The following is a 48,596-nucleotide window of genomic DNA, read 5'->3' on the forward strand; positions in this document are numbered from 1 at the left end:
CATGTCTTCCTGCTGAAGGACTGGATGACCTGCCGCAAGCCGGGCCGGGTGTCGACCTACGAGATCACCTCGGCGGGCCGGGCCGCCTTGAAACGGTTGGTCGACGAGGAAGACCGCCGCCGCCACGGCATGGCCGAGGCCGCGACCCCCTTCGGCGACCAACATCGGGTCTGGGGCGAGCGCGAGGTGATGGACGATGCCGGCCCCCGCCGTGTCCGCTACAACCTGGCGGAAAGCCCGGTGGCGCTTCTGGGGCGGCGCAAGGACCGCGACGGCAAGCCCTTCCTGGAGCCGGAACTGGCGGCCGCCGCCGAACGCCTGCGCGAGGATTTCGAACTGGCGCAGATGGGACCGCGTGTCGCGCAGAACTGGGACCGCTTCCTGACGGGCGGCGACCGGGGCGGTTTCCAGCCCGACAGTGGCCTCGGCGAAGGGCCGTCCACGGCGCGGTCGCGGGTTGCAGCCGCCCTGCGCGACCTCGGGCCGGGACTGGGCGACGTGGCCTTGCGCTGCTGCTGCTTCCTCGAAGGACTGGAGGTCGCCGAAAAGCGCATGGGCTGGGCGGCGCGCTCGGGCAAGATCGTGCTGCGCATCGCGCTGATGCGGCTCAAGCGGCACTATGAGGAGACCTACGGAAAGTCCGGCCCGCTGATCGGCTAGGCTGCGATCCCGCGCGCGATCAGCACTAGCGAGACCGCTGCCAGCCAGATCGAGGCCAGTCGCCGCAAGACGAAGACCGCGCGCGGCTGGCCCGACCCGCCCGCACGCAGGACCGCGCCAAGCCCCGCCCAGATGGCTGCAACCAGCACCACCAGCCCGGCGAAGATCGCCAGATTGGCACCAAGCCGGTCGGGCGAGGGCAGAAGCACCAACCCGAAGATCAGCGCCTTGGGGTTCAGCGCGGTGGTCACGAACAAGGCGCGGCCTCCGACCGACCTTCCGCCGTCCGCCGCCTCCGGCACCCGCCACAGCTTCGCCGCCAGCACCGCCACCCAGGCCCCCGCCGCCAGTGTCACTGCCGTGCGCAGCGCGTGGTGATCAGCCAGCAGCGTCGTTCCCATCAGCGCCAGCGGCAGGACGGTCAGCAGATAGCCCGACAGTTCGGCCGGGATCAGCCGCAGCGCGCCCGGCCAGCCTCGTTCGGCCCCGGCGAGGAGCACCAGAGAATTCGTCGGGCCCGGCGTCAGCAGCAGGACCAGCACGGCAAGGGTCAGTTCAACGGGAGACATCATCACCTCGGTTTCTGGCGGCCTGATGTCAGCTTGGCAAGGCTGCTGCCTTGATCCCTGTCAAACACGCTCGGACAAGCGAAAAGGGGGATGCCGCGACTGGCACCCCCCCTTCCTCCGGGGCTTCCCCGTCCCCGGGTCGCGCACCAGCCTCCTTGATCAGGCGGCGCGCGTAACTCCCATCCGGTGCAACAGGCCTGCGACTGCCCCACCGGCCAGCGGCGCCACGATGAAGACCCAGAGGTCGGCCATCGCCTTGCCACCGACGAAGAGCGCCGGCCCGAAGGACCGCGCCGGGTTGACCGAGACCCCGGTCACGTTGATCCCGACAAGGTGGATACCGGTCAGCGTCAGGCCGATCGCCAGCCCCGCCATCGCCGAAGGCGAACCCTCCTGCGTCACACCCAGGATCACGGTCACGAAGACGAAGGTCATCACCGTCTCGAACACCAGCGCCGCGCCAAGCGAGTATTCCCCAAGATACCCCGGGCCATAGCCGTTCTGGCCAAGGCCGTTGACCGCGATGTCATAGCCCGCCTGCCCCGAGGCGATGGCATAGACGATCGCCGCGCCCAGCACCGCGCCCACCACTTGCGCGGCGACATAAGCCGCAAGGGCGCCGCCCGTCATCCTCCCGGCCATGAAGGCGCCGAGGCTGACCGCCGGGTTCAGATGCGCGCCCGAGATCGGGCCGATGCCATAGGCGGCGGCCACGATGGACAGGCCGAAGGCAAGGGCGATGCCCATCATCCCGATCTGCGCGCCCATCAGCACCGCAGCACCGCAGCCAAACAGCACAAGGATCGCCGTGCCGATCACTTCGGCAATGAATATCTTCGACATGGAAAGCTCCGTTCCGGATTGCACCAGACGCAAGGGGCCACGGCGGTGTGTCACAGCCCTGTCGCGTTGCCTTGCGCGCAAAACCTGCTTATCTGGGGGACAGCCACGCGGTCAGGGGGAATTTTCCGTGCGCGACCTCAAGCTTCCCGAAGAACGCCACCCCGAAAAGGCGCATCGCCCGGACAACGCCCAGCCGAAGAAGCCAGCGTGGATCCGGGTCAAGGCGCCGACCTCGGAAGGCTACAAGAAGACCCGCGACATCCTGCGCGAGAAGAAGCTTGTCACCGTCTGCGAGGAGGCCGGTTGTCCGAACGTCGGCGAATGCTGGGGCCAGGGCCACGCCACCATGATGATCATGGGCGAGATCTGCACCCGCGGCTGCACCTTCTGCAACGTCGCGACCGGCAAGCCGCAGACGCTCGATGCCTTCGAACCCGGTCGCGTTGCCCATGCGGTTTCCGAACTTGGCCTTGCCCATGTCGTCGTCACCTCGGTCGACCGCGACGATCTTGACGATGGCGGGGCCGAACATTTCGCCCAGACCATCCGCGCGATCCGCCATCGTAGTCCGGAGACAACGATCGAGGTCCTGACCCCGGATTTCCTGAAATGCCCGCCCTCGGCGCTGGAAAAGGTGGTCGAGGCGCGGCCGGACGTCTTCAACCACAACCTCGAAACCGTGCCCGGCCTCTATCACGAGGTCCGCCCCGGCGCCCGCTACTTCCACAGTCTGCGGCTTCTCCAACGGGTCAAGGAACTGGACCCGACCATGTTCACCAAGTCCGGCATCATGGTGGGCCTTGGGGAAGAACGGCCCGCCGTACTTCAGGTGATGGACGACATGCGCAGCGCCGATGTCGATTTCCTGACCATCGGCCAATACCTGCAACCGACGCCCAAGCACCATCGAGTCGCCCGCTTCGTCACGCCCGAGGAATTCAAGGCCTACGAGTCGGCGGCCTGGAGCAAGCGGTTCCTGATGGTTTCGGCCACGCCGCTGACGCGGTCAAGCTACCACGCGGGCGACGATTTCGCCCGGATGCGCGCCGCACGGCAGGCGGGCAGGGGGTAGGCAAACGAAAGGGCCACCCGGAAAGGTGGCCCCGTTGTGCCGACCTGGGGTCGGATCAGAACTTGTACCCGACGCCGATGTCGTAGATCTCGTCCGAACCATTGGCCTTGGTGCCACCACCTTCGACGAACAGTCCGTTGCTCATGCTGTAGGTCGCCGACAGCGAATAGATGTCCGAGGCATCCTGCACCAGCAGCGCGTCGCCGCGCAGCGTCAATGACGGCATGACATCGAAGCTGCCGTACAGCCGAAGCGAGTTGGTCTTGTCCGACGTATCGAGCTGGGCCAGCGCCGCGCCGAGGTCGTAGCGATCAGCATCGTGGAAGGCCCCGATCTGCATCAGCGAAAAGTTGGTTCCCGGAGCGTTTGCATATTCGCCCGAGATGAAGAAGGTGGTCGCGCCGCTTTCATAGCGCATGATGCCTTCCACGATATCGGTATTCCCGCCGTCGTTCAGGTGATGGTAGCCCGCGCCGAACGTCAGGTTGCCCTGGGTCTGCTTCCAGGTGACGCCCGGCGTCACGCCGTTGTCGTTCCCGCTGGCGATCGAGGTGATCGGGCCGCGCAGAAAGCCGGTTTCCAGGTCCAGCACCCGTGAGGTCGAGAACCGCGGCATCACGCGCATCGTCTCGACCAGCGGGCGCGGGGCACCCACCGAGAACTCGCCCGCGCCGGTGGACAGGACCAGTGCCGCCCAGAGGTTGGTGAAGTCGTCGCCGCTATCAAGATAGGTCGTGTCGAGCGCGGCGTCGAAGCCCAGAAGCCCACCCGACCGCCAGCTCATCCCGACGTCTCCGTCGAAGGCCCAAAAGCCGGAATCGGCGTCAAGATATTCCAGCTTCACCTCGCCGCCAAAGGAAAGGCCATTGCCATCCTGGGCGGCGGCGGGAAGCGCAGTCAGCGCGAGAATCGCGGGAAGAAGAATTCTGGTCATTTCAAGGTTTCCGTGCTGCTCGTGTTTTTTCATAACTTACTTCAAAATTGCGGGTCCGAAAAGCCGCAATTATCAATATCTTGTATCAATCCGCAACAGCGCAGACAGCGGGCATACCCGGAAGCATTGCCAGGCTGCATAGGGAAACGGGCGGGGAAAACCCCGCCCGCCACCGAATGTCACTCGCTAAGAACCCTATTCCTCGGGCTGGCGATAGACCTTGTGGCAGGCCGCGCAGGCTCCGCCGATTCCGGCCATGCCGGCTTTGAGGCTGTCGAGGTCGGTGCCCGCCGCAGTCTGGAACGTCGCCGCCGCGGTGTTCAGGTCGGCGACCTTCTTCAGGAAGTCGTCCTGCGCCGTCCAGATCGCCGGAAGGGCGAAGCTGTCGGTCGCCTTCTGGTATTCCGACCCGGCAGGGAACTGGTCCATGCTCAGGACCGAGGCGATGGCCGCGATGTTTGCCGCCGCCTTGCTGGCTACCGCTGCATCATACGGGGCCTCGTCCTTGGACATGGCGCCGACCTTGCCCATCTCGGTCGCCATCTGCAACATCAGGCCGTGCCGTGTCTCGACGGCATCGGCGAAGTGGTCTTCCTCTTCGGCAATCGCGACTGTTGCGCATACGGCGCTGGCCGCCGCGACCATCAGCATGAATCTCATCTGCGTCTCCCTGTTTGAGGTGGCATCAGGCAATCCGATGATCCAAAGGGCGGCAATACATCGAAGGTGTATTGAGCCGCTTTACGCCTTTGGTTTATGGCAGTTCCTTGCCGACCGCGGCTTCCGTGCAAGCCGCGGCCGCGCTCATTCCACGCTCGGCACGGCCAGCAGATATTCTGCCACGGCCTGCCGGTCGGTTTCCGGCAGGCGCGCCATGTTCTCCACCACATGCGCCATATGGCCGCCCACGCTGTCGAACTCGGGCGTGAAGCCGGTGGTCAGGTACTGCACGATGTCTGCCGCGCTCCACTTGAGCTTGCCGGGCGTGATGTTCGGGATCTTGCCGTCGCCCGAGGGGTTCGGCGCCCCGCCGAGCCAGCGCGCGGTGTCGAGCCCGCCCAGAAGGTTGCGCGGCGTGTGGCATTCGCCGCAATGCGCCAGCGCTTCGGCGATATAGCGCCCGCGGGTGGCCGTGGGGGTTAGGTTGCCGGGAAGCGCCCAGCTATCGGTCAGGAACATCAGTTTCCACAGCCCGAGCGACTCGCGGAGGTTGAAGGGAAAGCCCAGCTCATGCGGCTGGCTCGGGGTCGGATCGGCAGGAAGCGTCTTCAGGAAGGCGTAAAGGTCCGCCACATCCTGCATCTGCATCTTGGCATAGGAGGCATAGGGCAGGGCGGGGTAAAGGTGTTCCCCCTCGGGGTTGACCCCCCGGGTAATGGCATTGGCAAGGTCCAGAAGCGTCCAGTTTCCGATGCCGTGTTCCGGGTCCTGGCTGATGTTCGGCGCGATGAAGGTGCCGAAGTCTGACGGAAAACGCTGCCCGCCCGACAGGACCAGCTGCGCCGCGCCCTCGGCCTTGTCGGCCATGTGGCACGAGGCGCAACCGGCGGCCCAGAACACCTGCTCGCCATGGACCGGATCGCCGGTCAGATCCGCCACCGCGGCGGCGGACAGCGGTTTCGGCCGGGCCATCACATAAAGCCCCCCCGCCGCGACCAATCCCAGGACGATCAGCCAGCGCATGATCCGCATCGCACTTCTCCGTGTTCAACCTTTCGGCGAACCTAAACGAGAGAAGGCCCGCGTCCAATCACGGTTTCTGGCGTAGGCTGTTCACCGTCATCCAGTCCGGCCAGCCGATGAAATGCTCGATCCCAATGATCACAAGGCAGATCGCGATGACCCCGAACACCAGCTTCACCCGCCCGGCCGAGGGCGGGTTCTGCACCCAGCGCTTCGCGCGCAGAAGCCAGTGGAGCTGGTTCATCGACGACCCCTCGCGAATTCACTCAGCGCAGGCGCGGGCATCTTCTGCGGTCCGGGCCTGGTAGACGCAGTCCTGCATGTCCCGCAATGTTTCATCCATCTTCAGCGACGCATCCCGGATCGAGTTGAAGTCCCTGATCAGTTCGTTGTGCTTGTCGACAAGCGCATTGTATTCGTTCTGAAGACTGTCGTAGTTCGAAGCACAGTCCGTCAGGTGTGACTTGCAGGTGAAGCCTTCGTAGTTGCATTGGTAGGTGTCGAAGCAGGCTGCCGAACTGTCCACCACCCGGTCTCCGTAATCAAGACAGGCGGGCTCTCGTCCAATGGGGCAGGAGAACGATTGCGCGTTGGCGGCGGGGGATAGCCCCAACAGCGCGAAGGCAAGGGCGGCGAGGCGCCAGCCGCGCGTTTGACAAAGGCCCATCATGCGCCCTCAGTGAACCGCACCTTGCCGATGAAGGGCAGGTTGCGGTTCCGTTGGGCGAAATCGATGCCGTAGCCCACGACGAACTCGTCCGGAATCTCGAACCCGGTCCAGTCTGCCTTGACCGCCACCTCCCGGCGCGAGGGCTTGTCGAGAAGCGCGCAGGTCTTCAGACGCTTCGGTTCCCGCGCCTTCAGAAGATGCAGCACATGGGAAAGCGTGAACCCGGTGTCGATGATATCCTCCACCACCAGCACGTCGCGCCCCGCGATCTCGCCCCGCAGGTCCTTCAGGATGCGGACCTCGCGGCTGGAATGCATGGAATCGCCGTAGCTGGAGGCTTCCAGGAAATCCACCTCGACCGGCAGGTCGATCTCGCGCACGAGGTCGGCGATGAAGACGAAGGATCCGCGCAAGAGCCCCACCACCACCAGCTTGTCGCAGCCCTGGAAATGCGTGGTGATCTCGCGTGCCAGCGCCTCGACCCGCGCCGCGATGGCCTTGGCGCTGATCATCTGGTCGATCACATATGGGCGGTCTGGCATGGGGCGCGGTATCCGGTTGTTGCGCCCCCTTCCTAGCGTCCAAAGTCACAGTTGGCGAGGCGTGACATGTGAGCCGCTTGATCTTGGCCACGACCCGGGCCACATCTCGGCAAAAGAGACGCCGATGCCCAGCCATTCCGAGACCAAGCGCCTGCCCTATACCGCCCGCCAGATGTACGATCTGGTGGCCGATGTGGCGTCCTATCCGAAGTTCCTGCCCTGGAATTCCGCCGCCCGCATCCGCTCGCGCCAGCCCATCCCGGGCGGCGAGGTGATGGAGGCGGAGCTGGTGATCAGCTTCAAGGTCTTCCGCGAACGCTTCGGCAGCCGGGTCACGCTCTGGCCCGAGGCGCAGAAGATCGACACCGAATACCTGGACGGCCCCTTCCGCCACATGCGCTCCACCTGGGCCTTCCGCGACATTCCGGGCGGATGCGAGGTCGATTTCCACGTCGACTTCGAGTTCCGCAACGCCATCCTGCAAGGGATCATCGGCGTGGTCTTCAACGACGCCATGCACCGCGTCGTCCGCGCCTTCGAACGCCGCGCGGCGGAATTGTACGGACCTGCCCCTCTCTGAAGCGACGGAAACCCCTCACACCGGCGTGAAGGCTTCACGTCCAACCGGAGGGTTTCCCATGCGCAAGTTCTTCCTCGTTCTGGCCCTGCTTGGTCTCTCGCTTCCCGCCGCCGCCGAGACCGTCCGCCTTGGCGAGCGCTGGTATGACATAGCGCTGCCCGCCCGCCCGAAAGGCGCCCCCCTGATCCTGGCCCTGCACGGCGGGGGCGGCGACCCGCAGCAGTTCGCTTCCTCCTCGGGTCTTGCCCGCGCCGCGACCCGCGCGGGATTTGCCGTGGCCTTCCCCGCAGGCACCGGCAGGTGGGACAAGCGGCTCCTGACCTGGAACGGCGGCTATTGCTGTGGCTCCGCCGCGAAGAACGGGGTCGACGACACCAGCTTCCTGAAACAGGTGATCGCGGATGCCGCCCAACGCTTTGGCGTCGATGGCAGCGGCGTCTACCTGACCGGCATGTCGAACGGCTCGATCATGTCGGAAACCTTCGCCGCCCGGAACCCCGGCATGGTCCGCGCCGTCGCTGGCGTTTCGGGCACGATGGACACCGCACGCACCCACGTCGAAGGCCGCGTTCCCCTGCTGATCATCCACGGCACCGCCGACACCAAAGTGCCCTATGACGGCGGGCGGGGCGATACCAGCAACACGCAGGTCGATTTCGCCTCCGTCGCCTCGGTCGTGCAGGCCTTTCTTGCGCCCTGGGGCCGCGTGTCCGAAAGCAGCCGCACCATCGACCGGCATAATGACGGCACCTCGATCACCGTGACCGACTATCGCAAGCGCGGTGGCGTGGCCCTGCGGCTGATGACGATCGAGGGCGGTGCGCACCATTGGCCCGGTGGCCGCAATCTCCGGCTCGACCACGGCAAGACGCAGGAGATCGACGCCAATGCCGAAATCATAAAGTTCTTCAATGTGTTCCGGTAGGAACTTGCGGCCTCAATAGGGAACGGCCCGGTGCGTGCGTGCAGAGATCATCCAGCCTCACCCGATTGCCCGCGCCAAAAGCCCCAGCGCATGTTCCGTGGCAGCCTTGCGTACCTCCGCCCGGCCCCGCGCGCCGAACTCCACCGTCTCGACCCGCGTCGCGCGACCTCTCCGCGCCAGGCCAAAGCAGACCCGGCCCTCGGGCTTGTGCTCGGACCCGCCGGGCCCTGCGATCCCGGTGATCGATACGGCCAGATCGGCCGCCGAATGCGCCAGCGCCCCCTCGGCCATCTCGCGCGCGACCGCCTCGGACACCGCCCCATGCGCCTCCAGTGTTTCGGGCAGGACGCCCAGCATCTCCACCTTCGCATCGTTGGAATAGGTAACAAAGCCGCGCTCGAACACGTCCGATGAGCCCGCCACATCGGTCAGGGCGGCGGCGACCATGCCCCCGGTGCAGCTTTCCGCCGTGGCGACCTTGACGCCCCAGTAGCGGGCCTCGGCCAGAAGCTTCGCCACGTCTATCCCAGTCATGGCTGCACCACCCCGTGATAGAGCCCCGCCAGCGCGACCGAGCCGATCCCGGCGAAAAGCCCGGCCCAGAGATCGTCCAGCATCACCCCCGTCGCATCGCCCCGCCGGTCGGCCCGGCCCACCAGCCAGGGCTTCCAGATGTCGAACAGGCGGAAGAGGAGGAACGGCACCACCCAGCCCGGCCAGGCGCCGGTCAGAAGGTCGGGAATGCCGTGCCGCCAGAGCGGGATCACCGTGAACGACAGCGCCAGAAGCTGTCCCGCAACTTCGTCGATCACCACTTCCGAGGGGTCCTCGCCACCCGTCGCCCGCAGATAGCGCGGCACTGCCCAGAATCCGGCGAGCGTTGCGACGACGAACCCCACGGGCACCGCCAGCGCCAAGCCCATCTGATAGGCCGCGACCGCCAGCGCCACCGTGATCGCGCTGGCCCAGGTGCCACTCGCGGGTTTCAGGAACCCGGCACCGAAGTAGGTGGCAATCAACCTGCTCATGCCTTCACCAGCGTTGCCGTAGCCAATGCCGCGATGCCTTCCTCGCGGCCGGTGAAACCGAGCCGTTCGGACGTGGTGGCCTTGACCGAAACGCGGCCCGCCTCGACCCCCATGATCCGCGCCAACTCCGCCTGCATCGCAAGGGCATGCGGGCCGATCTTCGGGCGCTCGCAAACCAGCGTCACGTCGCAGTTCCCCAGCCGGTATCCGCGCTCCGCTGCCAGCCCGACGGCATGGGACAGGAAGATATGGCTCGCCGCGCCCTTCCATTGCGGGTCACTCGGCGGGAAATGCCGCCCGATGTCGCCTTCGGCCAGCGCACCGTAGATCGCATCGGTCAGCGCGTGCATGCCCACGTCGGCATCGGAATGCCCCAGAAGCCCGCGCGAGTGAGGCACCTTCACCCCGCACAGCCAGACATGGTCGCCCTCGCAAAAGGCATGCACGTCATAGCCGTTGCCCATGCGCACATCCATGTTCCGTCCCTTCAGGATCGCCTCGGCCCGGGCAAAATCGCCGGGAAAGGTCAGCTTCAGGTTGGTTTCCTCGCCCTCGACGATGGCCACGTCAAGCCCCGCCGCCCGCGCGACCGCGACATCGTCCAGCGCCCCGCCCGGATGCCCCAGATGCGCGGCAAGGATCGGCGCGAAGCGAAATGCCTGCGGCGTCTGCGCCCGGTAAAGTCCCGTCCGGTCCACCGTGCCCGCGACCAGCCCGGCCTCGCCCCGCCACAGCGCATCCGTTACCGCCAGCGCCGGGGCCGCACCCTCATGATGGTCCAGCGCCGCGACCAGCCTCCCGATCAGGCCGCGCGAGACCAGTGGCCGCGCCCCGTCATGGATCAGCACCTTCGTCACGCCGGACCCTTCCAACGCCCTGAGCCCCGCCAGCACCGAGGCATCCCGCGTCGCGCCTCCCTCGACCAGCCGCACCCCCAGACCTTCGGCCCGGGCCCGGTCGTCGGGGTGGATGACCAGCACCACGCGCATCCCCGCAAAGGCCGCCAGTGTGTGGGCAATCACCGGCCTTCCCGCCAGAAGCTGCCATTGCTTCGGCACCTCGCCGCCCATGCGGCTGCCGCGACCCGCGGCGACGATGATGACGGCAGTATCCATGGCACCAGCCTTTCGTCCCCTGCCTAATCCAGCCCGACCTGCATGACAATCTGGCGCTTGCTGCCCGTGATTGCCCAATATTTGTGCATCGCATGTTTTTCAGTCATTATCCTTCCGCGCTGCCTTGGTCGTGTTACCGGATCGGGCTAGCAGGGTCGCAACTGCACAAGGAAAAGGCTTTGTCCCTCGCCCTCGGCCGCCTGACGCTCGACCCGCCGGTGTTCCTCGCCCCGCTGGCCGGAATCACCGACCTGCCGTTCCGCAGGCTGGTCGCCCGGTTCGGCGCGGGCCTCGTCGTCAGCGAGATGGTGGCTTCGGCCGAAGTGGTGCGCGCCCAGCCGGAAGCGCGGGCACGGGCGGAACTCGGGTTCGGCGAGCAGGCGACCTCGGTCCAGCTTGCGGGCCGTGATCCCTACTGGATGGCCGAAGGCGCGCGTTTCGTCGAAGGGCAGGGCGCGAAGATCATCGACATCAACATGGGCTGCCCCTCGAAACGGGTGACGACCGGCCTCTGCGGCTCGGCCCTCCTGCGCGACCTGGGCCTGGCGCTCACCCTGATCGAGGCGGTGGTGAAGGCGGTCAAGGTCCCGGTCACCCTGAAGACCCGCCTGGGCTGGGATGACACCCTCCACAACGCGCCCGAGCTTGCGAAGCGCGCCGAAGGTGCAGGCGTCCAGATGATCACCATCCACGGCCGCACCCGCTGCCAGTTCTACAAGGGCCACGCCAACTGGGCCGCGATCCGCGCCGTGAAAGAGGCCGTGACCATCCCGGTCATCGCCAACGGCGACATCACCGACACCGCCACCGCCCACGAGGCCCTCCGCCGCTCGGGCGCCGATGGCGTCATGATCGGCCGCGGCGCCCAGGGCGCCCCCTGGCGGCTGGCGGACGTGGCGCATGACATCTACGGCACGCCCGCCCCGCAAATCCCCGAAGGCGGCGCGCTTGGCCGGATGATCCTCGACCACTACGACGACATGCTCACCTTCTACGGTCGCGACCTCGGCCTGCGCATGGCCCGCAAGCACCTCGGCTGGTATCTGGACGAGGCGGGCCTTCCCCACGCCCGCGAGCCGATCCTCACCTCCACCGACCCCGCCGAGGTGATCCAGCTTCTCGAACAGGCCTTCGCCGAGCTGGAGCTTGCCGCATGACCCCCTACCGCGCGCCCTATCCAGTGCCCGGCGTCATCTGGGCCTCGCTTCCGTTTCCGACGCTCCTGATCGACCAGGGGGCCACGATCCTTGAAGTCAACCCTGCGGCCGAGACCTTCCTCAACACCTCGCAGAAGAGCCTGATCGGCCAGCCCGTCTTCGACCGCCTGTCGATCGAGGCGCCGATGGAAGAGGCGCTGACCCGCGTCCGCGCCAACCAGTCGCCCTTGAACATCAACGACGTCGACGTGACCACCGGCGAGAAGCCCCCGGTGCAATGCACGATCCACCTCGCGCCGATGCACGACAACCCCGACATCGTGATGCTGATCCTCTCGCCCCGCGAACTGGCCGACCGGCTGGGCCGCTCGATGGGCGCCAAGACCGCCGCCCGCTCGGCCATCGGCATGGCGGAAATGCTGGCGCACGAGATCAAGAACCCCCTCGCCGGTATTTCCGGCGCGGCCCAGCTCCTCAGCATGAACCTCACCCCCGAGGATCAGGAGCTGACCGACCTCATCGTCGAGGAAACCCGCCGCATCGTAAAGCTGCTGGAACAGGTCGAGCAGTTCGGCAACCTCAGGCCCCCCGACCGCAAGCCGGTGAACATTCACGACGCGCTCGACCGGGCCCGGAAGTCGGCCCTCGTCGGTTTCGCTGCCCACATGACCATCACCGAGGACTACGACCCCTCGCTTCCCCCCACCTTCGCCGACAGCGGCCAGCTGATGCAGGTCTTCCTGAACCTGATCAAGAACGCCGCCGAAGCCTGCAAGACCGGCGGCACGATCCGGCTCCACACCTTCTACGACCTCTCGCTGCGCCTGCGCCGCAAGGATGGCCCCTCCGCCGCCCTGCCGCTCAACGTCGAGATCATCGACGACGGTCCCGGCATCAAGCCCGAGATCGCCGCCAACATCTTCGAGCCCTTCGTCTCGGGCCGCGAGAACGGCACCGGCCTCGGCCTGGCACTCGTCTCGAAGATCATCACCGACCACGAGGGCTGGATCACCGTCGATTCCACCCCCGGTCGCACCGCATTCCGCGTGTCGCTGCCCATGGCGCCCCGCGAGAAGAAGGAGTCCCACTAGATGGACGGCACCATCCTTGTCGCCGACGACGACCGCACGATCCGCACGGTCCTGACCCAGGCGCTGACCCGCGCAGGCTGCAAGGTCCACGCGACCTCATCCCTCATGACGCTGATGCGCTGGGTCGAGGAAGGGAAGGGCGACCTCGTCATCTCGGACGTGATCATGCCCGACGGCAACGGGCTGGACGCGCTGCCCCGCATCGCCAAAATGCGCCCCGGCCTGCCGGTGATCGTGATTTCCGCCCAGAATACCATCATGACCGCGATCCAGGCGGCCGAGGCGGAAGCCTTCGACTACCTGCCGAAACCCTTCGACCTGCCGGACCTGATGAAGCGCTCCGCCAAGGCGCTGGACCAGAAGCGCCGCGCACCCAAAGTCGTGGCCCCGGCGCGCGAGGCCGGGGATGACCTTCCCCTCGTCGGCCGCACCCCGGCCATGCAGGCGCTCTACCGCCTCGTCGCCCGCGTGATGAACACCGAGCTTGCCGTCCTCATCACCGGGGAAAGCGGCACCGGCAAGTCGCTCATCGCCCGCGCGATCCATGATTTCTCCGACCGCCGGACGCTGCCCTTCGTCGTCGCGCAGGCCGCCGACCTGGCGGGTATCGACGGGCCTGCGACGCTCCTGTCGCGGGCGCGCGGCGGCTCCGTCGTCTTTGACGAGGTTGCCGACTTCGATGCCGACACCCAGGCCCGCGTCGTCCGCATGCTTGACATGCTGGGCGACAAGGCCCCCCGCGTGATGGCCACCAGCCAGTCCGACCTCGCCGGACGGATGGAAGCGGGGAAGTTCCGCCAGGATCTCTACTACCGTCTCGGCGGCGTCACCCTGCATGTCCCTTCCCTGCGCGAACGGGTCGAGGACATCCCGCTGCTCGCCGAGCACTTCCTGATCAGGGGCGAACGCGAGCTTGGCACGATCCGTCGGCTGTCCCAGGGTGCGACCGACCTGATCCGCGCCTATTCCTGGCCGGGCAACGTGCGGCAACTGGAAAACACCATCCGCCGCCTGCTCGTCACCGCGACGGAAACCGACATCGCGAGGGGAGAGGTGGAGCAGGTTCTGGGCCAGCAGCCCAGCCCCGAGCCGCTCACCGGCGTGGGCGAGGGCGACAAGCTCTCCGCCTCGGTCGCCCGCCACCTGAAGCGCTACTTCGACCTGCACGGCGGCCAGCTGCCGCCCCCCGGTGTCTACCAGCGCATCCTGCGCGAGGTGGAGCTGCCGCTGATAGAGATTGCTCTCGATGCGACTGCCGGGAACCAGGCGAAATGTGCCGATCTTCTGGGCATTAACCGCAACACGCTGCGCAAGAAGATCACCGATCTAGACATCCGCGTGACCCGTCGCCGAAAGTTGATGTAGCAAAGCAACGCCCACCTGTGTCTTTTGGGTTTCACCCCGGCGATCAGCTAGATATAGTGGCCCGGGGTGGGCAAACCACCGGCTGACGGGCAGGGCAGGGTGGAGCGGGCGGTTCGAAGGGATATCTGGCTGAGGTTTTCCCGCCTGCGTCGGCAACGCCGGGTGCAGACGGCCCTGACGCTCGGGCTTGTATTTCTCGGGCCGGTGCTTGCCGTTGCCACCTTCCTGGCCCTCGGCCCTTTCAACCAGGATTCCGGAGCGCCCGCTCTGCGGCTGATCCTGCTGGCCGACCTGATCTATGTCCTGGTCATCGCGGCCCTCGTCCTGGCCCGCGTCATTCGCCTCGTCGCCGACCGCCGCTCCCGCTCCGCCGGGTCTCGGCTGCACCTTCGGCTCTCTGGCGTCTTCATGTTGATCGCGCTGATCCCGACCGTGCTGGTCGCGGTCTTCGCCGTCCTTTCCATCAACATCGGCCTCGAAGGCTGGTTCTCCGACCGCGTCCGGTCGGTCGTCGGCTCCTCGCTCTCGGCCGCGCAGGCCTATGAGGCGGTGCAACGCGACGATCTGGCCGCCGATGTGGTCACGCTCGCCGGCTACCTGAACAATGCCAAGCGCCGGACCGCCTTCCTGCGCGACGACCAGCTGCGCCCGCTTCTTTCCCAGGCGCAGGCCGTCATCCAGCGCGGACTGAAGGAGGCCTATCTCGTCGATGGTACCGGCGCGCTGAAGACCCGGGGCGAACGCTCCTACCTCTTCGGCTTCGAAGACCCGACGGAAGAACAGCTGAAGCTTGCGCGCGAAGGCAACACCGTCCTGATCCCCGACTGGTCGAACAACGAATTCCGCGCGCTGGTCCTGCTCGACGCCTACACCGACCGCTACCTCTATGTCACCCGCACCGTCGACGGCTCGATCCTGTCGCTGCTCGATGAAACCCAGGAAACCGTGCAGCTTTACAACCAGCTGGAGTCCGAACGCGGGCGGCTTCTGTTCAACTTCGGCCTGATCTACCTTGGCTTCGCGCTGATCCTGATCCTCGCCGCCATCTGGCTCGGCCTCTGGTTCGCCGAGCGCCTGTCGCGTCCCGTGGGCCGCCTGGCGGGCGCGGCCGAAAGGGTAGGGGGCGGCGACCTTGACGTGCAGGTCACGGAAGAAGAGGGCGACGACGAAATCGCCTCGCTCGGCCGTCTCTTCAACCAGATGACCCGCCAGCTGAAAGGCCAGCGCGAGGCCCTGGTCGAAAGCCATGCCCAGACCGAAACCCGGCGACGGCTTTTCGATTCCGTGCTGTCGAACGTCACTGCAGGGGTGATCGGCCTCGACAGCGATGGCGACATCGACTTCGTCAACCGCGCCGCCGAGCGCCTGCTCGATCTTGCCGACGGCCAGGTCGACACCCCCCTTGCTGCCGCTGTCCCGGAGTTCGCCGCGCTCTTCGACCGCTTGCGCCACGGCACCGGCAGCGCCGTGCAGGAAGAGATCCGTCTCACCCGCAAGGGTAAGCTCGAAAGCCTCCTCGTCCGCATGTCCACCCGCCAGAGCGAGGCGGGCGACCTCGAAGGCTTCGTCGTCGCCTTCGACGACGTGACCGACCTCGTCTCCGCGCAGCGCATGGCCGCCTGGGGCGATGTCGCCCGCCGCATCGCGCATGAGATCAAGAACCCGCTCACGCCCATCCAGCTTTCCGCCGAACGCATCAAGCGCAAGTTCGCCACCCAGGTCCGCGACCATGAAGACCTCGAGCAATACACCGACGTCATCGTCCGCCAGACGAACGACCTGCGCCGGATCGTCGACGAATTCTCCAAGTTCGCCCGCATGCCCGAACCCGACCGCCGCGACTGCGACCTTGCGGCCCTGCTGAAGGGTGCGGTCCTCCTGCAGGAAAACGGCCAGCCCGGCGTCCGCTTCGTCAAGGCCGTTCCCGAGGGCGAGCTGCACCTCGACCTCGACGCCACCATGATCGGCCAGGCCTTCACCAACCTGATTAAGAACGCCGGTGAGGCGATTGAATCGTATCAGGAAAAGGCCAAACCCGAAACCTTCGTCCCGGAGATCCGCATCGCGCTGACAGCCGACGACAGCGAGGCGGTGATCCGCATCATGGACAACGGCACCGGCCTGCCGCCGGACCGCGCGCGCCTGTTCGAACCTTATGTCACCACCCGCGAAAAGGGCACCGGCCTTGGCCTGCCCATCGTCAAGAAGATCATCGAGGAACACGGCGGCACGCTCGCACTCCTCGACGCGCCCGTCTTCGACGGCTGCGATCACCCCGGCGCCATGGCAGAGATCCGCCTGCCGCGCGCCATCCGCAAGCGCCAGCGCACGCATATCCCATTGAAAGCCGCCCCGCCCACGAAGGAGGCCAACACATGAGCATTCTCATCGTCGACGACGAACAGGACATCCGCGAACTGATCGGCGACATCCTGCGCGACGAAGGCTACACCACCCGCCTTGCCGCGAACTCCGACGACTGCATGGCCGAGATCAACGCCGAGCCCCCGGCGCTGATGATCCTCGACATCTGGCTCAAGGACAGCCGCATGGACGGGATCGACATCCTGAAGACGGTGAAACGCGACAACCCCGACATTCCGGTGGTGATTATCTCGGGTCACGGCAACATCGAGATCGCCGTCGCCGCCATCAAGCAGGGCGCCTACGACTTCATCGAGAAGCCCTTCAATATCGACCAGCTGATGGTCGTCGTCGCCCGCGCGATGGAAACCAGCCGCCTGCGGCGCGAGAACCAGGAGTTGCGCCGCCGCGACGTGACCTCCTCCGACATGGTCGGCTCCTCGCTGGCCTTCAAGACGCTGAAGGCCAACCTCGACAAGGTCACGAAGTCGAACGCCCGGGTCATGCTGACCGGCGAGCCCGGCACCGGCAAGGAAATGGCCGCCCGCTACATCCACATGCATTCCAGCCGCGCGAGCGCCCCCTTCGTCACCGTCTCCTCGGCGTCCATCGAGCCCGAGCGGATGGAAGAGGTGCTCTTCGGCCGCGAAACCCCCGAACGGGGGGTCGAACCCGGCCTTCTGGAACAGGCGCATGGCGGCATCGTCTATTTCGACGAGGTCGCCGACATGCCGCTTGGAACGCAAGGCAAGATCCTGCGCGTGCTGACCGAACAGCAGTTCACCCGTGCCGGCGGGACCGACAAGGTCCGCGTCGACCTCCGCGTCATTTCCTCCACCTGTCGCGACCTGCGCAACGAGATCGGCCTCGGCCGCTTCCGGCAGGAACTTTACGACCGCCTGAACGTCGTCCCCATCGCGGTGCCCTCGCTTTCCTCGCGCCGCGAGGACGTGCCGGAACTGACGCAGCATTTCATCGACTGGTTCCACAGGACGCAAGGGTTGCCGAACCGCGCATTGTCCGAGGAAGCCAACACCGTCCTGCAGACCATGCCCTGGCCCGGCAACATCCGCCAGTTGCGCAACGTGATCGAACGTATCCTGATCCTCGGGGACGGGACCGGCCCGATCGAGACCAGCGAGATCCCGGGCAACGAGCCGAAGCCCGAAGCCGAAACCACCCTGTCCTTCACCGGAACGATCGCAACCCTCCCGCTGCGCGAGGCACGCGAGCTTTTCGAGCGTGAGTATCTCCTGACCCAGATCAACCGCTTTGGCGGCAACATCAGCCGGACGGCGAGCTTCGTCGGCATGGAACGTTCGGCCTTGCACCGCAAGCTGAAGTCGCTGGGCGTCGTCGGCTCCACCCGCGGGGGCAGGGGGTTCGGCGAGTTCGAGGAGTAGTCGCGGCTTCCCCGCATCCTAACCCTCTCCCCCAAGGGGAGAGCGGACCTTTCGCGCCATTCTCGAACCACTCCGCATCGCTTCCGAGTGGTACGACGAAGACCCATAGCCCCGAAGCACCCACCTGTCCCCTCTCCTCCGAAAAGGCAAACGTTGGGGAGCGGTTCTCCGATCGGACTGAAGGGCATACCTTTCGCCTCTCGCACCACTTGTCCCCTCTCCCCTCGGGGGAGAGGGTTAGGGTGAGGGGGAGGCAACCGCTTAACCAGTTCTTTACCGAACTCGAACAACGATGGGCTCAAGCGTTCCGCTCAGATTGGGGAGAAGGGCCGACGCGAGGGGGCATGAATGCAGCAGACCGACCTGTCCAAGGCTCGTGCCCGCCGAATGCGCAAGGAGATGACCCCTGCCGAACGTGCCCTTGGTATGCCCTCCGCGACCGCCGCTTCATGGGCCTGAAAGTCCGCCGCCAAGTGCCCATCGGTCCCTATATCGCCGACTTCTATTGCGCCGACCACCGCCTGATCATCGAGGCCGACGGCTCCGGCCACGGCTCCCTGCGCGACCTCCGCCGCGACCAATGGCTCGCCGCCCAGGGTTTCCGCATCCTCCGCCTCTGGAACCGCGACATCCTGATGAACCTCCCCGGTTGCCTCGACGCCATCGCCGCCCAACTCCCGCAACATTGACCCCTCCGGCCCGATCTGACATTCAGGCGCAGACGGCGGAACGCGGGGGCACCGATGAAGGTCATCATCTGCGGGGCGGGACAGGTCGGCTGGCAGATCGCCCGCCACCTTTCCGGCGAGAAGAACGACGTCACCCTCGTCGACGTGAATGCCGACCTTGTCCGCCGCGCGACCGACACGCTTGATGTCCAGGGCGTCGTCGGCTTTGCGAGCCACCCGGACGTGCTGGCCAAGGCGGGCGCGCGCGATGCCGACATGCTGATCGCCGCCACCCATTCGGACGAGGTGAACATGGTGACGTGCCAGGTGGCGCACAGCGTCTTCAACATCACGCGGAAGATCGCCCGCATCCGGGCTCAGAACTACCTGGATCCCCTCTACGGCAACCTGACGAACGAGGTCGGCCTTGCCATCGACGTGGTGATCTCGCCCGAGCGCGAGGTTGCCGAAGCCGCGCTGCAACGCCTTGCGGCCCCCGCGACCTTCGATACCGAAAGCTTCATGAACGGGCGTGCGCAGCTCCTCGGCATCCAGCTGGATGAGGACTGCCCGGTCCTGAACACGCCGCTGCGCCAGCTGAACGAGCTGTTCTCAACCCTCCGCGCCATCGTCGTCGGCGTCCGCCGCGAGGACCGGCTTTTCGCCCCCGATCCCGCCGACCAGCTTTACGCTGACGATCAGGTTTACGTCTTCACCCATTTCGAGGACGTGAACCGCACTTTGGAAATCTTCGGCAAGAAAACCAAGAAGCAGGAGCGCGTGGTCATCGTCGGCGGCGGCAATGTCGGCCTTGCCGTCGCGCGGGCGCTGGAAGCCCGTACCGACCGCATCCGCGCCAAGATCATCGAGAAGAACCGCGCCACCGCCGAGCACGCCGCCGACGCATTGGAGCGCACCATCGTGCTGAACGGCGATGGCATGGACAGCGATCTCCTGATGGAGGCCTCGGTCGACCGGGCCGACGCGATCCTCGCGGTGACGGATGACGACAAGACCAACCTCCTCGTCGCCGTGCGCGCCAAGCAGGCCGGCTGCCCGATGACTGTCGCGCTGGTGAACGACCCGACGCTTGCCCCGCTGATGGCGCCCCTCGACATCGACGCCTACATCAACCCCCGCGCCACCACCGTCTCGTCGATCCTGCGCCACATCCGGCATGGCCGCGTCCGCGCGGTCTATTCCATCGGCGACGCCGAAGCCGAGATGATCGAGGCCCAGGTCCTTTCGACCTCGCCCCTTGCAGGTCGCCTGGTCCGCGACATCGAGTTTCCCGAAGGCGTTCTCGTCGGCGCGGTGATGAAGGGCGAGAAGGTCATGAAGCCGACGGGCGACCTTCGGATCGAACCGGGCGATGTCATCGCGCTCTTCGCCATGGCCAAGGACGTGCCGGAAGTCGAACGCCTCCTGCAAGTCTCGATCGACTTCTTCTGATGCTGGCCCGGCTGGCAGAACTGCCGCTCCTGGTCGTCCTCCTCGGCCTCTGCGGCATCCTGGGCCTGGTGCCCGCCCTCTACGCCTTTGGCGTCAGCAACCATGAACTCGCCCGCGATTTCCTCTATTCCGCGCTGATCCTCACGGTGATCAGCGTGATGCTCGGCATCGCCACCGCCGCCTATGCCCCGCGCGATCCGGCCCGCAGCCACCTCGCCGCCCTCGTCCTCGCCTATGCCGTCCTGCCCTTTGCCCTGGCCCTCCCCCTGGCCGAGGCCTTGCCCGACACCACGCTGACCAACGCCTGGTTCGAGATGATCTCGGCCTTCACCACCACCGGCGCCTCGGTCTATGCCCCCGACCGGCTCGCCGATCCCGTCCACCTCTGGCGCGCAACCGTGGGCTGGTTCGGCGGTTTCCTCACGCTGCTGGCCGCCTATGCCATTCTTGCCCCCCTGAACCTGGGCGGGACCGAGGTTTCCTCGGGCCGCGTGCCCGGGCGCGGCGGGATCGGCAGCGCGCTCATCGCCCGCACCGCCGACCCCGCGCTGCGGCTGACCCGTTTTGCCTTCATGCTTTTCCCGGTCTACCTCTCGCTGACCGTGCTGCTCTGGTGCGCGCTCCTCATCCTGGGCGAGACCGGCATTTCCGCCCTGATCCATGCCATGGGCACGCTCTCGACCTCCGGCATCACCGGGCAGACCCCCTTTTCCGCCTCCGCAGCCGGCTTCCCGGGCGAGGTCCTCGTCTTCATCTGCTTCGTCTTCGCAATCACCAGACGCGCGCTGCCGGGAGTCCGCCTGGCAGAGAACCGCCGCCCCCTCCTGCAGGATCCCGAACTTCGGCTTGCCGCGCTGATCCTCCTGATCGTCACCCTCCTTCTGTTCCTGCGGCACTGGTCCATCGCCGCCCAGTCCGACACGACCGGTCCGCAATCGGCCCTGGCCTCGATTTGGGGCTTTCTCTTCACTGCCGCCTCGTTTCTCACCACGACCGGCTATGCTTCGGCCAACTGGCAGACGGCGGTGGGCTGGTCGGGGATCGACACGCCCGGCTTCGTTCTCCTCGGGCTCGCGATCATCGGCGGCGGAACCGCCACGGCGGCGGGGGGTGTCAAGCTTCTCCGGGTCTACGCGCTCTTGCGACATGGCGAGCGCGAGCTGGAAAAGATCATCCACCCGAACTCCATCGGTCGCGGCGGGGCCGAAGCGCGCCAGCTCCGGCGCCAGGGCGCCCAGTTCGCCTGGGTGTTCTTCATGCTCTTCGCCACGACGATCGCGGCGGTTTCCGCACTCCTGCTGATCGCTGGTGTCGGGTTCGAACAGACCATCGTCCTGGCGATCGGCGCGCTCACCACCACGGGTCAGCTCGCCGAGCTTGGCGCCGCCGAACCCGTCCTCTACGGCGATCTCTCCGATCCGGTGAAAGTGATCCTCGGCATCGCCATGGTGGTCGGCCGGCTGGAGACGCTCGCGCTCCTCGCCCTCATCCTGCCCGGCCGCGGCCGCCGCTGAACCCGCCTCAAGGCCTCCGCCTAACAGGCTGATTTTTTTGCGCTGGAAACTCCCGCGCCGTCCCTTCATACTTATGAAAACCGTCAAGGGCGGTGAAGACAGGGCTCAATGAAGAACGACCACGACGCGACAGTGAAGCGATAGAAAAACAAGGCAAAGCAACGATGGCCGCTGACAAGCAAAACCTGCAGGACGCCTTTCTCAACCACGTCCGCAAAGCCAAGGTTCCGGTGACGATCTTCCTGATCAACGGCGTCAAGCTGCAGGGCGTGATCACCTGGTTTGACAATTTCTGCGTGCTCCTGCGCCGCGATGGCCAGTCGCAACTCGTCTACAAGCACGCGATTTCCACCATCATGCCGGGCGCGCCGATCAGCCTCTACGAAGGGGAAGACTGATCTCACAGACGCCGCAGGACGATGACGATCTCCTGTCGGACCGGGCGGGCCAGCGCCTGCGTGACACGGCTGCGGCGGCGACGCGGGCCTATGTCCTGCATCCGGCGCTGAAATCGGCCCATGCGCGCCGCCTGCCCGAACACGGACTTGCCGAGGCCGTGGCCCTTGCTGCCGCTCTGCCCGAGCTTGACGTGCAAGGCTCCGAGGTCGTCCGCCTGTCCCGCGTAAATCCCGGCACGCTTCTCGGCTCCGGCAAGGTGGCCGAGCTGAAGGACCGCTTCCACGACCTGAAGATCGATCTCGTGCTGATCGACGGTTCGGTCTCGCCGGTCCAGCAGCGCAACCTGGAAAAGGAATGGGGGGTCAAGCTTCTCGACCGGACCTCGCTGATCCTGGAAATCTTCGCCGACCGGGCCCGCACCAACGAAGGCGTCCTCCAGGTCGAACTCGCGGCGCTTTCCTACCAGCGCACAAGGCTGGTCCGCGCCTGGACCCACCTCGAACGCCAGAGGGGCGGCTTCGGCTTTGTCGGCGGTCCGGGGGAAACCCAGATCGAAAGCGACCGCCGCGCCATCGACGACCAGGTCGTCCGCCTGAAGCGCCAGCTTGAGCGGGTGGTGAAAACCCGCGAACTTCACCGCGCCGCCCGCCGCAAGGTGCCGTTCCCGCTGGTCGCGCTGGTCGGCTACACCAACGCCGGCAAGTCCACTCTCTTCAACCGGATGACCGGGGCCGAGGTGCTGGCCAAGGACATGCTCTTCGCCACGCTTGATCCGACGATGCGCGGCATCGTCCTTCCCTCTGGCCGCAAGATCATCGCCTCCGACACGGTGGGCTTCATCTCCGACCTGCCGACCCAGCTCGTCGCCGCCTTCCGCGCCACGCTGGAGGAAGTGCTGGAAGCGGACCTGATCCTCCATGTCCGCGACATCAGCCACCCCGAAAGCGCCGAACAGGCGCAGGACGTGGCCGACATCCTCACCTCGCTGGGCGTGAAAGCCTCGGTCCCGGTCTATGAGGTCTGGAACAAGCTCGACCTCGTCGACCCGGCAGCCCGCGTGGCGCTGGCCGCGAATGCCGAGGGGCGAACGAACGTCTTCCCGATCTCCGCCGTGACCGGCGAGGGCATCAACGACCTCCTCACCGCGATCAGCCAGGCCTTCGACGAAGAGAAGTCCGAGCGAACCCTCACCTTGCCCTTCGCCGAAGGCCGCAAACGCGCCTGGCTGCACCAGGAAGGCATCGTCGCGTCTGAGGAGGACACCGAGGACGGCCACCGCATCACCGTCCGCTGGACCGCCCGCCAGGAAAAGCGCTACCGCGATCTGTGACTCTCACCTCGCCTCCCGCCTTTCGTCTTTGCCAAATATCCCCGCCGGAGGCGCAAATGAGCCGTTGCGCCTTCCTCACCAGTCATCGCAAGTAGGCCGCTACCGCGAGCTGTAACCCTGCAGCGCAACCCGGCGACAAGCCCTTTCAGACTGGCCCAAATATCCCCGCCGGAGGCATCCCCTGCCTGCCACCCGCGCGCACCGTCGCCCTTTCATCTTTGCCCAAATACCCCCGCCGGAGGCAAACCCGAGCGCTTTTGCGTCCTTCACGCAAAAGCGCGAGACAAGGAATCTTCGCGCGTCAGCGCTCAATTCAAGAACCGCCCCGACCCGCTCAGGCCGCCGGTCCTCCACGCATCCGCGCCAGATACACGCTGTCGCACCACTCGTCCTTCCAGAGGAGCGTCCGCTCCGCCCGGTGCGTCTCGCGAAACCCCAGCCGGTCCAAGAGCCGGAGAGAGGCCGCATTGCGCGGGTCGACCTCGGCGGTGAGGTCCGGCAGGGCAGGGAACTCCGCCTCGACATGGGCGATCACCGCCGTCATCGCCTCGAAGGCCAGCCCCTTGCCCCAATGATCCGGGTGCAGCAGGAACCCCACTTCCGGCAACTGCCAGGCCCCGGCCTTGCCGATCACCTCGCCCTCCTTCTCGATCAGGAAATCCCGGCTGTCGGCCGCGGGCTCGACCAGAAAGCGCAGCCAGTGGCGGGTTTCCTCCAGCGTCTCGTGCTCGGGCCGCGACCAGTAGCGCATGGCGCGCGGGTCCGACATCAGCAGATGCACCGCCTCAAGGTCATCCCAGGTCGCCCGTCGCAGCACCAGCCGTTCGGTGCGGATCATTGCCCCTCCGGCGTCAGCACCATCACCCCGGTCGCCGCCGCCCGTGCAAGCTCGGGGTCCAGAGACATCGGGATATACTCCCCCCGCCGCCACAACTCGCCCAAGTCGTCATAGTGGCGGCTGAGCGGATGCCCGGACTGCCCGGTCGCGATGATGAAGACCGATGAATCCGGGTCGGCAAAGTCGTAGACCCCGCGATACCCGGCCGAGTGCACGTTCTGATAGGGCTCCGGCCCCTCGCCCCGCGTGACGCCGCGCATCAGCGTGTCATCGCCGCCGCTGGTCGACTGCCGGATGTTCACGAAATACTTGATGAACGGCACATCCCCCAGCACCGGATGGTCATGCGTCGCCTGGTGCGCATCGCCCCAGCGCCAGCTTTCGAGGTTCGGCCCGTATGTCTCGGTCAGCTCCAGAAGCGCCTCGTCCAGCGCGATCCGGGCGATGTCGGTGCAGCTTTCCACCGCCGCCGACTGGATCACGTCGCACCAGACCGATGCGCCATCCACGTTGCGATAGACCCGCTCGATGAAGACCGGCGAGATATGGGTGAAGCTTTCCGCCATCGCGCCCAGTTCGTCCTGGATCAGCCGCTTCTGCACCGCGCGCAGCCAGGCCTCGGCGATCAGCGGCTCCGGCAGATGCTCGTTCATCTCGCCGTTCCACTCTGCCAGCAGGACCAGCGCCCGCTGGCGCAGATGCTCCGGCGTGCCCTCCGGCGCCGCTTCCCCGGTGAACCACAGGTCCGCCCCGATCAAGGGCAGCAGCGACCGTGCCGTCGGATTCACCGTGTCGAGCTGCGCCTCGATGAAGCTTTCCCGCGTATGGACCTCGCGCGCCTTCATCAGCGTCAGCCAGCGCTGGATCCGCTGCGTGTCGCCCCAGTCGAAGCTGACATGGCTGGGGAACGGCCGGTCCACCGTCTTGTTGTTGGTATTGCCCAGAAGCCCCGAGGTCGGATCACGGAAACTCGGGTTCTCCTCATAGGGCAGCACCCCCTTGAACCCCACCCGCGCATCCGACCCCAAGGCGGGCAGCCGCCCCTGCGACGGATGACCCGGATCGCGCGCCGGAAGCACCCCCATCACTTGCAGGGCAATGCCAGACCCGTCCGCCAGCATCACGTTCTGTGCCGGCGCCACCACCTTGCGTCCGGCCTCGATCGCCTGATCCACGTCTCCCGCCCGCATCAGCGCCATTGCTCCGCTCAAGCTGGTGTCCGCCCCCGACAGCGCCGTCCAGCTGATCGCCGCGACATGCCCGGCAGGCGTGATCGACCCCAGGTCATAATGCCCCCCGGGCAGGATCGGCCCGTTCTTCGACCAGCGCAGCGTCAGCGTCACGGGTTCCGCATCCTTGACCTTGATGATCGACTGACGGCTCTCGAACTTCGCCCAGCCCTCCGGCGTCTGGTACTCTTCCTTGTTCTCCGGGTTCAGCGCTTCGATCACCACGTCCTGGTCGTCGACATAGGCCGTGGTCAGCCCCCAGCCCAGCTTCTCCGACCGCCCGACCAGCACCAGCGGCACGCCGGGGATCGTCCCCCCGATCACCCCGCCGGAGGACAGCTCCAGCCGCGCCAGATACCAGATCGTCGGCGCGGTCAGCCCCAGGTGCGGGTCGTTCGCCAGCAGGCTGCCCCCCGCCGCCGACCGGGCCGGGCTTGCCGCCCAGGAATTCGACGCCCCCGCCATCGCGGGATCCGCCACGGGCGAGAACGGCCCCTCGGCGAACTCGACCGGCTTCGAGGATGGCACGACGCCCGGCACCAGGCTCGCATAGTCCGGCAGGGCCGCAATCGCCTGGCCCGGATCGTCCGGCAGGATGTCCGCCAGCCGCTCGGGCGACAAAAGCAGCGACACCCGCGCCCGCAGCACCTCGGTCTGCAGGGCGCTCGACAGCTGCAAGGCCATCAGCTTCAGGATGGCGATCGAATCCGCCGGGGCCCAGGCCGAAATCTCCGGCTCGAACAGGAAGAACTCCGGCGCCCCACGGCCCCGCGCCCCCTTGTTCACCTCCCCGATCCAGGCGTTCACCCCGGCCGAATAGGCCTCCAGCGCCGCCAGCGTTTCCGGGTCCTGCGCCTTGACCGATGTCAGCGCCAGCCCATAGAGGTCATAGCGCCGCATCAGCTCGTCGACCTTCACCGTCGAGGGCCCGAAGATCTCGGACAGCCGCCCCTGCGCCGTGCGCCGCAGCATCGTCATCTGCCACAGCCGGTCCTGCGCATGGGCAAACCCAAGCGCGTAGAACACATCCGCATCGGTCTTGCCGAAGATATGCGGCACGTTGTCGTTGTTGCGCACGATCTCGACCGGGGCCGAGATGCCCGCCACGGTGAAATCCTCGTCATAGTCGATCAGCGACCGCGACAGGATGTAATATGCCAGAAGGGCGGCAATCACCCCCAGCCCGGTAAGACCGGCGACAATCCGGATCAACCAGCGAAAGGCGGTCAGCATGTGGGCCTGTGCATCGGGGCCTGTCCTTGACGGCGGGAACGGGATCGGTTCCTAGTCGATGCGCTGGTGAAGGGCAATGACAAGGGGAAGCAGATGGCGAAAGTGGCATTTCTTGGCTTGGGAGTCATGGGTTTCCCGATGGCCGGCCATCTTGCCGCCAAGGGGCATGAGGTCACGGTCTACAACCGCTCGCCTGCCAAGGCTGCGGCCTGGGCGGCGAAGCACAAGGGCAGGACCGCCGCCACCCCGCGCGAGGCCGCGAAGGGGGCCGAGTTCGTGATGGCCTGCGTCGGCAATGACGACGACCTGCGCCACGTCTGCATCGGTCCCGACGGCGCCTTCTCCGGCATGTCGCCCGGCGCCGTCTTCGTCGATCACACCACGGTCTCGGCCAATGTCACCCGCAAGCTCGGCGTGCAGGCGGCGGGGGCAGGCCTTGCCTTCCTCGACGCGCCGGTCTCGGGGGGCCAGGCAGGGGCGGAAAACGGCCAGCTCTCGATCATGTGCGGCGGCGACCCGGCAGACTATGCCCGGGCCGAGCCGGTGATGGCCGCCTATGCCCGCATCTGCCGCCTGATCGGCCCGCAGGGCGCGGGGCAGCTGGCCAAGATGATGAACCAGATCTGCATCGCGGGCCTGATGCAGGGCCTCTCCGAGGCGCTGGCCTTCGGCCAGAAGGCGGGCCTCGACGGCGAAAAGGTGGTCGAGGTCATCGCGCAGGGCGCGGCAGGCAGCTGGCAGATGGTCAACCGCCACAAGACCATGCTGGCCGATCAGTTCGACTTCGGCTTCGCCGTCGACTGGATGCGCAAGGACCTCGGCATCTGCCTTGATACCGCCGACGAGATCGGCGCGCGGCTCCCGGTGACGGCGCTGGTCGACCAGTTCTACAAGGACGTGCAGCTGATGGGTGGCGGTCGTAACGACACGTCGAGCCTGATCAGACGGTTGAAGTGACAGCTGGCACCCCGCGCACCATCCGTAGGTCGGGGCTTGCCCCGACTCCTTCCGCTTCCCCCTAACTCAACGGCGGAAAGCTCGCCTGCGCCACCGCATAAAGGTTGTCGAGGTCCACCCAGCCTTTCAACCGGGCCTTGTTTCCAAACTCACCCGTAATCACCCCGTCTGACTGGAACTGTCGCTTCACAGCCCCCGATTGCCAGCCATTCCCCTGGCCTCCGTCGCAGGTCGACCATTCGCTGCCCGAGGCGTCAAGAACCACGCCGACATGCTGGAACTGCGCCGGCTTGTCATATTGCGCCAGAAGGTAGATGTCCCCCGGCAGGGGCCGGTTGCCGCCCGCGAACGGCACCCAGCATTTCTTCGCGGGCGAATATTGCGTGTCCACGGCCTGCGCCAACTGTTCCCACCAGGTCGTGGGCGAGGTCAGGTACATGTTTCCCGCCCCCGACACATGCACCTTGAACGCCCCCGGCTGCCCGGGCGGGATCACCGGCAGCCTGGTGAAGACCCGGCCCGGGAACTCGCCGCAGCCGGTCGCGCCCGCCGGTCCGCTGCCGCCACTGGTCAGCCCGGTGGGTGGCACCAGCATCCGCGCCGTCTGCACATACTTGCGCCGCACCGGCGAATTCGGCCCTGCCACGCTCGGCCCGCTCGGTGCCTTGGGCGCCGTGGCCGCGCCGCCCAGCACTGCCGCCAACTTGCCGAGCTGGTCCAGAAGCTCCAGCAGCACCTTTTCGGTCTTGCCGCCAGCGTCGACCCGGCTGTCGGGATAGCACTGGTTCGTCGCCTGGAACCGCTTGATCGCGCTCATGGTCATTCCGCCGCAGATGCCGTCGCTGGCAAGTGCCGGGGCCGCCCCGCCTTTGCCCATCGGCACCGCATTCAGCATCGACTGCACAAGCCGGACGTCGGGCCCCTGGTTCTTGCCGCCGAACCCAACCGAGCCCTTCAAGACGGATGACGGAACTGCCATCGCAAGACTCCCTTCTGAAAATGACTTGAAGGCGCAGGATACCCTCCCTGCGCCCGTCCGTCACGTCCGGAAGCCGCTACCCCGCCCTGCCGGGCAAAGGTTAAAATTGTCTGAACCTCCGCGCCCAACCCATTGAAATCATTGGGTCGAAAAATCTGTCCACCGTGGACAGGCTCAGGGGATGATCCGGGTATACTTGATCCCCGACAGCGTCGCCCCGGCGATCAGGCCCTGCTGGCCGAAGACCAGCGCGATCACCTCGTTCAGCTCGGTGGATTCCTTGCCGATCGAGGCGCCTTCCTCCGGGCTCGCATAGCGGATGTCCCCGCCCACCGCCCAGCCCGATCCGCGCCGGAACTTCTCCAGCGCATCGGGGGTCATGAAGAACAGGGCATGAGCATACTGCTGCGCCCCGATCTGCAACCCGAACGAGCCCTTCGCCGCGGCATAATAGTCGACCGTGACCCCCTGGATCCGCAACGCCCCGCGCCCGAATGCCCCGCCAAAGCCAAGCCCCGCCTCGGTCATCAGCGGCATGTAGAGCACGCCCGCCGCGCGGGAAGCCAGGTCGCGGGTGCCGGGATACTGGTTGAACAGGTACTCCTGCGTCGCGCTGACCCGCGCCTCGATCTGGCTTGCCCCGTTCGACCCGATTCCGTTGTTGCAGGCCGCCAAGGCAAAGGCCCCCGCGCCGAAGGCCAGCCCGCGCCGTGTGATCATGTCGGTCATTCTGTCCGCCCTTTCATGCCTCATGGGGTCTCGCTCGCCCCTTGGCGCGAAAGGTAGCCGCTTTCCGCCCGCCTGTCATGCCCCGAAACCCGGGGCCGGCAAGCCCGCGCCTAACCTGTCAGCGTCCGGTACAAAGCGAAATCTTCCGCCGCCACCTCGCGCAAAAGGGTTTCCGTCTCCGCCGACAGTTCCAGCGCCCCCGGTGGCGAGACGTTCAGCCTGGGCAGGATGATCTCGCACCCCAGCCGCTCCTCCAGGAAATGCACGAAGCTCCCGATCGCCTCATAGCGGAAGAGGCGATCCACCCCCGCGCCCTGCCGCGGCCGCAGGAACTTGCCCTGGCTGCCCACATCCGCGAAATCGGGCCGCTGGTCCTGGCACCAGGCCCGGACGAAGTCATCGAAGCTCATCCCCCTGGTCGACTTCCCCGCCTCCGTCTCCTCGCGCTGGCGGAAGCGATACCAGGACCCCAGCCAATCCCTCGGTTCGCGCATCAGGGCGACCACGGTGAAGCTGTCCTTCGACGCGGCCTCCAGGAAGGGCCCGATGAATCGGCGATAACGATGCACCGTGGTGTGCTTCAGAAGCGGCGGACGCTGGATCGACACCGCCGCCAGCGATTCGAGCGCGGCGGCAATCGCGGTCGAGCCGGTCTTCGGCGTGGCCAGAAATGCCAGCCTCTGCTCAAAGAACACCAGCATGGAAGCCCTCCGCCTCAAAAATTCCGCCTCCTGCCGGGTGCAGGGGCGGTGCCGTCAACACTCCCTTAACCAAACCGGGAAGAAACTGCCACTGCGAGAAACAGGTTGAAATGTTCCCTTTTTGTTTGCATAAGTGCAAGAACACTTGGGGAACACGGGCAAGGATTGCCGCCCAGATGCGGCTATGAAATAAGGAGAACGACATGGCGGTGGCTAACCTTCTCGACCTCGGGAGCAAGCGGGATATGGACAAGTCGAAGGCGCTGGAAAGCGCACTCGCGCAGATCGAACGGCAGTTCGGCAAGGGCTCGATCATGCGGCTTGGTGCCGACAGCCCGGCGATGGAGATCGAGGCGACCTCCACCGGCTCCCTCGGCCTCGACATCGCGCTCGGCATCGGCGGTCTGCCCAAGGGCCGGATCATCGAGATCTACGGGCCGGAGTCGTCGGGCAAGACCACGCTGACCCTGCATGCGGTGGCCGAGGAACAGAAGAAGGGCGGGGTCTGCGCCTTTGTCGACGCCGAACACGCGCTTGACCCGCAATATGCCAAGAAGCTGGGCGTCAACCTTGACGAACTGCTGATCTCGCAGCCCGACACCGGGGAACAGGCGCTGGAGATCGTCGATACGCTCGTCCGTTCCGGCGCGGTGAGCATGGTCGTGGTCGACTCGGTCGCAGCGCTGGTGCCGAAGGCCGAGATCGAGGGTGACATGGGCGACATGCAGATGGGCTCGCAGGCCCGCCTGATGAGCCAGGCCATGCGCAAGCTGACCGCCTCGATCGGTCGTTCGAACTGCATGGTGATCTTCATCAACCAGATCCGGATGAAGATCGGCGTGATGTTCGGCTCGCCAGAGACCACCACCGGCGGCAACGCCTTGAAGTTCTACGCTTCCGTCCGCCTCGACATCCGCCGCATCGGCGCGATCAAGGACCGGGACGAAGTCGTCGGCAACACCACCCGCGTCAAGGTGGTGAAGAACAAGGTCGCGCCCCCCTTCAAGCAGGTGGAATTCGACATCATGTATGGCGAGGGGATTTCGAAGACCGGGGAACTGATCGACATCGGCGTCAAGGCCGGGGTCGTGGAGAAGTCCGGCGCCTGGTATTCCTTCAAGGACGAACGCATCGGGCAGGGCCGCGAGAACGCTAAGGCGTTCCTGAAGCAGAACCCCGGCGTGGCGCTGGAGATCGAGGACAAGATCCGCGCCGCCAACGGGCTCGACTTCACGATGGCCGGTGAGGACAGCGGGGACGTGCTGGACGAATGACCTCCGCCGCAATCCGACAAAGGCCGGAAGCCCTGCTTCCGGCCTTTTTTCATTGGGCTGCGGGCGGATGGTGGACAGGCCCACTGCGGGGGGCTACACGGGGTTCGATTTTCCGTTTCTGCCCAAGGACCGCGCCACATGGCCTCGCTGAACGACATCCGCTCCACCTACCTCGACTTCTTCCGCCGCAACGACCACCGGGTGGTGGACAGCTCGCCCCTCGTGCCCCGGAACGACCCGACGCTGATGTTCACCAATTCGGGCATGGTGCAGTTCAAGAACCTCTTCACCGGGGTCGAGACGCGGGATTACAAGCGCGCGACCACTGCGCAGAAATGCGTGCGGGCGGGCGGCAAGCACAACGACCTCGACAATGTGGGCTACACGGCGCGGCACCATACCTTCTTTGAAATGCTGGGGAATTTCTCGTTCGGAGACTATTTCAAGGACCAGGCCATCGCCTTCGCCTGGGAGTTGCTGACCAAGGACTTCGGCCTGGCCAAGGACAAGCTTCTGGTCACCGTCTACCACACCGACGATGAGGCCGCAGGGATCTGGAAGAAGGTCGCCGGTCTGTCTGATGACAAGATCATCCGCATCCCGACCGACGACAACTTCTGGCGCATGGGGCCGACCGGTCCCTGTGGCCCCTGCACGGAAATCTTCTACGACCATGGCGACCATATCTGGGGCGGCCCCCCCGGCAGCGCGCAAGAAGACGGCGACCGCTTCATCGAGATCTGGAACAACGTCTTCATGCAGAACGAACAGTTCGCCGACGGGCGACTGGTTCCGCTGGAGATGCAGTCCATCGACACCGGCATGGGGCTGGAGCGGATCGGGGCGCTCTTGCAAGGCAAGCACGACAACTACGACACCGACCTGATGCGCAGCCTGATCGAGGCCAGCGCGAACGCGACCTCCCAAGACCCTGATGGGCCGGGAAAAATTCACCATCGGGTCATCGCCGACCACCTGCGCTCAACCTCTTTCCTGATCGCCGACGGAGTGATGCCGTCGAACGAAGGCCGGGGCTATGTGTTGCGCCGCATCATGCGCCGCGCCATGCGGCATGCCCACATGCTCGGTGCGCAGGACCCGGTGATGTACCGGCTGGTTCCGGCACTGGTGCGGCAGATGGGCGGGGCCTATCCGGAGCTGACCCGCGCGCAGGCGCTGATCGAGGAAACGCTGAAGCTGGAGGAAACCAAGTTCAAGCAGACCCTCGACCGCGGGTTGCGGCTTCTGGACGACGAACTGGCCCGGCTGCCCGAGGGTGGCGCGCTCCCCGGTGCCGCGGCTTTCAAGCTGTATGACACCTACGGTTTCCCGCTTGACCTGACCCAGGACGCGCTGCGCGAAAAGGGCCGCGAGGTCGATGTGCCGGGCTTCGACGCGGCAATGTCGGAACAGAAGGCCAAGGCCCGCGCCGCCTGGGCTGGCACCGGCGCTGCGGGTGATGCGAAGATCTGGTTCGACCTGGCCGAAGAGCACGGCGTGACCGAGTTCCTCGGCTACGACACCGAAACCGCCGAGGGCGTGATCACGGCGCTCGTCCGCGACGGGGCGGCCATCGGCCAGGCTTCGGAGGGCGAGGCCGTGCAGATCGTCGTCAACCAGACCCCGTTCTACGCCGAATCCGGCGGCCAGGTCGGCGATGCCGGGTTTATCCGCACGGATACCGGAACGGTCGAGGTCAGCGATGTGAAGAAGGCGGCCGGAGTCTTCATCCACATCGGGCATGTCACGCAAGGCACTGTGATCAAAGGGCAACCGGCGAAGCTGGAAGTGTCCCACGGCCGCCGCTCGGCGATCCGCGCCAACCATTCGGCGACCCACCTCCTGCACGAGGCGCTGCGCCGCACCCTCGGCGATCACGTCGCCCAGCGGGGCTCCCTCAACGCCGCCGACCGCCTGCGCTTCGACTTCAGTCATTCGGCGGCGATCGCGGCTGATGACCTGTCCGGCATCGAGGCCGAGGTCAACGCCTTCATCCGCCAGAATTCCCCGGTCGAGACCCGGATCATGACCCCCGACGACGCCCGCGCCATCGGGGCGCAGGCCCTGTTTGGCGAGAAATACGGCGACGAGGTGCGGGTGGTGTCGATGGGCACGCTCGACGGGTCGGGCAAGGGCGGCGACGGCAGGACCTATTCGCTTGAGCTTTGCGGCGGCACCCATGTGGCGCGCACCGGCGACATCGGGGCGATGGTGCTTCTGTCGGAAAGCGCCTCCTCTGCCGGGGTCCGCCGGATCGAGGCGCTGACCGGGCAGGCGGCGCTGGACCATCTGCGCCAGCAGGACGCGCGGCTGAACGACATCGCGGCGATCATCAAGGCCCCGGCGGGTGAACTTGCCGACCGCATCCGGGCACTTTTCGATGAACGGAAGGCGCTCGCGAACGAGGTCGCCCAACTGCGCCGCGAGGTGGCGATGGGCGGCAAGGCTGCGGGACCGTCGCCCAAGGAAATCAACGGGGTGAAGTTCATTGCTCAAGTGCTTTCCGGCGTCTCGGGCAAGGACCTTCCGGCGCTGATCGACGAGATGAAGGCCCGCCTTGGGTCCGGGGCCGTGCTTCTCATCGCCGACACCGGCGCGAAACCGGCGGTGGCTGCGGGCGTGACCCAGGACCTGACGGCGAAACTTTCCGCCGTGACGCTGGTCAAGGCCGCAGCCGAGGCGATGGGCGGCAAGGGCGGCGGCGGCCGTCCCGACATGGCGCAGGCTGGCGGCGCGGACATTTCCCAGGCCGACGCTGCCATCAAGGCGGCCGAAGCCGCGATAGGGGCCTGACATGCCCACCGCTCTCTGGATCGCCCATGTCCATGTGACCGACGCCGAGGCCTATGGCCGCTACGCCAAGGGCGCGACCGAGGCCATCCAGGCCCATGGCGGCGTCTTCCTCGCCCGCGGCGGGCGCTATGTGCAGCTGGAAGGCAACGACCGCTCGCGCAACGTGGTCGCCCGTTTCCCGAGCCTGGAGCGCGCGGTGGAATGCTACAACTCGCCCGCCTATCAGGCGGCGCTCGCCCATGCGAAGGGCGCGGCGGTGCGCGACCTGATGGTCGTCGAGGAGATCGAGTAGGGGATTCCTCCCGAAGTTTTCATTGAATTGAGGGGACTTTTCCTGCGGGCCGGCGCAATCCGTGCTAGTCTGAAAAGAAAAGAACCCGAGGCGTGTGATGCAGTTCCGTTCCCGCTCCTGCCCGTTGGGGCCCCGCTGATGTGCCGCTGGGCCGCCTATACCGGCGCGCCGATCTTCCTGGAGGAGATCGTGAGCCGACCCGGTCACAGCCTGATCCACCAGAGCCATTGCGCCACGCAGTGCCACACGGCGATCAACGCGGATGGCTTCGGCATCGCCTGGTATGGTGCCAGGCCGGAGCCGGGCCTTTTCCGCGACGTGCTGCCTGCCTGGTCGGACCCGAACCTGAAAAGCCTGACCGCCCAGGTGCAGTCGCATCTCTTCCTCGCCCATGTCCGCGCCTCGACCGGCACCGCGACCAGCCGCAACAACTGCCACCCCTTCACCCATGGCCGGTGGAGCTTCATGCACAATGGCCAGGTCGGCGGCTATGACAGCTTCCGCCGCGATGCCGACATGATGATCCCTGAAAGCCTCTATCCCCACCGCAAGGGCGCCACCGACAGCGAGGCGCTGTTCCTGGTCGCCTTGGCCGAGGGACTGGACCAAGACCCGCGCGGAGCCTTGGAACGCGCGGCGGCCCGGTTCATCCGGCTGGCTCGGGACAAGGGGCAGGGGCCGCATCTGCGGATGACGGCGGCGCTGTCCGATGGGCAAAGGCTTTACGCGGTGCGCTACGCGACCGACGATGCCGCACCGTCCCTCTACCACCGCTGGTCAGACACAAGGCAAGGGCGCGCTGTGGTGTCAGAGCCGCTGGAAGCGGAAGAAGGCGGCTGGGAGGAAGTCCCGCCCTACAGCTTCTGCACCTTTGATGGCGAGACGGCGATGGTCGAGGATTTCCTGCCCTGCCGCCTCGCCGCTGCCGCCTGACCGGGGCCAAATTCCTTAGGCAAGGAGTTTGACAAAAACTTTCCTTAAAATTCTTGCCCTCGCCCCGACCGTCACTCCTTCCGCGACGCCCGCTTGCGCTCGTTCGGGTCCAGCTCGCGCTTGCGCAGCCGGATGATCTTCGGCGTCACTTCCACCAGCTCGTCGTCGTCGATATAGGCAATCGCCTCTTCCAGGCTCATCTTGATATGCGGCGTCAGCCGCACCGCCTCGTCGGTGCCCGAGGCGCGGACGTTGGTCAGCTTCTTGCCCTTCAGCGGGTTGACCTCAAGGTCGTTGTCGCGGGAATGCTCTCCGATGATCATGCCGACATAGACCTGCTCCTGCGGGCCGATGAACATCCGCCCCCGGTCCTCCAGGTTCCACAGCGCATAGGCGACCGAAACCCCGGCTTCGGTCGAGATCAGCACGCCCTGCCGCCGACCCTGGATCGGGCCCTTGTGCGGGGCGTGGCCGTGGAAGATGCGGTTCAACACGCCGGTCCCGCGGGTGTCGGTCAGGAACTGGCCCTGATAGCCGATCAGCCCGCGCGAAGGCACATGCGCGATGATCCGGGTCTTGCCGACGCCCGCGGGCTTCATCTCGACCAGATCACCCTTGCGCTCGCCGGTCAGCTTGTCGATGACCGCGCCGGAATATTCGTCGTCCACGTCGACGATGACTTCCTCGATCGGCTCCTGCCGCTGCCCGTCGATCTCCTGCATGATCACGCGGGGGCGCGAGATCGACAGCTCGAACCCTTCGCGGCGCATGTTCTCGATCAGCACGCCCATCTGCAATTCGCCCCGGCCCGAGACCTCGAAAGCCTCGCCGCCGGGGGTGTCGGCGACCTTGATCGCGACGTTGACCTCGGATTCCTTCATCAGCCGGTCACGGATCACCCGGGACTGCACCTTGTTGCCGTCGCGGCCCGCGAGCGGCGAGTCGTTGATGCCGAAGGTCACGGTGATCGTCGGCGGGTCAATCGGCTGGGCGGGAAGGGCGGTGTCCAGTTCCAGCGCGCAGAGCGTGTCGGCGACTGTCGCCTTGGTCATGCCCGCCAGCGTGACGATGTCGCCTGCGACGGCCTCGTCGATCTGGGTCTGGCTGAGGCCACGGAAGGCGAGGATCTTCGTGACCCGGAACTGCTCCAGCCGCTCACCGTCGCGCGACAGGGCTTTCAGCGAGGTGCCGGTGGTGATCTTTCCGGTCTCGACCCGGCCGGTCAGGATGCGGCCCAGATAGGGGTCGGCGGAGAGAGTGGTCGCCAGCATCGAAAAGGGCTCGTCCTGCCGCGCCAGCTGCTTCGGGGCCGGGACGTGGCGCACGATCAGGTCAAAGAGGGCTGATAGGTCCTTCCGTGGCCCGTCCAGCTCGGCATCCGCCCATCCGGCGCGGCCCGAGGCGTAGACATGGGGGAAGTCGAGCTGGTCGTCGGTCGCGCCGAGGTTGGCGAACAGGTCGAAGACCTCGTTAAGCGCGCGGTCGGGTTCGGCGTCGGGCTTGTCGACCTTGTTCAGCACGACGATGGGGCGCAGGCCGAGGGCCAGGGCCTTGGTCAGCACGAACTTGGTCTGCGGCATCGGTCCTTCGGCGGCATCGACCAGCAGGCAGACCCCGTCCACCATCGACAGGATCCGCTCCACCTCGCCGCCGAAATCGGCGTGGCCGGGGGTGTCGACGATGTTGATCCGCGCGCCGTTCCATTCGACCGAGGTACACTTGGCCAGGATGGTGATCCCGCGTTCGCGTTCGATGTCGTTCGAATCCATGGCGCGTTCGGAAACCGCCTGGTTGTCGCGGAAGGCGCCGCTCTGCTTCAGAAGCTCGTCGACAAGGGTGGTCTTGCCGTGGTCGACGTGGGCGATGATCGCGATGTTGCGCAGTTCCATGGGGTCCGGGTCCTGAAAGGGTTGGCGGGGGCCTTACAGGGTTTTCCGGCGGCTGGCCAGAGGGGCAAGGCTGTCCACGGTGGACAGATTTTCGGACGCAACGAAATCAAGGGGTTGCTCGCGGACGTTCAGAAAATCTTAACACATGCCCGCCGAGGTCAGGCGGCGATATAGCGGTCGCGGCGATGGTTGATCGCGATGACGAGGTTCACCACCACGGCGCCGAGGAAGCTGATCAGGACGGCTTTGGCCTCGACCACAAGAAAGGCCAGCGCGAACAGCACCGCGTCGAAACCCAGTTGCACCCAGCCCGCCCGCCAGCCAAGCCGGTCCTGCAGGAGAAGGGCCACGATGCCGATGCCACCAAGGCTCGCCCCGTGCCGGAACAGCGCGAGGAGCGCCGAACCGGAGAGGAAGCCGAAGAGCACCGCGCCGAGCCAGGGGTTGAGGCTGGCAAAGCTGACCTGACCCGGCATCCAGAGGCTGAGGCCGGACAGAAGCCCGACGGCCAGAAAGGTCTTGGCGGTGAAGGCCGCACCCATCCGCAGGTAGCCGAGCAGGTAGAAGGGCAGGTTGATCGCGAAGAACACCGGCCCGAAGCCCCAGCCGGTCGCGTAGGAGACCAGCACGGCCAACCCTGCGGTTTGCCCGGTGACAAGGCCGAGATGGGTGAGGATCACGATGCCGAAGGCCGCCATCGTCGCGCCATAGACGATGCCCTGGGCATCCTCGGTCAGGCTGTGGTGGTCGGTGTCGGTCATGGCAGCGGGACTACCCCGGCTATCAGGCGGACGAAAGACCTTCAGACTGCGACATATCGGTCGCGGCGGTGGTTCACCGCCAGGAACAGCGAGAAGACCGCCGCGCCGAGGAAACTGTAGCCGAGGGTGTCGAATGGCAGGACCAGCGCCGCAAGGCCGAAGATCACCACATCGGACAGAAGCTGGGCGTGGCCCGCCGGAAAGCCGGTACGGTCCTGCAACTCGATCCAGAGGACGGAAAGCCCGCCGAAGCTGCCGCCGTGACGGATGGCTGCCAGGCCCGCGATGCCGAAAAGGAGGCCGAAGAGGATGGCGGCCACCGCGGGCTCGATCCGGCCTAGCTCGATCCACTGCGGCAGGACGGCGACCAGCGCCGAAAGGGCGGCCGTCGTGACCAGCGTCTTCAGTGCGAACCGCGCGCCCATCCGGCGCCAGGCAAGGCCGAGGAAGGGCAGGGTGACGGCAAAATAGACCGCCGGAAAGGGCAGCCCGGTCAGATGGGCGATCAGCACCGCAAGCCCGGTGGTCTGGCCGGTGACAAAGCCCATATGGGTCAGGATATGCATGCCAAAGGCGGCCATGACGACGCCGAAGCCGATGCCCTGCGCATCATCCACCGCGCTGTGGCGGAGGCGGTCGGTCAGTTGGTCGGGACGGTCGGGCATGAATCACCTCTCTGGCCAGATGGGTCATATATTATGACGCATAACAAGTCAACATGGCTGACCTTTTATCGATCCGAGGCGCGGCGTCCGCGAGGCAGTAATCCGCAATTGGATACTGCCCGGAAACCATCCAGGATTGTGCGGATAGCTTGTTTCCCACGCAATGATTGTTTGTGCGCAATCAAGTTGCGATTTTAATCATTGTGGCGAAATAAAGCTGAAAATCGATACCTCTTTCGCCATATTGGACGCCCATATTCAATTACGGGTTGAATAAGACTTCCCAGGAAGACGGATCTGTTCAAACCAGACGGTCAAATTGTCGATCTGGTCGGGAACAAAGGCAAACTGGATCCGCCTTTCCCACTGGTGTTTGCCAATGGAGGCGATGAAATGACTTTTGAAATCATGCGGAAGATCAAGAAACTGCCGACGTCACGGACAGGCCTGGGCCAGACGGCCGCGCCGACCCTTCTGGTGGCGCTGATGCTCGCTGCAGCTCCGGCAGGCGCAGGCATTCTGGGGGTTGACGTTGATGTCGATGTCGACGTTGGCGGCGGCGGCGGCGGCGGCGGCGTCGGTGTTGGCGCGAGCGTCGGGGTAGGGGGTACCAATGTCGATGCCGACGTCGGACTTGGCGGTGCGGGGGTCGGTGTTGACGTCAGTATCGGCACTGGCGTTCCGGGCGGGCCGACAGTTCCGGGCATGCCGGGCGTCGTCAAGCCGGGCGTGCCGAAAGTCGCCTCCGGCGCAGGCGGCTTTGTCTGTGCCAAGGACGGCAATGAAACCGCCTACAACGGGTTCGTCGTCCGCGATCGTGACGGCGCCATGATCGGCTGGGTCCATGAAGCCACCGTTTCGAAAAGCGGAAAGCTGCTGGCGATGCGAATCCAGTCCACCGGAAACGGCTGCTACAAGCTGGCCAATGCGGGATTCCGGATCAGCAACAATGAAGTCTGGGCGAATGTCGACGGGAATTCGTTCCGCTGAAAAGAAGAAGGCCCGGGCCTAATTCCCGGGCCTCGATCAATTGGTCGTCGCGGCAATTACCCCTTCAGGGCTTTCCCCAGGTATTCGTCGACCTTTTCCAGATAGCCCATCGTCGTCAGCCATTTCTGGTCCGGCCCCACCAGCAGCGCGAGGTCCTTGGTCATGTAGCCGTCTTCCACGGCATCGACCGTCACCTTTTCCAGCGTGGTGGCGAAGCGCATCAGCGCATCGTTGTTGTCGAGCTTGGCGCGGTGCTTCAGGCCCCCGGTCCAGGCGTAGATCGAGGCGATGGAGTTGGTCGAGGTCTGCTTGCCCTTCTGGTGCTCGCGGTAGTGGCGGGTCACGGTGCCGTGGGCGGCTTCCGCTTCCACGATCTTGCCGTCGGGCGTCATCAGCACGCTGGTCATCAGCCCCAAGGAGCCGAAGCCCTGCGCCACGATGTCGGACTGCACGTCGCCGTCGTAGTTCTTGCAGGCCCAGACGTAGCCGCCCGACCATTTCAGCGCCGAGGCCACCATGTCGTCGATCAGCCGGTGTTCGTAGGTCAGGCCGCGCTTCTTGAATTCCTCGGCGAACTCCGCGTCGAAGACCTGCTGGAAGATGTCCTTGAAGCGGCCGTCATAGGCCTTGAGGATGGTGTTCTTGGTCGAAAGGTAGACCGGAACGTTGCGCACCAACCCGTAGTTCAGCGAGGCGCGGGCGAAGTCGGTGATCGAGTCGTCGAGGTTGTACATCCCCATGTAGACCCCGGCCGAGGGGGCGGAATAGACGTCCTTTTCGATGGTAGTGCCGTCGTCGCCGACGAATTTCATCGTCAGCTTGCCCGCGCCCGGGAAGCGGAAGTCGGTCGCGCGGTACTGGTCGCCGAAGGCGTGGCGGCCGACGACGATGGGCTGGGTCCAGTGCGGCACGAGGCGCGGGACGTTCTTGCAGATGATCGGCTCGCGGAAGATCACGCCGCCGAGGATGTTGCGGATCGTGCCGTTCGGCGATTTCCACATCTGCTTCAGGCCGAATTCTTCCACGCGGGCTTCGTCCGGGGTGATCGTCGCGCATTTGACGCCGACGCCGTATTTCTGGATCGCATGGGCGGCATCGACCGTGACCTTGTCCTCGGTGCGGTCGCGCTCCTCGATGCCGAGATCGTAGTAGTGCAGGTCGATGTCGAGGTAGGGCAGGATCAGCTTTTTCTTGATGAAGTCCCAGATGATCCGGGTCATCTCGTCGCCATCAAGCTCGACGACGGGGTTCAATACCTTGATCTTCGACATGCGGTCCTCCTGTCGGGATTCGTTGCGGGGTGCATAGCGGAAAAGCGCGGGCTTGGGAAGGGCGGTATGCGATTGTATACCGAAATGTCGCGGAGCTTGGAGGGCCCTGTTGCCGATGCCTTCGTCACCCCTCCTGACGGATCGTTCCCGTCGAGACGTCGCGGTCGCACGAGGAGGAGGTTAGCCAAACCAGGGCCGGGACTTTTCCTTGACCCAGGCCCACAACCCCGGTGCGCCCCTGGCGATCTTCAAACCGACGCGGGATTCCAGCTGGTCGAAGGTGACGTCATAGGTCTTCCACGTCCCCCCGCCGGACATCAGGTTCGCCATCACCGGCTGCACCCGATCGAGCGACTTGGCGAAGCGGGCGTCGGGGGACTCTGCGGTCTCGAAGTCCTCCCAGAGCGCGCGAAGATCGGTGGACAGGTCCTTGGGAAGCAAGCCGAAGATCCGGTCGGCGGCTTTCGTCTCGGCGGCCTGCGTTTCGGCGCTGGCATGGGCCTGACCGTTCTGTGAATGGATCGGCACGTCGCCGACGTCGATCTCGACCAGGTCATGGATCAAGAGCATCCGGATCACCCGGTTGATGTCCACGCCGGGCCCGGCCTGATCGGCCAGCACCAGCGCGTAAAGCGCCAGGTGCCAGGAATGTTCGCCGGAATTCTCGGGCCGCGAGCCGTCGACCAGCGTCGTCGCGCGCAGCACCGATTTCAGCCGGTCGGCCTCGTTCAGGAAGGCGAACTGGGCCTCCAGCCGGTCGCTCAATGGCCCATGCCGCCGAAATCGACCGGCGCCTCGGGCTCCTCGTCGATCTCGCCACGCTTGGCGGCCAGCGCCTTTTCCAGGAAATCCCGGCCCCGGCGTTCGGCGAGGCGAACGCGGACCGAAGTGATGTAGGCCTCCTGGAAGGTGGGGGAGGCGGCCATGATCACCTTCGCGACCTTTTCGTAGAAGCGGTCGTCGCCCAGCTCCGTCTCGGCGGCAAGCACGTCCTCGGCGAGCTGGTCGGCCATTTCCTGCAGGGTCGCCATCAGCGCGTCCCCTCGGTCATCCTCCGGCGGACATAGTCCGAAACCGTCTGGATCATCGGCTTCATATGCGCCTCTTCGTCCTTGAAGAAATGATCCGCACCCTCGACCTCGACATGGGTGATGGTGATGCCCTTCTGTTCGTGCAGCTTGTTGACCAGCGACTTGGTGTCCTTGGGCGGGGCCACCTTGTCGGCGGTGCCGTTGATGATCAGGCCGGAGGAGGGGCAGGGGGCGAGGAAGGAGAAGTCGTAGAGGTTCGCGGGCGGCGCGACCGAGACGAAGCCGGTGATTTCCGGCCGACGCATCAGAAGCTGCATGCCGATCCAGGCGCCGAAGGAAAAGCCCGCGACCCAGCATTGCTTGGAGTTCTGGTTCATCGCCTGCAGGTAGTCGAGCGCGGAGGCCGCGTCGCTGAGTTCGCCGATGCCCTGGTCATATTCGCCCTGCGACCTTCCGACGCCGCGGAAGTTGAAGCGCAGCACGGTAAAACCCAGGTTGTAGAAGGCGTAATGCAGGTTGTAGACGACCTTGTTGTTCATCGTGCCGCCATAGGCGGGGTGCGGATGTAGCACGATGGCAATCGGGGCGTCGCGGTCCTTTTGCGGGTGGTAGCGGCCCTCAAGGCGTCCGTCGGGGCCGGCAAAGATCACTTCGGGCATTGCACTCTTCTCATGCGGGAGCGATTTCTTGACGCTTTCGCTCGGCTAAACTAGAACCGTTCTAAAGCGGGCCAAGGCTGCCTTGGACCGGCTTTCCGGGGCTTGACTGAGGTAATGTGTGAAGCACTTGGCGTCAATGCGGTTGCGATTCCCCGAGAGGGGGCAGGAGGCAGGGAATGAAGCTTTCGACCAAGGGACGCTATGCGATGGTGGCGCTGGCCGACCTGGCGCTGGCCGAGGCTAAGTCGGGGGGCGACGACCTTGTCTCGCTGGCCGCGATCTCCAAGCGGCAGGACATCAGCCTGCCCTATCTGGAGCAGCTGTTCGTCAAGCTGCGCCGCGCGGGCCTGGTCGAGGCGGTGCGGGGGCCGGGAGGCGGCTACAAGCTCGCCCGCGCGCCCAACGACATCCGCATCTCGGAAGTGATGGAGGCGGTGGAGGAAACCGTCGATGCCATGCACACCGGCGCGGGGGCGAGCGGGGGGCTTTCCGGCAGCCGCGCCCAGTCGCTGACCAATCGTCTCTGGGAAAGCCTGTCGGCCAACGTCTATGTCTTCCTGCATCAGGTGCGGTTGTCGGACGTGGTGAAGAACGACCTGACGCCCTGTCCCGCCGTGCCGAACCTGTTCCGCGTGGTCGATGACCATGACTAGGCTCTATCTCGACTGGAACGCGACCGCCCCCCTCCGCCCCGAGGCGAAGGCGGCGATGGTCGCGGCGATGGAGGTGGTGGGCAACCCGTCCTCGGTCCATGCCGAGGGGCGGGCGGCCAAGTCGTTGATGGAACGGTCGCGCGCGAAGGTCGCGGCGGCCCTGGGCGCGGAGGGGGCGGACATCGTCTTCACCTCGGGTGCGACCGAGGCGGCGGCCCTCGCCTGCGCCGGGCGCGGGCTGGTCTGCGCGCCGGTCGAGCATGATGCGGTCGCCGCCTGGTGCGAGGCGGGCCTGCCGGTGGACGGGCAGGGCAGGGTGGCCGTCGCCGATCCGGCCCGGACCACCCTGCAACTGGCCAACAGCGAGACGGGTATCCTTCAGGACCTGCCGCAGGGCCTTGCTGTCAGCGACCTGACGCAGGCTTTCGGCAAGGTGCCTTTCGCCTTCAACTGGCTGGGTTGCGACAGGGGCCTTGTGTCGGCGCACAAGCTGGGCGGGCCGAAGGGCATCGGCGCGCTGGTAGTGCGGCAGGGCATCGAGGTGCCGTCGCAGCTGAAAGGCGGCGGGCAGGAGATGGGCCGCCGCGCCGGGACCGAGAACCTGATCGGCATCGCCGGTTTTGCCGCCGCCGCCGAAGCCGCCGCGCGCGATCTGGCCGATGGCGTCTGGGACGAGGTGGCAGAATTTAGAAATATTCTAGAATCAGAGTTGTCGGCTGCGGGAAAAGAAACTATTTCCGTCGGGAATGGTTCGCCAAGGCTGCCGAACACGCTCTGCCTGATTGCCCCCGGCTGGAAGGGCGAGACGCAGGTGATGGCGATGGACCTTGCCGGGTTTGCCATCTCGGCGGGCTCGGCCTGTTCCTCGGGCAAGGTGCGGGCCAGCCGGGTCCTGACTGCGATGGGCTTTGATCAGGCCCTTGCGGCGCAAGCGATCCGGGTCTCGCTTGGCCCGGGGGTGACAAAAGACGATGTGGGGCGGTTCGCGAAGACCTGGACCGCCGCCTATGCCAAGGCCCGCGCGCGGGCTGCCTGAAAGGAAACGCCGATGACCGCCGTTCTGGATACCACCGAGGCCGCCGCCCAAGCTGTTGAGGTTCGCGATGGTGTCGATCGCGAGACGATCGAGACCGTGCAGGCGATGGCCGGCAAGTACAAGTACGGCTGGGAAACCGAGATCGAGACGGAATACGCCCCGAAGGGCCTGTCCGAAGACATCGTCCGCCTGATCAGCGAGAAGAACGGCGAGCCGGAGTGGCTTCTGGACTGGCGTCTTGCCGCCTATCGCCGCTGGCTGAAGATGGAAGAGCCCCGCTGGGCGATGCTGAACTACCCGGAAATCGACTATCAGGACCAGTATTACTACGCCAAGCCGAAGAGCATGGCGAAAAAGCCGAAGTCGCTGGACGAAGTCGATCCTAAACTGCTGGCGACCTATGCCAAGCTCGGGATTCCGCTGAAGGAACAGATGCTTCTGGCCGGTGTTGAAGGTGAGGCGGAACCGCGCAAGGTGGCGGTGGACGCGGTGTTTGACTCGGTGTCGGTGGGCACGACCTTCAAGGCTGAACTGGCGAAGGCCGGGGTGATCTTCTGCTCGATCTCCGAAGCCGTGCGGGAACACCCGGAGCTGGTGAAGCAGTACCTCGGCTCGGTCGTGCCGCCGACCGACAACTTCTTCGCCACGCTGAATTCGGCGGTCTTCTCGGACGGCTCCTTCGTCTACATCCCCAAGGGCACCAAATGCCCGATGGAACTGTCGACCTATTTCCGCATCAACGCGGAAAACACCGGCCAGTTCGAGCGAACGCTGATCATCGCCGACGAGGGCGCCTATGTCAGCTACCTGGAAGGCTGCACCGCGCCGAAGCGCGACACCAACCAGTTGCACGCCGCAGTGGTCGAGATCGTGATCCTGAAGGATGCCGAGGTGAAATATTCCACGGTGCAGAACTGGTATCCGGGCGACGAGAACGGCAAGGGCGGGATCTACAACTTCGTCACCAAGCGCGCCGACTGCCGGGGCGACCGGGCCAAGGTGATGTGGACGCAGGTGGAGACGGGGTCGGCGATCACCTGGAAATACCCCTCCTGCATCCTGCGCGGCGACGATTCGCAGGGCGAGTTCTATTCGATCGCCATCGCCAACAACGCCCAGCAGGCCGATACCGGGACCAAGATGGTCCACCTTGGCAAGCGGACGAAAAGCCGGATCGTCTCGAAGGGCATCTCGGCGGGCCGGGCGCAGAACACCTATCGCGGCTTGGTGTCGATGCACCCGAAGGCCAAGGAAAGCCGCAACTACACGCAGTGCGACAGTCTCCTGATCGGCGACAAATGCGGGGCGCATACCGTGCCTTACATCGAAGTGCGCAACAATTCCTCGCGCGTCGAGCATGAGGCGACGACCTCGAAGGTGGATGAGGACCAGCTGTTCTACTGCCGCTCGCGCGGGATGGACGAGGAAGAGGCCGTCGCCCTGGTGGTGAACGGCTTCTGCAAGGAAGTCCTGACCGCCCTGCCGATGGAATTCGCGATGGAGGCGCAAAGCCTGGTCGCGATCAGCCTGGAAGGCTCGGTCGGCTGATGGAAGACCGGGCGGAGACCGGGACTGCGGCCGAGGGGCCGGCGTCGGCACGTCCGGTCGGCACGGGCCGCAAGGTTCTGTTCTCGGCGATGAAGAACGAGGCGCCCTTCCTGCTGGAATGGGTCGCCTACCACAAGGCCATCGGCTTCGACGAGATCGTCATCTGTTCCAATCCCTCCAACGACGGGACCGAGGAATTGCTGGCCGCCCTGGCCGGGGCAGGCGAGATCGGGCACCTGCGCGCGACCGTTCCGCCGGGTGCCTCGCCGCAATATCTTGCCACGCAGGCCTTCGAGCGCGAGGTGGGCTTCCGCGACGGCGACTGGTACCTGTGGCTGGACGCGGACGAGTTCCTCAATGTCCATGTCGGCGACCGGACGGTGACGGCCCTGGTGGATGCCATGGGGGGCAAGCAGGTCGCCCTGATCAAATGGCGCATCTTCGGGTCGAGCGGCCGGAAGACATTTCCCGGGCGCTTTGTGTCGGACGCATTCACCGGCGCGGCAGAGGCGAAGTTCAAGTTCAACTCGGGGCTGAAATCGTTCTTCCGGTTCGGCCCCGCCCTGCACGGATTCGCCCGCCACGGAATTCACCGTCCACGCGTTGTGCGGGATTCGGGGCTTGGTCCCGAGGATGTGCTGGTCGGAACCGGCAAGACCTCGGCGCCAGACCACAAGATCCACCGCCGCTGGCTGGCGGGTGACGATTTCGTCCGCACGAGCAGCGTCAGCCCGTTCGAATGCGGCTGGGCGCTGGCGCAAATCAACCACTACATGGTCCGGACCGCGGATCACTTCGCGCTGAAAGCGCTGCGCGGCCGCGGATACATGCCGCGCCAGAGGGTCGGCACCAACTCCCGGCACACGCCGCAGTTCTTTGCCGAGCATGACCGCAACGAAGCGGAGGACCGCTCGATCCTGCATTGGGACGGTGCCGTGACCGAGGGGATCGCGCGACTGCGGGCGCTGCCCGCCGTGGCCGCCGCCGACCATGCCGCGCGTGACCTGGTGCGCGAGGCCCTGGCCCTCTCCGCTGCCGCGGCGGAACCGGACGCGCCCGAAACCGCCGTGGCGGCTGCGCGGCCCCGGCGGGTCTTGTTCTCGGCGATGAAGAACGAGGCGCCCTTCCTGCTGGAATGGGTCGCCTACCACAAGGCCATCGGCTTCGACCAGATCGTGATCTGTTCCAACCCTTCCAACGATGGAACCGAGGAACTGCTCGCCGCACTGGCCGGGGCGGGGGAGATCACGCATCTGAGGGCGGCTATTGTTCCGGGCAAGTCCCCGCAGCGAATCGCCTCAACCATCTTCACCCAGAAGCTCGGCTACCGGGACGGAGACTGGTATCTCTGGCTGGATGCCGACGAATTCCTGAACGTGCATGTGGGCGATGGCACGGTCGGGGCCTTGATCCGGCACATGGGCGACAAGGCCTGCGCGCTTGTCAACTGGCGGGTCTTTGGCAGCAGCGGCAACACGGCCTTCGGCGGCCGGTTCATCGACGCTGCATTTTCGGGCGCCTCGCGAAGCGATTTCGCCGCAAACCGCGAGCAGAAGGCGTTCTTCAGGCAGTCCCCGGCCTTTCGCGGTTTCGCGCGCTTTGGCATCAATCGGCCGCTGGTGGCCCGGAATTCGACCCTGCGGCATGGCGATGTGCTGGCAGGGAGCGGCGCCACGGTCTCGGAAAGCCATGTCATGCACGGCCGCTGGCTCAAGGGCGTCGACTCGGGCGGAACCGCGCGCGTCGCGGCAGAGGATTTCGGCTGGGATCATGCGCAGATCAACCATTACATGGTGCGGACGCGCGATTTCTTCGCGTTGAAACGCTTGCGCGGCCGGGGTTACAAGGCTGCCGCCACGGGCGAGGCGAACCTGCGGCATACCGACGAATTCTTCCGGGCGAACGACCGGAACGAGGCGGAGGATCGCTCGATCCTGCGCTGGCAGGATGCGGTGACGCAGGAAATCGCCCGCCTGATGGACCGGCCCGAAGTCGCAGAAGCGGCCGAGTCTGCCTCGGCCAAGGTCAAGGATGTCATGTCTCAGGTTGCACCGCCGCCCGCCGATCCGGCCCAAAGCCCCGATGTCGCGCCAAAGCCGAAGGTCCAGTTCAAGCTGACCTTCCCGCAGCAAGAGCGCGACTATATGGTCCGGGCCTATGCCGACGCGAAGGTGATCCTGGAATACGGCAGCGGCGGGTCCACCGTCATGGCCGCGCAGGCAGGCTGCAGGGTGATAAGTGTCGAAAGCGACAAGGCCTGGGCGGAAAGCCTGGCGGGCGTGCTGAAGGGCATTTCGGACAAGGCGCATGTCCATCACGCCGACATCGGCCCGACCCGTGCCTGGGGCTACCCGAGCCAGAATGACAGGGTCCAGTCCTATCACACCTACGCCCTGTCCGTCTGGGACCGGCGCGATTTCCAGGACCCCGACCTCGTGCTGATCGACGGGCGGTTCCGTGCCGCCTGCCTGGCTGCGGTCAAGATGCGCGCAAGGCGCCCCACGACGGTGTTGTTCGACGATTATGTCGACCGCCGCTACTATCACGCGGTGGAGAAGCTGGCCGTGAAGGAAGAGGTCATTGGCCGCCTGGCCCGCTTCACCGTCACCCCCGGGCCGGTTCCGCCAGAGATGCTTACCCAGGTCATCGGCTGGTTCCACGACCCGCGCTGACCGACCAAAGGAAATGAAAGATGCTTGAAATCAACAACCTGCACGTCAAACTTGAAGATGAGGACAAGGTGATCCTCCGTGGTGTCGACCTGAAGGTCG

General features: G+C 65.8%; 47 protein-coding genes and 1 pseudogene. 25 read left to right on the forward strand and 23 right to left on the reverse strand.

All coding sequences use genetic code 11. The features are described 5' to 3' along the window. On the forward strand, positions 1–660 hold a 660-nt coding region (locus tag JNL31_RS00375; protein ID WP_294968342.1), incomplete at its 5' end, for a DUF6456 domain-containing protein. Here JNL31_RS00375 and JNL31_RS00380 read toward each other — a convergent pair. Together JNL31_RS00380 and JNL31_RS00385 are read right to left on the reverse strand one after the other, a co-directional pair. Further along, positions 657–1,232 carry a hypothetical protein gene (locus tag JNL31_RS00380; protein ID WP_294968345.1) on the reverse strand — a complete coding sequence of 192 codons (576 nt, stop codon included), beginning with the start codon at positions 1,230–1,232 and terminating at the stop codon, positions 657–659. The two genes, JNL31_RS00375 and JNL31_RS00380, sit on opposite strands and share 4 nt — an antisense overlap. Positions 1,233–1,388: 156 nt before the next feature. Beyond that, on the reverse strand, positions 1,389–2,072 hold the full coding sequence (locus tag JNL31_RS00385) for an aquaporin (protein ID WP_294968348.1): 684 nt from the start codon (positions 2,070–2,072) through the stop codon (positions 1,389–1,391). Positions 2,073–2,199: 127 nt separating this feature from the next. Here JNL31_RS00385 and lipA point away from each other — a divergent pair, with 127 nt between their 5' ends. Beyond that, positions 2,200–3,144, forward strand: coding sequence for a lipoyl synthase (gene lipA, locus JNL31_RS00390; protein WP_294968351.1), 945 nt, complete (start codon positions 2,200–2,202; stop codon positions 3,142–3,144). Between the two features lie 55 nt (positions 3,145–3,199). Here the strand turns inward: lipA and JNL31_RS00395 are convergent, their stop codons facing one another. From JNL31_RS00395 to hpt, 6 genes are all read right to left on the reverse strand, one after another. After that, on the reverse strand, positions 3,200–4,078 hold the full coding sequence (locus JNL31_RS00395) for a hypothetical protein (protein WP_294968355.1): 879 nt from the start codon (positions 4,076–4,078) through the stop codon (positions 3,200–3,202). 195 nt (positions 4,079–4,273) lie between these two features. Beyond that, positions 4,274–4,738: a cytochrome c gene (locus JNL31_RS00400; protein WP_294968358.1), complete on the reverse strand. Its 465-nt coding sequence runs from the start codon at positions 4,736–4,738 to the stop codon at positions 4,274–4,276. Positions 4,739–4,882: 144 nt separating this feature from the next. Then, positions 4,883–5,770, reverse strand: a complete 888-nt coding sequence (locus JNL31_RS00405; protein WP_294968361.1) for a cytochrome c — start codon at positions 5,768–5,770, stop codon at positions 4,883–4,885. A gap of 58 nt (positions 5,771–5,828) precedes the next feature. After that, complete coding sequence (locus JNL31_RS00410) at positions 5,829–6,005, reverse strand: hypothetical protein (protein WP_294968364.1); 177 nt, start codon at positions 6,003–6,005, stop codon at positions 5,829–5,831. A gap of 18 nt (positions 6,006–6,023) precedes the next feature. Further along, positions 6,024–6,287 carry a hypothetical protein gene (locus JNL31_RS00415; RefSeq protein WP_294968366.1) on the reverse strand — a complete coding sequence of 88 codons (264 nt, stop codon included), beginning with the start codon at positions 6,285–6,287 and terminating at the stop codon, positions 6,024–6,026. A 140-nt stretch (positions 6,288–6,427) separates the two neighbouring features. Next, positions 6,428–6,973, reverse strand: coding sequence for a hypoxanthine phosphoribosyltransferase (gene hpt / locus JNL31_RS00420; RefSeq protein ID WP_294968370.1), 546 nt, complete (start codon positions 6,971–6,973; stop codon positions 6,428–6,430). 124 nt (positions 6,974–7,097) lie between these two features. On the opposite strand from hpt, the gene JNL31_RS00425 reads away from it, so the two are divergent. Both JNL31_RS00425 and JNL31_RS00430 read left to right on the forward strand, forming a co-directional pair. After that, on the forward strand, positions 7,098–7,553 hold the full coding sequence (locus tag JNL31_RS00425; RefSeq protein ID WP_294968373.1) for a type II toxin-antitoxin system RatA family toxin: 456 nt from the start codon (positions 7,098–7,100) through the stop codon (positions 7,551–7,553). A gap of 58 nt (positions 7,554–7,611) precedes the next feature. Beyond that, positions 7,612–8,478, forward strand: a complete 867-nt coding sequence (locus JNL31_RS00430; RefSeq protein ID WP_294968376.1) for a PHB depolymerase family esterase — start codon at positions 7,612–7,614, stop codon at positions 8,476–8,478. A gap of 57 nt (positions 8,479–8,535) precedes the next feature. Here JNL31_RS00430 and JNL31_RS00435 read toward each other — a convergent pair whose 3' ends face one another. From JNL31_RS00435 to JNL31_RS00445, 3 genes are read right to left on the reverse strand one after another with little or no spacing between them, the layout of a single operon-like run. Continuing rightward, positions 8,536–9,003 carry a CinA family protein gene (locus JNL31_RS00435; RefSeq protein WP_294968471.1) on the reverse strand — a complete coding sequence of 156 codons (468 nt, stop codon included), beginning with the start codon at positions 9,001–9,003 and terminating at the stop codon, positions 8,536–8,538. Between the two features lie 5 nt (positions 9,004–9,008). Then, positions 9,009–9,506: a phosphatidylglycerophosphatase A gene (locus tag JNL31_RS00440; protein ID WP_294968379.1), complete on the reverse strand. Its 498-nt coding sequence runs from the start codon at positions 9,504–9,506 to the stop codon at positions 9,009–9,011. Beyond that, entirely contained in the window at positions 9,503–10,621 is a 1,119-nt protein-coding gene (locus tag JNL31_RS00445) for a bifunctional 2-C-methyl-D-erythritol 4-phosphate cytidylyltransferase/2-C-methyl-D-erythritol 2,4-cyclodiphosphate synthase (RefSeq protein WP_294968382.1), read from the reverse strand. Before JNL31_RS00445 ends, JNL31_RS00440 begins: the two co-directional genes overlap by 4 nt. Positions 10,622–10,800: 179 nt before the next feature. On the opposite strand from JNL31_RS00445, the gene dusB reads away from it, so the two are divergent. From dusB to hflX, 10 genes are all read left to right on the forward strand, one after another. Continuing rightward, positions 10,801–11,778, forward strand: coding sequence for a tRNA dihydrouridine synthase DusB (gene dusB / locus JNL31_RS00450; RefSeq protein WP_294968383.1), 978 nt, complete (start codon positions 10,801–10,803; stop codon positions 11,776–11,778). After that, positions 11,775–12,869, forward strand: coding sequence for an ATP-binding protein (locus JNL31_RS00455; RefSeq protein WP_294968386.1), 1,095 nt, complete (start codon positions 11,775–11,777; stop codon positions 12,867–12,869). Before dusB ends, JNL31_RS00455 begins: the two co-directional genes overlap by 4 nt. Next, complete coding sequence (locus JNL31_RS00460; RefSeq protein WP_294968389.1) at positions 12,870–14,234, forward strand: response regulator; 1,365 nt, start codon at positions 12,870–12,872, stop codon at positions 14,232–14,234. A gap of 99 nt (positions 14,235–14,333) precedes the next feature. Further along, positions 14,334–16,613 carry a PAS domain-containing sensor histidine kinase gene (locus tag JNL31_RS00465; protein ID WP_294968473.1) on the forward strand — a complete coding sequence of 760 codons (2,280 nt, stop codon included), beginning with the start codon at positions 14,334–14,336 and terminating at the stop codon, positions 16,611–16,613. Continuing rightward, positions 16,610–18,001 (forward strand): sigma-54 dependent transcriptional regulator, encoded by a 1,392-nt coding sequence (locus tag JNL31_RS00470; RefSeq protein ID WP_294968392.1) that lies wholly within the window; start codon positions 16,610–16,612, stop codon positions 17,999–18,001. The genes JNL31_RS00465 and JNL31_RS00470 overlap by 4 nt, the downstream gene beginning before the upstream one ends. Before the next feature lie 449 nt (positions 18,002–18,450). Beyond that, positions 18,451–18,690 carry an endonuclease domain-containing protein gene (locus JNL31_RS00475; RefSeq protein WP_294968395.1) on the forward strand — a complete coding sequence of 80 codons (240 nt, stop codon included), beginning with the start codon at positions 18,451–18,453 and terminating at the stop codon, positions 18,688–18,690. A 54-nt stretch (positions 18,691–18,744) separates the two neighbouring features. After that, positions 18,745–20,121, forward strand: a complete 1,377-nt coding sequence (gene trkA, locus JNL31_RS00480; RefSeq protein ID WP_294968398.1) for a Trk system potassium transporter TrkA — start codon at positions 18,745–18,747, stop codon at positions 20,119–20,121. Beyond that, positions 20,121–21,635: a potassium transporter TrkG gene (locus tag JNL31_RS00485; RefSeq protein ID WP_294968401.1), complete on the forward strand. Its 1,515-nt coding sequence runs from the start codon at positions 20,121–20,123 to the stop codon at positions 21,633–21,635. The genes trkA and JNL31_RS00485 overlap by 1 nt, the downstream gene beginning before the upstream one ends. 164 nt (positions 21,636–21,799) lie before the next feature. Next, positions 21,800–22,033: an RNA chaperone Hfq gene (gene hfq, locus JNL31_RS00490; protein ID WP_008028786.1), complete on the forward strand. Its 234-nt coding sequence runs from the start codon at positions 21,800–21,802 to the stop codon at positions 22,031–22,033. 95 nt (positions 22,034–22,128) lie between these two features. Continuing rightward, complete coding sequence (hflX, locus tag JNL31_RS00495; protein ID WP_294968475.1) at positions 22,129–23,364, forward strand: GTPase HflX; 1,236 nt, start codon at positions 22,129–22,131, stop codon at positions 23,362–23,364. 334 nt (positions 23,365–23,698) lie between these two features. Here the strand turns inward: hflX and JNL31_RS00500 are convergent, their stop codons facing one another. Then, positions 23,699–24,202, reverse strand: coding sequence for a GNAT family N-acetyltransferase (locus JNL31_RS00500; RefSeq protein ID WP_294968407.1), 504 nt, complete (start codon positions 24,200–24,202; stop codon positions 23,699–23,701). After that, positions 24,199–26,664, reverse strand: a complete 2,466-nt coding sequence (locus JNL31_RS00505) for a penicillin acylase family protein (protein WP_294968410.1) — start codon at positions 26,662–26,664, stop codon at positions 24,199–24,201. Before JNL31_RS00505 ends, JNL31_RS00500 begins: the two co-directional genes overlap by 4 nt. Positions 26,665–26,757: 93 nt before the next feature. Between JNL31_RS00505 and JNL31_RS00510 the strand changes: the two genes are divergently transcribed. Beyond that, on the forward strand, positions 26,758–27,621 hold the full coding sequence (locus JNL31_RS00510) for an NAD(P)-dependent oxidoreductase (protein WP_294968413.1): 864 nt from the start codon (positions 26,758–26,760) through the stop codon (positions 27,619–27,621). A 61-nt stretch (positions 27,622–27,682) separates the two neighbouring features. On the opposite strand, the gene JNL31_RS00515 is transcribed toward JNL31_RS00510, so the two are convergent. The 3 genes from JNL31_RS00515 to JNL31_RS00525 all read right to left on the reverse strand — a co-directional run bounded on the left by JNL31_RS00515 (position 27,683) and on the right by JNL31_RS00525 (position 30,030). Next, a complete protein-coding gene (locus tag JNL31_RS00515; protein WP_294968416.1) occupies positions 27,683–28,600 on the reverse strand; it encodes a hypothetical protein in 918 nt (305 codons plus the stop codon). Positions 28,601–28,774: 174 nt separating this feature from the next. Beyond that, positions 28,775–29,329 (reverse strand): YSC84-related protein, encoded by a 555-nt coding sequence (locus JNL31_RS00520; protein WP_294968418.1) that lies wholly within the window; start codon positions 29,327–29,329, stop codon positions 28,775–28,777. A 110-nt stretch (positions 29,330–29,439) separates the two neighbouring features. Then, positions 29,440–30,030 carry a sulfotransferase family 2 domain-containing protein gene (locus JNL31_RS00525; RefSeq protein WP_294968421.1) on the reverse strand — a complete coding sequence of 197 codons (591 nt, stop codon included), beginning with the start codon at positions 30,028–30,030 and terminating at the stop codon, positions 29,440–29,442. 203 nt (positions 30,031–30,233) lie between these two features. On the opposite strand from JNL31_RS00525, the gene recA reads away from it, so the two are divergent. From recA to JNL31_RS00545, 4 genes are all read left to right on the forward strand, one after another. After that, positions 30,234–31,304, forward strand: coding sequence for a recombinase RecA (gene recA, locus JNL31_RS00530; RefSeq protein ID WP_294968424.1), 1,071 nt, complete (start codon positions 30,234–30,236; stop codon positions 31,302–31,304). A gap of 138 nt (positions 31,305–31,442) precedes the next feature. Further along, a complete protein-coding gene (gene alaS / locus JNL31_RS00535; protein ID WP_294968428.1) occupies positions 31,443–34,097 on the forward strand; it encodes an alanine--tRNA ligase in 2,655 nt (884 codons plus the stop codon). A 1-nt stretch (position 34,098) separates the two neighbouring features. Next, the gene (locus JNL31_RS00540) at positions 34,099–34,389 is read left to right on the forward strand and encodes a DUF1330 domain-containing protein (RefSeq protein WP_294968431.1); all 291 of its coding nucleotides are present in this window, start codon (positions 34,099–34,101) and stop codon (positions 34,387–34,389) included. Positions 34,390–34,527: 138 nt separating this feature from the next. Next, positions 34,528–35,322 (forward strand): class II glutamine amidotransferase, encoded by a 795-nt coding sequence (locus JNL31_RS00545; protein WP_294968434.1) that lies wholly within the window; start codon positions 34,528–34,530, stop codon positions 35,320–35,322. Positions 35,323–35,393: 71 nt separating this feature from the next. Here the strand turns inward: JNL31_RS00545 and typA are convergent, their stop codons facing one another. From typA to JNL31_RS00560, 3 genes are all read right to left on the reverse strand, one after another. Next, positions 35,394–37,211: a translational GTPase TypA gene (gene typA, locus JNL31_RS00550; RefSeq protein WP_294968438.1), complete on the reverse strand. Its 1,818-nt coding sequence runs from the start codon at positions 37,209–37,211 to the stop codon at positions 35,394–35,396. A gap of 158 nt (positions 37,212–37,369) precedes the next feature. Continuing rightward, positions 37,370–37,972, reverse strand: coding sequence for a YitT family protein (locus JNL31_RS00555; RefSeq protein WP_294968441.1), 603 nt, complete (start codon positions 37,970–37,972; stop codon positions 37,370–37,372). A gap of 41 nt (positions 37,973–38,013) precedes the next feature. Further along, positions 38,014–38,637 (reverse strand): YitT family protein, encoded by a 624-nt coding sequence (locus JNL31_RS00560; RefSeq protein ID WP_294968443.1) that lies wholly within the window; start codon positions 38,635–38,637, stop codon positions 38,014–38,016. Positions 38,638–39,030: 393 nt separating this feature from the next. Between JNL31_RS00560 and JNL31_RS00565 the strand changes: the two genes are divergently transcribed. Next, positions 39,031–39,627 (forward strand): hypothetical protein, encoded by a 597-nt coding sequence (locus JNL31_RS00565; RefSeq protein WP_294968446.1) that lies wholly within the window; start codon positions 39,031–39,033, stop codon positions 39,625–39,627. Between the two features lie 56 nt (positions 39,628–39,683). Here JNL31_RS00565 and JNL31_RS00570 read toward each other — a convergent pair whose 3' ends face one another. The 4 genes from JNL31_RS00570 to JNL31_RS00585 form a co-directional block, all read right to left on the reverse strand. Further along, positions 39,684–40,898: an NADP-dependent isocitrate dehydrogenase gene (locus tag JNL31_RS00570; RefSeq protein ID WP_294968450.1), complete on the reverse strand. Its 1,215-nt coding sequence runs from the start codon at positions 40,896–40,898 to the stop codon at positions 39,684–39,686. Between the two features lie 180 nt (positions 40,899–41,078). After that, positions 41,079–41,663, reverse strand: coding sequence for an HD family hydrolase (locus JNL31_RS00575; protein WP_294968453.1), 585 nt, complete (start codon positions 41,661–41,663; stop codon positions 41,079–41,081). After that, on the reverse strand, positions 41,660–41,929 hold the full coding sequence (locus JNL31_RS00580; protein ID WP_294968456.1) for a hypothetical protein: 270 nt from the start codon (positions 41,927–41,929) through the stop codon (positions 41,660–41,662). The genes JNL31_RS00575 and JNL31_RS00580 overlap by 4 nt, the downstream gene beginning before the upstream one ends. Further along, entirely contained in the window at positions 41,929–42,588 is a 660-nt protein-coding gene (locus JNL31_RS00585) for an alpha/beta hydrolase (protein ID WP_294968459.1), read from the reverse strand. The genes JNL31_RS00580 and JNL31_RS00585 overlap by 1 nt, the downstream gene beginning before the upstream one ends. A 176-nt stretch (positions 42,589–42,764) precedes the next feature. Between JNL31_RS00585 and JNL31_RS00590 the strand changes: the two genes are divergently transcribed. From JNL31_RS00590 to sufC, 5 genes and pseudogenes are all read left to right on the forward strand, one after another. Then, positions 42,765–43,241: an Rrf2 family transcriptional regulator gene (locus JNL31_RS00590; protein WP_294968462.1), complete on the forward strand. Its 477-nt coding sequence runs from the start codon at positions 42,765–42,767 to the stop codon at positions 43,239–43,241. After that, complete coding sequence (locus JNL31_RS00595; RefSeq protein ID WP_294968477.1) at positions 43,234–44,277, forward strand: aminotransferase class V-fold PLP-dependent enzyme; 1,044 nt, start codon at positions 43,234–43,236, stop codon at positions 44,275–44,277. Before JNL31_RS00590 ends, JNL31_RS00595 begins: the two co-directional genes overlap by 8 nt. A gap of 12 nt (positions 44,278–44,289) precedes the next feature. Beyond that, positions 44,290–45,825: a Fe-S cluster assembly protein SufB gene (sufB, locus tag JNL31_RS00600; RefSeq protein ID WP_294968465.1), complete on the forward strand. Its 1,536-nt coding sequence runs from the start codon at positions 44,290–44,292 to the stop codon at positions 45,823–45,825. Further along, positions 45,825–48,497 carry a glycosyltransferase family 2 protein gene (locus JNL31_RS00605; RefSeq protein ID WP_294968468.1) on the forward strand — a complete coding sequence of 891 codons (2,673 nt, stop codon included), beginning with the start codon at positions 45,825–45,827 and terminating at the stop codon, positions 48,495–48,497. Before sufB ends, JNL31_RS00605 begins: the two co-directional genes overlap by 1 nt. A 20-nt stretch (positions 48,498–48,517) precedes the next feature. Beyond that, a pseudogene (gene sufC, locus JNL31_RS00610) lies at positions 48,518–48,596 on the forward strand (Fe-S cluster assembly ATPase SufC); the annotation flags it as partial.

The sequence above is a fragment of the Tabrizicola sp. genome (assembly GCF_016792905.1).
Taxonomy (GTDB): domain Bacteria; phylum Pseudomonadota; class Alphaproteobacteria; order Rhodobacterales; family Rhodobacteraceae; genus Tabrizicola.

Bases quoted from the DNA above. Each gene is read 5' to 3' on its own strand.
- JNL31_RS00380 (WP_294968345.1), bottom strand. From the start codon at position 1,232: ATGATGTCTCCCGTTGAACTGACCCTTGCCGTGCTGGTCCTGCTGCTG.
- JNL31_RS00385 (WP_294968348.1), bottom strand. From the start codon at position 2,072: ATGTCGAAGATATTCATTGCCGAAGTGATCGGCACGGCGATCCTTGTG.
- JNL31_RS00395 (WP_294968355.1), bottom strand. From the start codon at position 4,078: ATGACCAGAATTCTTCTTCCCGCGATTCTCGCGCTGACTGCGCTTCCC.
- JNL31_RS00400 (WP_294968358.1), bottom strand. From the start codon at position 4,738: ATGAGATTCATGCTGATGGTCGCGGCGGCCAGCGCCGTATGCGCAACA.
- JNL31_RS00405 (WP_294968361.1), bottom strand. From the start codon at position 5,770: ATGCGGATCATGCGCTGGCTGATCGTCCTGGGATTGGTCGCGGCGGGG.
- JNL31_RS00410 (WP_294968364.1), bottom strand. From the start codon at position 6,005: ATGAACCAGCTCCACTGGCTTCTGCGCGCGAAGCGCTGGGTGCAGAAC.
- hpt (WP_294968370.1), bottom strand. From the start codon at position 6,973: ATGCCAGACCGCCCATATGTGATCGACCAGATGATCAGCGCCAAGGCC.
- JNL31_RS00425 (WP_294968373.1), top strand. From the start codon at position 7,098: ATGCCCAGCCATTCCGAGACCAAGCGCCTGCCCTATACCGCCCGCCAG.
- JNL31_RS00430 (WP_294968376.1), top strand. From the start codon at position 7,612: ATGCGCAAGTTCTTCCTCGTTCTGGCCCTGCTTGGTCTCTCGCTTCCC.
- JNL31_RS00440 (WP_294968379.1), bottom strand. From the start codon at position 9,506: ATGAGCAGGTTGATTGCCACCTACTTCGGTGCCGGGTTCCTGAAACCC.
- JNL31_RS00445 (WP_294968382.1), bottom strand. From the start codon at position 10,621: ATGGATACTGCCGTCATCATCGTCGCCGCGGGTCGCGGCAGCCGCATG.
- JNL31_RS00455 (WP_294968386.1), top strand. From the start codon at position 11,775: ATGACCCCCTACCGCGCGCCCTATCCAGTGCCCGGCGTCATCTGGGCC.
- JNL31_RS00460 (WP_294968389.1), top strand. From the start codon at position 12,870: ATGGACGGCACCATCCTTGTCGCCGACGACGACCGCACGATCCGCACG.
- JNL31_RS00470 (WP_294968392.1), top strand. From the start codon at position 16,610: ATGAGCATTCTCATCGTCGACGACGAACAGGACATCCGCGAACTGATC.
- JNL31_RS00475 (WP_294968395.1), top strand. From the start codon at position 18,451: ATGGGCCTGAAAGTCCGCCGCCAAGTGCCCATCGGTCCCTATATCGCC.
- trkA (WP_294968398.1), top strand. From the start codon at position 18,745: ATGAAGGTCATCATCTGCGGGGCGGGACAGGTCGGCTGGCAGATCGCC.
- JNL31_RS00485 (WP_294968401.1), top strand. From the start codon at position 20,121: ATGCTGGCCCGGCTGGCAGAACTGCCGCTCCTGGTCGTCCTCCTCGGC.
- hfq (WP_008028786.1), top strand. From the start codon at position 21,800: ATGGCCGCTGACAAGCAAAACCTGCAGGACGCCTTTCTCAACCACGTC.
- JNL31_RS00500 (WP_294968407.1), bottom strand. From the start codon at position 24,202: ATGATCCGCACCGAACGGCTGGTGCTGCGACGGGCGACCTGGGATGAC.
- JNL31_RS00505 (WP_294968410.1), bottom strand. From the start codon at position 26,664: ATGCTGACCGCCTTTCGCTGGTTGATCCGGATTGTCGCCGGTCTTACC.
- JNL31_RS00510 (WP_294968413.1), top strand. From the start codon at position 26,758: ATGGCGAAAGTGGCATTTCTTGGCTTGGGAGTCATGGGTTTCCCGATG.
- JNL31_RS00515 (WP_294968416.1), bottom strand. From the start codon at position 28,600: ATGGCAGTTCCGTCATCCGTCTTGAAGGGCTCGGTTGGGTTCGGCGGC.
- JNL31_RS00520 (WP_294968418.1), bottom strand. From the start codon at position 29,329: ATGACCGACATGATCACACGGCGCGGGCTGGCCTTCGGCGCGGGGGCC.
- JNL31_RS00525 (WP_294968421.1), bottom strand. From the start codon at position 30,030: ATGCTGGTGTTCTTTGAGCAGAGGCTGGCATTTCTGGCCACGCCGAAG.
- recA (WP_294968424.1), top strand. From the start codon at position 30,234: ATGGCGGTGGCTAACCTTCTCGACCTCGGGAGCAAGCGGGATATGGAC.
- alaS (WP_294968428.1), top strand. From the start codon at position 31,443: ATGGCCTCGCTGAACGACATCCGCTCCACCTACCTCGACTTCTTCCGC.
- JNL31_RS00540 (WP_294968431.1), top strand. From the start codon at position 34,099: ATGCCCACCGCTCTCTGGATCGCCCATGTCCATGTGACCGACGCCGAG.
- JNL31_RS00545 (WP_294968434.1), top strand. From the start codon at position 34,528: ATGTGCCGCTGGGCCGCCTATACCGGCGCGCCGATCTTCCTGGAGGAG.
- typA (WP_294968438.1), bottom strand. From the start codon at position 37,211: ATGGAACTGCGCAACATCGCGATCATCGCCCACGTCGACCACGGCAAG.
- JNL31_RS00555 (WP_294968441.1), bottom strand. From the start codon at position 37,972: ATGACCGACACCGACCACCACAGCCTGACCGAGGATGCCCAGGGCATC.
- JNL31_RS00560 (WP_294968443.1), bottom strand. From the start codon at position 38,637: ATGCCCGACCGTCCCGACCAACTGACCGACCGCCTCCGCCACAGCGCG.
- JNL31_RS00565 (WP_294968446.1), top strand. From the start codon at position 39,031: ATGACTTTTGAAATCATGCGGAAGATCAAGAAACTGCCGACGTCACGG.
- JNL31_RS00570 (WP_294968450.1), bottom strand. From the start codon at position 40,898: ATGTCGAAGATCAAGGTATTGAACCCCGTCGTCGAGCTTGATGGCGAC.
- JNL31_RS00580 (WP_294968456.1), bottom strand. From the start codon at position 41,929: ATGGCGACCCTGCAGGAAATGGCCGACCAGCTCGCCGAGGACGTGCTT.
- JNL31_RS00585 (WP_294968459.1), bottom strand. From the start codon at position 42,588: ATGCCCGAAGTGATCTTTGCCGGCCCCGACGGACGCCTTGAGGGCCGC.
- JNL31_RS00590 (WP_294968462.1), top strand. From the start codon at position 42,765: ATGAAGCTTTCGACCAAGGGACGCTATGCGATGGTGGCGCTGGCCGAC.
- JNL31_RS00595 (WP_294968477.1), top strand. From the start codon at position 43,234: ATGACTAGGCTCTATCTCGACTGGAACGCGACCGCCCCCCTCCGCCCC.
- sufB (WP_294968465.1), top strand. From the start codon at position 44,290: ATGACCGCCGTTCTGGATACCACCGAGGCCGCCGCCCAAGCTGTTGAG.
- JNL31_RS00605 (WP_294968468.1), top strand. From the start codon at position 45,825: ATGGAAGACCGGGCGGAGACCGGGACTGCGGCCGAGGGGCCGGCGTCG.